This is a genomic window from Streptomyces narbonensis, from assembly GCF_014649015.1.
In the GTDB taxonomy this organism is placed as follows: domain Bacteria; phylum Actinomycetota; class Actinomycetes; order Streptomycetales; family Streptomycetaceae; genus Streptomyces; species Streptomyces narbonensis.
The window spans coordinates 1-56,880 of sequence record NZ_BMSF01000019.1 but is presented as its reverse complement, the minus strand read 5'-3'; the positions used below and the strand labels follow the sequence as shown (position 1 = coordinate 56,880).

At 71.8% G+C, this 56,880-nt stretch carries 51 protein-coding genes, 1 tRNA gene and 1 pseudogene (1 of these 53 only partly in view); 28 read left to right on the top strand and 25 right to left on the bottom strand.

What is annotated here, in order from left to right:
- The 6 genes from IE124_RS29020 to IE124_RS28995 form a co-directional block, all read left to right on the top strand.
- Positions 1 to 105, top strand: the 3' portion of a protein-coding gene (locus tag IE124_RS29020) for a DeoR/GlpR family DNA-binding transcription regulator (protein ID WP_189511972.1). Its footprint begins 681 nt before the window's first position; 105 of the gene's 786 nt are visible here — the last part of the coding sequence; its start codon lies beyond the left edge, outside the window; it ends in the stop codon at positions 103 to 105.
- A 188-nt stretch (positions 106 to 293) separates the two neighbouring features.
- Positions 294 to 686 carry a DUF4406 domain-containing protein gene (locus IE124_RS29015; RefSeq protein ID WP_189512077.1) on the top strand — a complete coding sequence of 131 codons (393 nt, stop codon included), beginning with the start codon at positions 294 to 296 and terminating at the stop codon, positions 684 to 686.
- On the top strand, positions 683 to 1,342 hold the full coding sequence (locus tag IE124_RS29010) for an NUDIX domain-containing protein (protein ID WP_189511970.1): 660 nt from the start codon (positions 683 to 685) through the stop codon (positions 1,340 to 1,342). Before IE124_RS29015 ends, IE124_RS29010 begins: the two co-directional genes overlap by 4 nt.
- A 147-nt stretch (positions 1,343 to 1,489) precedes the next feature.
- Positions 1,490 to 2,164, top strand: a complete 675-nt coding sequence (locus IE124_RS29005; RefSeq protein WP_189511968.1) for a DedA family protein — start codon at positions 1,490 to 1,492, stop codon at positions 2,162 to 2,164.
- A gap of 245 nt (positions 2,165 to 2,409) precedes the next feature.
- Positions 2,410 to 3,561, top strand: coding sequence for a sensor histidine kinase (locus IE124_RS29000; RefSeq protein WP_189511966.1), 1,152 nt, complete (start codon positions 2,410 to 2,412; stop codon positions 3,559 to 3,561).
- On the top strand, positions 3,561 to 4,196 hold the full coding sequence (locus IE124_RS28995; RefSeq protein ID WP_229832973.1) for a response regulator transcription factor: 636 nt from the start codon (positions 3,561 to 3,563) through the stop codon (positions 4,194 to 4,196). Before IE124_RS29000 ends, IE124_RS28995 begins: the two co-directional genes overlap by 1 nt.
- Here IE124_RS28995 and IE124_RS28990 read toward each other — a convergent pair.
- The 3 genes from IE124_RS28990 to IE124_RS28980 form a co-directional block, all read right to left on the bottom strand.
- Positions 4,181 to 4,681: a LuxR C-terminal-related transcriptional regulator gene (locus tag IE124_RS28990; protein ID WP_229832957.1), complete on the bottom strand. Its 501-nt coding sequence runs from the start codon at positions 4,679 to 4,681 to the stop codon at positions 4,181 to 4,183. The two genes, IE124_RS28995 and IE124_RS28990, sit on opposite strands and share 16 nt — an antisense overlap.
- Positions 4,644 to 5,630 (bottom strand): DMT family transporter, encoded by a 987-nt coding sequence (locus IE124_RS28985; RefSeq protein WP_189511962.1) that lies wholly within the window; start codon positions 5,628 to 5,630, stop codon positions 4,644 to 4,646. The genes IE124_RS28990 and IE124_RS28985 overlap by 38 nt, the downstream gene beginning before the upstream one ends.
- A 173-nt stretch (positions 5,631 to 5,803) precedes the next feature.
- Positions 5,804 to 6,739 carry a LysR family transcriptional regulator gene (locus tag IE124_RS28980; protein WP_189511961.1) on the bottom strand — a complete coding sequence of 312 codons (936 nt, stop codon included), beginning with the start codon at positions 6,737 to 6,739 and terminating at the stop codon, positions 5,804 to 5,806.
- A gap of 489 nt (positions 6,740 to 7,228) precedes the next feature.
- Here IE124_RS28980 and IE124_RS28975 point away from each other — a divergent pair, with 489 nt between their 5' ends.
- Positions 7,229 to 8,227, top strand: coding sequence for a TAXI family TRAP transporter solute-binding subunit (locus tag IE124_RS28975; protein ID WP_189511960.1), 999 nt, complete (start codon positions 7,229 to 7,231; stop codon positions 8,225 to 8,227).
- Between the two features lie 205 nt (positions 8,228 to 8,432).
- On the opposite strand, the gene IE124_RS28970 is transcribed toward IE124_RS28975, so the two are convergent.
- On the bottom strand, positions 8,433 to 9,866 hold the full coding sequence (locus IE124_RS28970) for a sensor histidine kinase (RefSeq protein WP_189511959.1): 1,434 nt from the start codon (positions 9,864 to 9,866) through the stop codon (positions 8,433 to 8,435).
- Between the two features lie 18 nt (positions 9,867 to 9,884).
- Positions 9,885 to 10,601, bottom strand: a complete 717-nt coding sequence (locus IE124_RS28965) for a response regulator transcription factor (RefSeq protein WP_189511958.1) — start codon at positions 10,599 to 10,601, stop codon at positions 9,885 to 9,887.
- Here IE124_RS28965 and IE124_RS28960 point away from each other — a divergent pair.
- The 9 genes from IE124_RS28960 (at position 10,600) to IE124_RS28925 (ending at position 17,707) form a co-directional block, all read left to right on the top strand.
- The gene (locus tag IE124_RS28960; RefSeq protein WP_189511957.1) at positions 10,600 to 10,776 is read left to right on the top strand and encodes a hypothetical protein; all 177 of its coding nucleotides are present in this window, start codon (positions 10,600 to 10,602) and stop codon (positions 10,774 to 10,776) included. The two genes, IE124_RS28965 and IE124_RS28960, sit on opposite strands and share 2 nt — an antisense overlap.
- A 206-nt stretch (positions 10,777 to 10,982) precedes the next feature.
- Positions 10,983 to 11,768: an amino acid ABC transporter ATP-binding protein gene (locus tag IE124_RS28955; RefSeq protein WP_189511956.1), complete on the top strand. Its 786-nt coding sequence runs from the start codon at positions 10,983 to 10,985 to the stop codon at positions 11,766 to 11,768.
- A gap of 53 nt (positions 11,769 to 11,821) precedes the next feature.
- Positions 11,822 to 12,643: a glutamate ABC transporter substrate-binding protein gene (locus IE124_RS28950; RefSeq protein WP_189511955.1), complete on the top strand. Its 822-nt coding sequence runs from the start codon at positions 11,822 to 11,824 to the stop codon at positions 12,641 to 12,643.
- A gap of 119 nt (positions 12,644 to 12,762) precedes the next feature.
- Positions 12,763 to 13,437, top strand: a complete 675-nt coding sequence (locus tag IE124_RS28945; RefSeq protein ID WP_189511954.1) for an amino acid ABC transporter permease — start codon at positions 12,763 to 12,765, stop codon at positions 13,435 to 13,437.
- Positions 13,434 to 14,324 (top strand): amino acid ABC transporter permease, encoded by an 891-nt coding sequence (locus IE124_RS28940; protein ID WP_189511953.1) that lies wholly within the window; start codon positions 13,434 to 13,436, stop codon positions 14,322 to 14,324. The genes IE124_RS28945 and IE124_RS28940 overlap by 4 nt, the downstream gene beginning before the upstream one ends.
- A 227-nt stretch (positions 14,325 to 14,551) precedes the next feature.
- Positions 14,552 to 16,489 (top strand): FAD-dependent monooxygenase, encoded by a 1,938-nt coding sequence (locus IE124_RS28935; RefSeq protein WP_229832956.1) that lies wholly within the window; start codon positions 14,552 to 14,554, stop codon positions 16,487 to 16,489.
- 33 nt (positions 16,490 to 16,522) lie between these two features.
- Complete coding sequence (locus tag IE124_RS35655) at positions 16,523 to 16,609, top strand: putative leader peptide (protein ID WP_358477332.1); 87 nt, start codon at positions 16,523 to 16,525, stop codon at positions 16,607 to 16,609.
- Between the two features lie 94 nt (positions 16,610 to 16,703).
- Positions 16,704 to 17,249 carry a cupin domain-containing protein gene (locus tag IE124_RS28930; RefSeq protein ID WP_189511952.1) on the top strand — a complete coding sequence of 182 codons (546 nt, stop codon included), beginning with the start codon at positions 16,704 to 16,706 and terminating at the stop codon, positions 17,247 to 17,249.
- Positions 17,250 to 17,287: 38 nt separating this feature from the next.
- On the top strand, positions 17,288 to 17,707 hold the full coding sequence (locus IE124_RS28925) for a rhodanese-like domain-containing protein (protein WP_189512073.1): 420 nt from the start codon (positions 17,288 to 17,290) through the stop codon (positions 17,705 to 17,707).
- A 126-nt stretch (positions 17,708 to 17,833) separates the two neighbouring features.
- Here the strand turns inward: IE124_RS28925 and recX are convergent, their stop codons facing one another.
- Together recX and recA are read right to left on the bottom strand one after the other, a co-directional pair.
- Positions 17,834 to 18,400, bottom strand: a complete 567-nt coding sequence (gene recX, locus IE124_RS28915; RefSeq protein WP_189511951.1) for a recombination regulator RecX — start codon at positions 18,398 to 18,400, stop codon at positions 17,834 to 17,836.
- 4 nt (positions 18,401 to 18,404) lie between these two features.
- Positions 18,405 to 19,494: pseudogene (gene recA / locus IE124_RS28910) on the bottom strand (recombinase RecA).
- Between the two features lie 441 nt (positions 19,495 to 19,935).
- Here recA and IE124_RS35570 point away from each other — a divergent pair.
- On the top strand, positions 19,936 to 20,109 hold the full coding sequence (locus tag IE124_RS35570) for a hypothetical protein (protein ID WP_306432438.1): 174 nt from the start codon (positions 19,936 to 19,938) through the stop codon (positions 20,107 to 20,109).
- Here the strand turns inward: IE124_RS35570 and IE124_RS35565 are convergent.
- Positions 20,086 to 20,313: a hypothetical protein gene (locus tag IE124_RS35565; protein ID WP_306432437.1), complete on the bottom strand. Its 228-nt coding sequence runs from the start codon at positions 20,311 to 20,313 to the stop codon at positions 20,086 to 20,088. The two genes, IE124_RS35570 and IE124_RS35565, sit on opposite strands and share 24 nt — an antisense overlap.
- A gap of 347 nt (positions 20,314 to 20,660) precedes the next feature.
- On the opposite strand from IE124_RS35565, the gene IE124_RS28900 reads away from it, so the two are divergent.
- Complete coding sequence (locus tag IE124_RS28900; RefSeq protein WP_189512089.1) at positions 20,661 to 20,903, top strand: hypothetical protein; 243 nt, start codon at positions 20,661 to 20,663, stop codon at positions 20,901 to 20,903.
- 446 nt (positions 20,904 to 21,349) lie between these two features.
- Entirely contained in the window at positions 21,350 to 21,805 is a 456-nt protein-coding gene (locus IE124_RS28895) for a GNAT family N-acetyltransferase (protein WP_229832955.1), read from the top strand.
- A 213-nt stretch (positions 21,806 to 22,018) separates the two neighbouring features.
- Here IE124_RS28895 and IE124_RS28890 read toward each other — a convergent pair whose 3' ends face one another.
- Positions 22,019 to 22,843, bottom strand: a complete 825-nt coding sequence (locus IE124_RS28890) for an SGNH/GDSL hydrolase family protein (RefSeq protein ID WP_189511950.1) — start codon at positions 22,841 to 22,843, stop codon at positions 22,019 to 22,021.
- A 149-nt stretch (positions 22,844 to 22,992) separates the two neighbouring features.
- Between IE124_RS28890 and IE124_RS28885 the strand changes: the two genes are divergently transcribed.
- From IE124_RS28885 to IE124_RS28870, 4 genes are all read left to right on the top strand, one after another.
- Positions 22,993 to 24,375: a sensor histidine kinase gene (locus tag IE124_RS28885; protein ID WP_189511949.1), complete on the top strand. Its 1,383-nt coding sequence runs from the start codon at positions 22,993 to 22,995 to the stop codon at positions 24,373 to 24,375.
- Positions 24,372 to 25,049 (top strand): response regulator, encoded by a 678-nt coding sequence (locus tag IE124_RS28880; protein ID WP_150265462.1) that lies wholly within the window; start codon positions 24,372 to 24,374, stop codon positions 25,047 to 25,049. Before IE124_RS28885 ends, IE124_RS28880 begins: the two co-directional genes overlap by 4 nt.
- A gap of 140 nt (positions 25,050 to 25,189) precedes the next feature.
- Positions 25,190 to 26,581 carry a cytochrome ubiquinol oxidase subunit I gene (locus IE124_RS28875; protein WP_189511948.1) on the top strand — a complete coding sequence of 464 codons (1,392 nt, stop codon included), beginning with the start codon at positions 25,190 to 25,192 and terminating at the stop codon, positions 26,579 to 26,581.
- Between the two features lie 28 nt (positions 26,582 to 26,609).
- Positions 26,610 to 27,389 (top strand): cytochrome d ubiquinol oxidase subunit II, encoded by a 780-nt coding sequence (locus IE124_RS28870; protein WP_189511947.1) that lies wholly within the window; start codon positions 26,610 to 26,612, stop codon positions 27,387 to 27,389.
- 57 nt (positions 27,390 to 27,446) lie between these two features.
- Here IE124_RS28870 and IE124_RS28865 read toward each other — a convergent pair whose 3' ends face one another.
- Both IE124_RS28865 and IE124_RS28860 read right to left on the bottom strand, forming a co-directional pair.
- Positions 27,447 to 28,601, bottom strand: coding sequence for an AI-2E family transporter (locus IE124_RS28865; protein ID WP_189512069.1), 1,155 nt, complete (start codon positions 28,599 to 28,601; stop codon positions 27,447 to 27,449).
- A 340-nt stretch (positions 28,602 to 28,941) separates the two neighbouring features.
- Positions 28,942 to 29,136 (bottom strand): DUF3046 domain-containing protein, encoded by a 195-nt coding sequence (locus tag IE124_RS28860; RefSeq protein WP_189511946.1) that lies wholly within the window; start codon positions 29,134 to 29,136, stop codon positions 28,942 to 28,944.
- Between the two features lie 79 nt (positions 29,137 to 29,215).
- Here IE124_RS28860 and IE124_RS28855 point away from each other — a divergent pair, with 79 nt between their 5' ends.
- Positions 29,216 to 30,145 carry a hypothetical protein gene (locus IE124_RS28855; protein WP_189511943.1) on the top strand — a complete coding sequence of 310 codons (930 nt, stop codon included), beginning with the start codon at positions 29,216 to 29,218 and terminating at the stop codon, positions 30,143 to 30,145.
- A 133-nt stretch (positions 30,146 to 30,278) separates the two neighbouring features.
- Here IE124_RS28855 and IE124_RS28850 read toward each other — a convergent pair whose 3' ends face one another.
- Genes IE124_RS28850 through IE124_RS28840 form a run of 3 tightly spaced genes read right to left on the bottom strand, consistent with a single transcriptional unit; the run spans position 30,279 to position 32,258 of the window.
- Complete coding sequence (locus IE124_RS28850; protein ID WP_189511941.1) at positions 30,279 to 30,587, bottom strand: AzlD domain-containing protein; 309 nt, start codon at positions 30,585 to 30,587, stop codon at positions 30,279 to 30,281.
- The gene (locus tag IE124_RS28845) at positions 30,584 to 31,330 is read right to left on the bottom strand and encodes an AzlC family ABC transporter permease (protein ID WP_189511939.1); all 747 of its coding nucleotides are present in this window, start codon (positions 31,328 to 31,330) and stop codon (positions 30,584 to 30,586) included. The genes IE124_RS28850 and IE124_RS28845 overlap by 4 nt, the downstream gene beginning before the upstream one ends.
- Positions 31,331 to 31,340: 10 nt before the next feature.
- Positions 31,341 to 32,258: an AraC family transcriptional regulator gene (locus IE124_RS28840; protein WP_189511937.1), complete on the bottom strand. Its 918-nt coding sequence runs from the start codon at positions 32,256 to 32,258 to the stop codon at positions 31,341 to 31,343.
- A 169-nt stretch (positions 32,259 to 32,427) separates the two neighbouring features.
- Between IE124_RS28840 and IE124_RS28835 the strand changes: the two genes are divergently transcribed.
- The 3 genes from IE124_RS28835 (at position 32,428) to IE124_RS28825 (ending at position 38,873) form a co-directional block, all read left to right on the top strand.
- The gene (locus IE124_RS28835; protein WP_189511935.1) at positions 32,428 to 37,077 is read left to right on the top strand and encodes an Lhr family ATP-dependent helicase; all 4,650 of its coding nucleotides are present in this window, start codon (positions 32,428 to 32,430) and stop codon (positions 37,075 to 37,077) included.
- Between the two features lie 210 nt (positions 37,078 to 37,287).
- Entirely contained in the window at positions 37,288 to 38,076 is a 789-nt protein-coding gene (locus IE124_RS28830) for an Fpg/Nei family DNA glycosylase (RefSeq protein ID WP_189511933.1), read from the top strand.
- 32 nt (positions 38,077 to 38,108) lie between these two features.
- On the top strand, positions 38,109 to 38,873 hold the full coding sequence (locus IE124_RS28825; RefSeq protein ID WP_189511931.1) for an SDR family NAD(P)-dependent oxidoreductase: 765 nt from the start codon (positions 38,109 to 38,111) through the stop codon (positions 38,871 to 38,873).
- Here IE124_RS28825 and IE124_RS35105 read toward each other — a convergent pair.
- The 10 genes from IE124_RS35105 to IE124_RS28780 form a co-directional block, all read right to left on the bottom strand.
- Entirely contained in the window at positions 38,821 to 39,096 is a 276-nt protein-coding gene (locus tag IE124_RS35105; RefSeq protein WP_229832953.1) for a hypothetical protein, read from the bottom strand. The genes IE124_RS28825 and IE124_RS35105 overlap by 53 nt on opposite strands.
- A gap of 174 nt (positions 39,097 to 39,270) precedes the next feature.
- On the bottom strand, positions 39,271 to 39,741 hold the full coding sequence (locus IE124_RS28820; protein ID WP_189511929.1) for a Dps family protein: 471 nt from the start codon (positions 39,739 to 39,741) through the stop codon (positions 39,271 to 39,273).
- 134 nt (positions 39,742 to 39,875) lie between these two features.
- Positions 39,876 to 40,259 carry a helix-turn-helix domain-containing protein gene (locus IE124_RS28815; protein WP_015036585.1) on the bottom strand — a complete coding sequence of 128 codons (384 nt, stop codon included), beginning with the start codon at positions 40,257 to 40,259 and terminating at the stop codon, positions 39,876 to 39,878.
- Positions 40,260 to 40,368: 109 nt separating this feature from the next.
- Positions 40,369 to 40,890, bottom strand: a complete 522-nt coding sequence (locus IE124_RS28810) for a CinA family protein (RefSeq protein ID WP_189511927.1) — start codon at positions 40,888 to 40,890, stop codon at positions 40,369 to 40,371.
- Positions 40,887 to 41,561 carry a CDP-diacylglycerol--glycerol-3-phosphate 3-phosphatidyltransferase gene (gene pgsA / locus IE124_RS28805; protein ID WP_189511925.1) on the bottom strand — a complete coding sequence of 225 codons (675 nt, stop codon included), beginning with the start codon at positions 41,559 to 41,561 and terminating at the stop codon, positions 40,887 to 40,889. The genes IE124_RS28810 and pgsA overlap by 4 nt, the downstream gene beginning before the upstream one ends.
- Positions 41,558 to 43,051, bottom strand: a complete 1,494-nt coding sequence (gene rimO / locus IE124_RS28800; RefSeq protein ID WP_189511923.1) for a 30S ribosomal protein S12 methylthiotransferase RimO — start codon at positions 43,049 to 43,051, stop codon at positions 41,558 to 41,560. Before rimO ends, pgsA begins: the two co-directional genes overlap by 4 nt.
- A gap of 120 nt (positions 43,052 to 43,171) precedes the next feature.
- Entirely contained in the window at positions 43,172 to 43,999 is an 828-nt protein-coding gene (locus IE124_RS28795; RefSeq protein WP_189511921.1) for a helix-turn-helix domain-containing protein, read from the bottom strand.
- A gap of 306 nt (positions 44,000 to 44,305) precedes the next feature.
- Positions 44,306 to 47,131 (bottom strand): DNA translocase FtsK, encoded by a 2,826-nt coding sequence (locus IE124_RS28790; protein WP_189511919.1) that lies wholly within the window; start codon positions 47,129 to 47,131, stop codon positions 44,306 to 44,308.
- A 146-nt stretch (positions 47,132 to 47,277) separates the two neighbouring features.
- A complete protein-coding gene (locus IE124_RS28785) occupies positions 47,278 to 47,952 on the bottom strand; it encodes a response regulator (protein ID WP_024758916.1) in 675 nt (224 codons plus the stop codon).
- A gap of 294 nt (positions 47,953 to 48,246) precedes the next feature.
- On the bottom strand, positions 48,247 to 53,733 hold the full coding sequence (locus IE124_RS28780; protein ID WP_189511916.1) for a HAMP domain-containing protein: 5,487 nt from the start codon (positions 53,731 to 53,733) through the stop codon (positions 48,247 to 48,249).
- 269 nt (positions 53,734 to 54,002) lie between these two features.
- Between IE124_RS28780 and IE124_RS28775 the strand changes: the two genes are divergently transcribed.
- Positions 54,003 to 56,648: a SpoIIE family protein phosphatase gene (locus tag IE124_RS28775; RefSeq protein ID WP_189511914.1), complete on the top strand. Its 2,646-nt coding sequence runs from the start codon at positions 54,003 to 54,005 to the stop codon at positions 56,646 to 56,648.
- Between the two features lie 90 nt (positions 56,649 to 56,738).
- Here IE124_RS28775 and IE124_RS28770 read toward each other — a convergent pair.
- Positions 56,739 to 56,814 (bottom strand) — tRNA-Thr (locus IE124_RS28770).
- Between the last annotated feature and the right edge of the window lie 66 nt (positions 56,815 to 56,880).

The window sequence follows — 56,880 nt, the reverse complement described above, 5'->3', positions numbered from 1 at the left end:
CACTTCGTCACCGACCGGGCCGCCGAGGACCCCGCCACGCACCCGGGCGGGCCCCAGACGCTGGACGCGCTGCGGGACGCGGGTGTCGACGTACAGCTGGCCTGAAACCGCCGTCGCCCTCGTCGGCTCCGCCATCGCCACTCGTCGGCTCCGCCGCCGGCCGCGCCCGTACCGGTATCCGCACGCGTCCCGCGTCCCGCGTCCCTCGCCCTTCGCCCTTCGCCCTTCGCCCTTCGCCCTTCGCCCTTCGTACCGAGGAGTGATCGCTCGTGACCACCGTTCCCCGCCCGCTGATGATCCTCGTCGCCGGCCCGTACCGCTCCGGCACCGGCGACGACCCCCACAAGCTCGAAGCGAACGTCCGGGCCATGAACGAGACCGCCCTCGCCCTCTTCCGCGCCGGGCACCTGCCCGTCACCGGCGAGGCCCTCGCCCTCCCGCTCCTGGAGGCGGCCGGCGGCGCCCGCCCCGGTGACGCGCTCTTCCAGGAGGTCTTCCACCCTGTCGCCGAGCGCCTGCTCTCCCGCTGCGACGCGGTCCTGCGGATCGGCGGGCCCTCGGAGGGAGCGGACATGATGGTCGCCCGGGCCCGCGAGCAGGGCCTCGGCGTCTACGGGTCCCTCGCCGCCGTCCCGGCCCTCGCCCCGCCCCTCTCCCCCACTGTCGACCCGGCCGCCGCGCGATGACTGCCGGCATCGACACCCCCGACCGCCGCGGCCGCACCGGCCTCGACCAGCAGGGCCGCGACCTGACCGGCAACCCGCGCGTACGGATCCGGGACGTCGAGGTGCTCTCCTGCGACTGGTTCGTCCTGCGCAAGACCACCTTCGACTACCGGCACAGCGACGGGCACTGGAGCCGCGAGGAGCGCGAGACCCATGACCGCGGCGACGGCGCGACCGTCCTCCTCCACAACACCGCACGCCGTACGGTGCTGCTGACCCGTCAGTTCCGCCTCCCCGCCTACGTCAACGGGCACCCCGACGGCATGCTCCTCGAAACCGCCGCGGGCCTCCTCGACGACGAGAGCCCCGAGGAGGCGATCCGGCGCGAGGCCGCCGAGGAGACCGGGCACACCATCGGGACCGCCGAGCACGTCTTCGACGTCTACATGAGCCCCGGCTCGGTCACCGAGCGGCTGCACTTCTTCGCCGCCCCGTACGAGTCGGCGGACTTCGCCGGCGGGGGCGGGGGGATCGCCGCCGAGGGCGAGGACATCACGACCGTGGAGCTCCCCTTCTCCGAGGCGCTCGCCATGGTCCGCGACGGCCGGATCGCCGACGCCAAGACCATCATGCTGCTCCAGTGGGCGGCGCTCGACGGACCGTTCCGACCGCTGTAAGGGGAGGGACGGGCAGGGACGGGAACTGCGGTTTTCCGCAGGGAGGTGGGCGGGAAGCCCCATACCGCGGCTGAGCTGGGATTTCTAGCGTGGAGACATACCGGGGAGATCACCCCGGTCCCTTCCTCGCCACTTGGAGACCTCGTCATGGCGCTCACCCGTCAGCTGCTGCTCGCCCAGGCCGCCCAGGAACCCGCCGACGGTGTCGCCGGGTGGGCCGCCGGGCTCGTCGAGACGATGGGCGGGCCCGGCGCGGGGCTCGCCATCGCGCTGGAGAACCTCTTCCCGCCGCTGCCGAGCGAGGTGATCCTGCCCCTGACCGGCTTCGCCGCGGGGCAGGGCGTGATCAGCCTGGCCTCGGCTCTCTTCTGGACGACCCTGGGCTCGGTGGTCGGGGCCGTGGCCCTCTACTGGATCGGCGCGCTGTTCGGGCGGCGGCGCATGCACGCGCTCTGGGCGCGACTGCCCCTGGTGAAGGTCTCCGATCTGGAGCGCACCGAGGCGTGGTTCGCGCGGCACGGCACCAAGGCGGTCCTCCTGGGGCGGATGGTGCCGATCTTCCGCAGTCTGATCTCCGTGCCGGCGGGTGTCGAGCGGATGCGGCTGCCCGTCTTCCTCCTGCTCACGACGGTCGGCAGCCTCGTCTGGAACAGCGTGCTCGTGATGGCCGGTTACTGGCTCGGGGACCGCTGGGACCTGGTCGAGGGGTACGTCGGTGTGCTGTCCAAGGCCGTGCTGGTGCTGGCGCTCGTGGCCGTGGCCGCGTACCTGGCCGTACGCCTCCGGGGACGCGGGCGCGCCCAGCACCGCCGCACCTCGTGACGGGAGAGCCGCGTCCCGTGGCCGGTGCACCGGGACACGTACCCTCCGGACGATCTTGTACGGGTCCGGGGCCGGCACTAGCCTCGGGAAGCGTGCGAGGGGGCGAGGAGTCTGGGAACGACCGGAGCAACCGGAGCGGCGGACGCGAGGCGGGACGCGAGGTCGGGCGACAGGTCAGGCAAAAGGGCAGGCAAAAGGGCAGGCAAGAGGCCGGACCGCAGGGCGAGCGCGGGGACACGGTGCCCGTGACCGGATCGGCGCCGCGCCGTCTGGCCGGGGCTCTCCTCGGTTGCCCCACGGCCCTGCTCGGCGTCCTGTTCTTCCTGGCCTCCGGGGCCGTCCTCGGACCCTTCCTGCTGTGGCCCCGGACCCGGCCGCGGGCCCGTGAGGTCCTGACGGCCGGCGCGCGGCGCCTCGCGGCGCTCGAACGCCGCCGCCGCTCCGCCTTCTTCGGGGACCGCTTCCCCGGCCCGTACACGGTCTCCGACCGGCGGCTGCTGCGCTATCTCGCGGTCCGGAGCTGGACGGGCCTCGTGTACGGGATCGTCCTCGGCCTCCTCGGCTTCGGCGCCTTCCTGGCCGTCCTGCTTGTCGGGGGCGTCGTGCGCGGCACGCTCGGCTCGACGGAGCTCTTCGCCCAGCTGCTCCTCGGCGGCGTCCTGCTCTTCCTCGACCTCCAGGGCCTGCACGCGCTGGCCGCCCTGGACGCCCGGCTCGCCCGCGAGTGCTTCGGGCCGTCCGAGAGCGAGCTGCTGCGGCGCCGGATCGACGAACTCGCCCTCAGCCGGGCCGCCGTCGTCCAGGCCGTGGACGCCGAGCGGCGTCGCATCGAGCGCGATCTCCACGACGGGGTGCAGCAGCGGCTCGTCGCGCTCGCCATGCTGCTCGGACGGGCGCGCCGGAGCCGGGACCGCGACGCGGAGCAGGCGGACGCGCTCCTCCTCCAAGCCCACGGGGAGGCCGGGGACGTACTGGCCGAACTGCGGGACGTGGCCTGGCGGGTGTATCCCTCCGCGCTGGACAGCCTGGGCCTCGAAGAGGCCCTGGGCGGGGTGGCGCAGCGGTGCTCCGTCCCGCTGCGCATCCGGTTCGAGGTCACCGGGCCGCTGCCCCGGCCCGTGGAGACGGCCGCCTACTTCGTGGTCTCCGAGGCCGTCACGAACGCCGCCAAACACGCCTCGGCCTCCGCCGTCTCCGTCCACGTCTCGCTCGGCGGCCCGCCCGGAGCACCGCTGCTCACGCTGCGGATCGAGGACGACGGCCGGGGCGGCGCGGACCCGGCCGGCAGCGGACTGACCGGCCTGCGGAGCCGGGTCGCCGCGCTCGACGGCGTCCTGCATGTCGACAGCCCCCTCGGGGGACCCACCACTCTTGTCGCGGAGCTGCCGTGCGCGTGATCCTTGCCGAGGACTCGACCCTGCTGAGGGAGGGCCTCGTCCGTCTGCTCACCGAGGAGGGCCACGAGGTCGTGGCCGCGCTCGGCGACGCCGTGACCCTGGTCGCTGAGGTCGGAGCCCTGCGTCCGGACGTCGCGGTCGTCGACATCCGGATGCCCCCGACGCACACGGACGAGGGGCTGCGGGCCGCCGTGGAGATCCGCGAGCGGTGGCCGGAGACGGGTGTCCTGGTCCTCTCTCAGCACGTCGAGCGGAGCTACGCGGCCCGGCTGCTGGCCGCGGGAGCGGAGCGGGTCGGCTATCTGCTCAAGGACCGGGTGGCGCAGGTCGAGGAGTTCCTCGACGCGCTGGAGCGGGTCCACGAGGGCGGGGCGGCGATCGACCCGGAGGTCGTAAGGCAGTTGGTCGTCCGCAGCACGCATGGCGATCCGCTGGGCCGGCTGACTCCGCGCGAGCGCGAGGTCCTGGAGGTGCTGGCCCAGGGCTACACGAACGCCGCCATCGCGCGGCAACTGCACCTGTCCCTCAGCGCGGTGGAGAAGTACCTCAACGCCGTCTTCGACAAACTGGAGCTGCGCAGGGCGGACGGATACAGCCGCCGGATCCTGGCTGTGCTGCGCTATCTGGAGTCCTGACGCCCGATGACCGCGGCAAGTTGGGCCCGCCGCCGGATGTCGAGCTTGCGGTAGATGCGGGTGATGTGCAGTTCCACGGCCCGGGTCGACACCGTGAAGGACGCGGCGATCTGCTTGTTGGTGAGGCCGTCCAGCATCATCGCGGCGATCCGCCGCTCATGAGGGGTCAGGGCCGCGGCGGCCGCCGGAACGGGCCGCTCGGGGCGGGCGGGGGCCGCGTGCCCCAGCGCCGCGTTCCACTCCCGGACGCGTGGCTCCCCGACGACCCGGGCTCGTGCGTACGGGTCGGCCTGGAGCACCTGTAAGAGCGTCCGGCGGTCGCGGGCCTCGCAGAGGAGGAATTCCCCGGTGCCGTCCCGCCACGGGCCGCCTCCGAGGAGGATGCCGAGGGCCGCCATCCTCCGCCAGTACGTCCGGTGCGCCTCTCCGAAGACGGCCCGGTCCGACTCACTCCCGCGGAATACGAGCTCGACCACGAACGCCACGCGCGACTCCCCCATCGATCCCGGGCGTTTCCGCTTTCGACGCTACCACCGGCCCCCGGCCCGTTGGATGAACGGCGTGTTGCGGCCCGCGCCGGAGCAGACCGGTCGCCGCGAGCACCGCCAGCGCCCCGAGCCAGACCGTCCAGCCGAGGGGTTCGTCCAGCACCACCGCGCCCAGGACGACGGCGACCGCGGTCATCAGGTAGGTCACTGTGGAGGCCACCGTGGGCCCGTCCTTGATGATCAGCTCGAAGTTGAGCAGTGCGGCGAAGCCGGTGCAGAGCACGCCGAGGACGAGGACCGCGATCACCGAGTCGGTGCGCCAGGTGACGGCCCGGAGGCCCAGGAAGGGGAAGGCGGCGAGCAGCATCACGGTGGCCGCGCTCAGTTGGCCGCCCGCCAGTACGAGCGGCGGAATGCCCTTGCCCACCAGGAACCTGCCCGTGTACGCGAAGCCGGCGCCGAAACTGATCGAGCCGAGGACGAAGCAGAGGATGCTCCAACTACTCCCGGCCGAAGCGGAGTTCCATGGCGACGCGATGAGCGCCGTACCTCCGAGGCCGAGGAGGACACCGCCGGCCGTGTAGCCGGAGATCCTCCTCCCCTGACCGAGCAGCAGGCCCGTCGCGAGGGTCCAGATCGGCGCGCTGCCGTTGACTACGGCGGCGACGCTGCTGGAGCCGGCGACCTCCCCTTCGGCGTACAGGGTCCACGGAACGGCGTTCCCGAGCAGTGCGGACACCGCCAAGTGCCACCGGATCGATGCCCCCTTGGGCAGCCTGAGCCCTTTCGCGTAACCGATGGCGAGGATCACGGCGGCGCCGAGCGCGAGCCGGATGAGGACCGTCTGCACGGGAGAGAACCCGTACCCCGCGATCTTGATCCACAGGAAGACGGAGCCCCAGACGAGACTCAGCGCGGCCAGCCGGGTGGAGGTGGCTCTGGACATGGGCGTTCCCGCTCTGGAGAAGGGCAGTGCAGAGCGCTCCCCGAGGGATGTTCGGGAGTCTCCGCGGTACGGGAACGAGCCTGGCTCCGGCGTCCGGGCCGGGTCCAGCAACGTCTGCTGGACGGTACCGTCCACGGGCCGTTGAGCGTCGCGAAGACCTCCGCAGCCGCCGCTCAGCCTGCGACGACGGCCTCGGCCACCGTGCTGAGCGCGTCCAGGACGGCGGCGATCTCCGGCGAGGTCTGGCTGCCCTCCCGTACGGCCGCGAAGACCGTGCGCGAGGGCGCCCTGTCGCTGAAGGCGCGCACCGTCACCTCGGGCCGGGGCGCCGGTCTGGCCGTCCGGGGGACCAGCGCGACCCCCAGGCCGAGCCGGACCGCCGCGAGCGTGGCGTCCCAGTCGCCGATGGCGTGGGAGGCGCGCGGGGTGAACCCGGCCGCTGTGCACGCGGCGACGCCGATGTCGTGGCACATCCCCGTCGTGGCGAAGATCCATGTCTCCCCGGCCAGGTCGGCCAGGGCGAGGCGGGGGCTGTCGAGGAGCCGGTGCCCGTCGGGCAGGGCGATGTCGAAGGGGTCCTCGCAGAGGGCGACCCGGTGGAAGCGTGCGTCGAACCGGTCGCCCTCGTCCGCCGGGCGACCGGGGTGCGGCGCGGTGTCCGCGGAGACGACGACATCGGTCTCACCGCGGTGCAGGAGGGAGAAGCTCTCCGGCGGGTCGACCTCGGCCACCGAGGCGCGCAGCAGCGGTCGCGTCTCTCGCAGCCGGGCCACGGCGGGCAGGATCAGCGCCGAGAGCGTGGTGGAGAAGCCGGCCACCGCGACCTCGCCGAGGTCGCCGCTGCCGTGCGCGGCGAGCTCCGCCCGCATCCGGTCGACCTGGGTGAAGACGGCGTCGGCGTGCCGGAGCACGATCCGCGCCGCGCCGGTGAGCCGCAGCCTGCGGCCGGACGGCTCGGTGAGCGGGACGCCCAACTCGCGCCCGAGGGCGCTGAGCTGCTGCGAGACGGCCTGCGGGGTGAGGTGGAGCGCCTGGGCGGCGGCGCTGACTGTGCCGCGTTCGCTGAGTTCCCTCAGGACCCGCAGCTTCCGTAGATCCGGATCGGCCACGCCCTCCGCCCCTCCCGCTCGCGCCCCACCCCGCTTCCGTATACGGAGCGCTCTTGGGGGACGCTACCGATCCGCGTCCGCCCTCGCGGCCCGGACCTCCGAGGGGCTTCGGGCTCCCGTAGTTTTCCCCCGGAGGGAGGCGAGTGGTGCGCTCGGGCGGGGACGCCAGGGGCGGGCAGGGGACTGCCCTCAAGATCACCGAACGCATGCCGACGCTAACCGTCCGAGCCCCGGTGCCACGGCAGGACACACGGCGCGGCGCAGAGGGCGGGGGCCGCTCACCGCTTCGGCGGAGCGCACGAGTGCGCCCGGGGAGCGCGACCCCGACCCCGACCCCGACCCCGGCCCCGGCCACGACCACGACCCCGGCCACGACCACGACCACGACCACGACCACGACTACTCCACACCACGGACAGCCACGAGCCGCTCGACCTCACACCCGCCGTCCCTGGCCAGCGGCGGAGGTGAGCTGGCAGGATCGCTCCCATGTTCGCCTCGCTCTCCCGTGCCGCCCGCCGCCGCCTGCTGGCGCTCTCGGCCGCGCTGCTCGCGTTGTGCGGGGTGATCGTGTGGTGGCTGGTTCCTTTCGGTTCCTCGGCCCCGAGCGGCTCCGTCACGTTCAGTACGGGCGTCCCCACCGGCGTGTACCAGCGTTACGGCGAGCTCCTCAAGCGGGCCCTCGCCGAGGACCTTCCCGAGGTATCGGTGAAGCTCACGGACAGCGAGGGCTCCCAGCAGAACCTGGCCCGCGTGGCCTCGGGTGAGGCGGACTTCACCGTCGCGACGGCCGATGCGGTGGCCCAGTACCAGCGCGAGCGCAAGCCGGGCTTCGAGCGGCTGCGCGGCTGCGCTCGGCTGTACGACGACTACGTCCAGCTGGTGGTCCGCAAGCGGTCCTCACTGCAGACCGTGCAGGACCTGCGGGGCCTCCGGGTCGGCGTGGGCCAGGACGGCTCCGGCGTCCGCCTGATCGCCGACCGGGTCCTCGCGGCGGCGGGCCTCGCCACCGCCAAGGACGTCCAGGCGGTCTCGGCGGGCATCGACACGATGCCCGGGCTCCTGGAGAACGGCAAGCTCGACGCCTTCTTCTGGTCGGGCGGACTGCCCACCCAGGCGGTCCAGGCGCTGTCCGAACGGTTCCAGATCCGGCTGATCCCGCTGGAAGCGCCGCTGGTCGACCGGCTGCACGACCTCGGCGAGGAGACCCGCCACTACCGCTCGGCGGCGATCCCCGCCGACGCGTACGCCCGCGCGCAGGACGGCCGGCCGATAGAGACCCTGGCCGTGGCGAACCTCCTGGTCACCACCGTGGAGGCCGACACGGACCTGGTGGAGGGCTTCACCCGTACGGTGATCAGGAGCCGGGACCGGATCGGCTCGAAGGTCCACCCGGCCCAGCTGGTGGACCTACGGACGGCCGTCTACACGGAACCCCTCCCCCTCCACGAGGGCGCCCGCCGCTACTACCGCTCGGTGAAGCCCTGAGCGCCTGGGCCCTCCGTTCCCGGCCCACTCCCAGCAGCCCACTCCCAGCCCACTCCCAGCCCGCTGTCGAGCCGGCTCTCAGGCCCCTGAGCCTCGCACTCCGCTCCCCGGGCCTCGATGAGAGCCCCACGCCCTCGTAGGCGAGCCCTGAGGCCGGCTCGTCCGAGCCCTGGGCCTTGAAGCCCCCTACGCTCCGAGCCCCGCCCTATCGCTCGCCGAGGCCCTGCCCACGCCCGCCTCGCTCCCCCGGAGCGTTCCGGGGCACGGTGACGGTGACCCGCAGGCCGTGCGGCTCGTTGGGGGCGAACGCGAGGCCCCCGCCGCCCGCCGTCAGCAGCACGCGCGTGATGGAGAGCCCGAGGCCGGAGCCCTTGATGTTCTGATGGCGGCCGGAGCGCCAGAAGCGGTCGCCGACGCGGACGAGCTCGTCCTCGGTGAGACCGGGTCCCTGGTCGGCCACGACGACCTCGACGCCTGCCCCGCCCGGGGGCACGGAGACGGTGACCGTCACCTCCTCCCCCGGCGGGGTGAACTTCAGTGCGTTGTCGATCACCGCGTCGAGCGCGCTGGAGAGGGCCACCGGGTCCGCCCATCCCGTGACGGCGCCACACTCCCCGGTCAGCAGGACGCCCTTGTCGTTGGCGACCGGCCGCCAGGACGCGACGCGCTCCGCCGCCACCGCGCCGACGTCGACGAGCCGCAGCTCCGCCGCCGCGTGCTCGGCGAGCGCCAGGTCGAGGAGGTCGTCGAGGACCTGCGAGAGGCGCTTGCCCTCGGTGCGTACGGAGGCGATCTCCTCGTTGCCCTCGGGGAGCTCCATGGCGAGCAGCTCGATCCGCAGGAGCAGCGCGGCCAGCGGGTTGCGCAGCTGGTGCGAGGCGTCGGCGACGAAGGCCCGCTGCTGTTCGAGCGCGTCCTCGACGTTGTCGGCCATCTCGTTGAAGGACAGGGCCAGGCGCCGCAGTTCGGGCGGCCCGCCGGTCGCCGCGACCCGGGAGTTCATCCGTCCGGTGGCGATGTCGTGGGTGACGGAGTCGAGGACGCGGACCGGCTTCAGCACCCAGCCGGTGAGGCGGAAGGCCGCGCCGACGGCGACCAGCATCGCGGCCGCCTCGCCCGCGAAGATCAGCAGCCAGCCGCGCAGGATCCGGGAACGGAGCTGTCCTGTGGGCGAGTCGGTGACGACGACGGCGACGACGTCACCGTCCCGGACGACCGGGGAGGCGATGGTGAGCCGTGCGTGGCCCTGCCAGGGCCAGACCTGCGGCGGGTCGTGGCTGCGGCGCCCTAGCAGCGCCTCCTTGAAGGCGCGGCGGCCCTCACCCTCGTACGGCACGACCCAGTCCTCGGGGGCGGCGGCCATGGCGCGGTCGTCGCGGTAGAAGATGCCGGCGCGGATGCCGTACACGTCGTGGTAGCTGGCGAGTTCGCCGTTGAGCGTGGTGCGCCGCTCGTCGGTGCTGGGGCTGCTCGCGCTGACGAACTGGGCGAGGGCGGCGAAGCGTGCGGCGTCGTCCAGCCGGTCGACGACGACCCGCTGCTGCTCGGAGGCGGCGAGGCTGGCGGCGAGCGGGAAGCCGAGGGCGAGCAGGACCCCCGCCATCAGGACGATGAGCAGGGGCAGGAGTCGGGTGCGCACTTGTGGGCCGGCCGGGGGTTACGCGACGGGGGCGACCAGGCGGTAGCCGACGCCCCGCACGGTCTCGATCAGGGTGGGCATCCGCAGCTTGGAGCGCAGGGAGGCGACGTGCACCTCCAGGGTGCGGCCGGTTCCCTCCCAACTGGTGTGCCAGACCTCGCTGATGATCTGTTCGCGGCGGAAGACGATCCCGGGGCGCTGGGCGAGGAGCGCGAGCAGGTCGAACTCCTTGCGGGTGAGGGGGACCGCCTCTCCGTCGACGCTGACCCGCCGGGTGGGCAGCTCGACGGTGACGGAGCCCAGCCTCAGCAGGGTGCCCTCGGCGGCTCCGGCGGTGCCCGCCGTCGCCTCCTCGGTCCCGGCGTTGCGCCGGCTGACGGCGTGGATGCGGGCGAGGAGTTCGCCGGTGTCGTAGGGCTTGACGACGTAGTCGTCGGCGCCGAGATTGAGGCCGTGGATCCGGGAGCGCACGTCCCCGCGGGCCGTCACCATGATCACCGGGGTGGCGGTGAGCTTCCGGATGCGGCCGCAGACCTGGTAGCCGTCCTGGTCGGGGAGGCCCAGGTCGAGCAGGATCACCCCGTACGAGGGCCGGTCGCCCTGCGCGGTGGGCAGGACGGCCTGGAGCGCCTCCTCGCCGTTGCGGGCGTGGGTGACGGTGAAGCCGTGCCGGGCCAGGATGGCGGAGAGGGCGGCGGCGACGTGGTCGTCGTCCTCCACGAGCAGCAGTCGCATGCGTACCTCCTCCGTGATCTTCCTGGTCTTCGCGACCCTGGCGACCCTCGTGACCTACGCGATCTGCCTGATCCGCGTGATCGTCGTGGTCTTCATCGTCTTCTTCGTGGTCTTCGTGGTCTTCGTGCGCGCCTCGGCGGCGGCTCTCTGTGTACCAGGTGGTACCAGGGCATGAACGCCGATCATCGGCATCACAGTCAAGTCTCCCCCTGTTACGCCGACGTTTCTGTTATCCACCCGGTACGCCCCGGGCGCCGCGTTCACGCAGTGTGTCCGTTTGCGACCGGATCGTTATCCTCAATTTCCGCTCAGATGTGATGACGGTCGTCTCGTCGGGTCTCTAGTGTCCTCCCCAACCGAGCAGGACGGAGCAAGAGGCCCATGAGCGGAGTGTCAGTGTCCAAGGGTCCCGAGGACGCCACGCGCGGCGCGGACGACCTGGTCGTCCTCTCCGAGGTCAACAAGCACTTCGGCGCGCTGCACGTCCTCCAGGACATCGACCTGACGATCACCCGCGGCGAAGTCGTGGTCGTCATCGGACCTTCCGGGTCCGGAAAGTCGACGCTGTGCCGGACGATCAACCGGCTGGAGAGCATCGACTCCGGCACCATCACCATCGACGGCAAGCCGCTGCCCGCGGAGGGCAAGGAGCTCGCCCGACTGCGGTCCGACGTCGGCATGGTCTTCCAGTCCTTCAACCTCTTCGCGCACAAGACGGTGCTCGAGAACGTGATGCTGGGCCAGATCAAGGTCCGCAAGACGGAGAAGAAGGCCGCCGAGGACAAGGCCCGTGCCCTGCTGGACCGGGTCGGGGTGGGCACCCAGGCGGACAAGTACCCGGCGCAGCTCTCCGGTGGCCAGCAGCAGCGCGTGGCGATCGCCCGCGCGCTGGCCATGGGCCCGAAGGTCATGCTCTTCGACGAGCCGACCTCCGCGCTCGACCCCGAGATGATCAACGAGGTCCTCGAGGTCATGCAGCAGCTCGCCCGGGACGGCATGACGATGGTCGTCGTCACCCACGAGATGGGCTTCGCACGGTCCGCCGCCAACCGGGTCGTCTTCATGGCCGACGGAAAGATCGTCGAGCAGGCGTCGCCCGAGGAGTTCTTCAGCAACCCGCGCAGTGACCGGGCCAAGGACTTCCTTTCCAAGATCCTTCACCACTGAGCGAGTTCGGACCTATTCTTCCCAACTCACGCCTACTCAAGGGACGTTCCACCATGAAGCTTCGCACCACCTCCGCCGCCGCCGCGGCCGCCGTCGTCCTCGCGCTGACCGCCACCGCCTGCGGCACCGGGTCCGACTCCGGCAGCAACGGCGACAAGATCAACGTCGGCATCAAGTTCGACCAGCCGGGCCTCGGCCTGAAGACCCCGGACGGCAAGTACGCCGGCTTCGACGTCGACGTCGCCCGCTACGTCGCCAAGGAGCTCGGCTTCGCCGAGGACAAGATCAACTTCAAGCAGGCGCCCAGCGCCGAGCGCGAGAACCTGATCAAGAACGGTGACGTCAAGTTCGTCGTCGCCAGCTACTCGATCAACGACAAGCGCAAGAAGGAGGTCGACTTCGCCGGCCCGTACTTCCTGGCCCACCAGGACCTGCTCGTGCGCGCCGACGACAGCTCGATCACCAAGGTCGAGGACCTCAACGCCAAGAAGCTCTGCTCGGTCACCGGCTCGACCTCCGCGCAGAACGTCAAGGACAAGCTGGCCCCGAAGGCCGACCTGCAGCAGCTCGGCGGCTACTCCGAGTGCCTCACCGGCCTGGAGAACAAGGCCGTCGACGCCCTGACCACCGACGACTCGATCCTCGCGGGCTACGCCTCGCAGAAGGACCACGCGGGCAAGTTCAAGCTCGCCGGTCTCCGGATGAGCGACGAGAAGTACGGCATCGGCGTCAAGAAGGGCGACGACGAGCTGCGCGGCAAGATCAACAAGGCGCTGGAGAAGATGGTCTCCGACGGCACCTGGGAGAAGCTCGTCAAGCAGCACTTCGGCCCCTCGGGCTACAAGTACGAGCCCGCGCCCAAGGTCGAGAACTGACCTGACCCGCTCCGGCCGTGACGGCCGCCCCCGATCCGGGGCGGCCGTCGCACCGGCACCGGCCGCTGCCCACGCACCGGCCGTCCACCGACCGACCACCAGGGGAGAGCGCGGGCATCGTGTTCGACTTTCTTGATTCCGGGCAGTACGACCTGCTCGGCGCCTTCTGGGTGACGGCGAAGCTCGCCCTCTATTCCGCGATCGGCTCGCTGATCTGGGGCACCGCCCTCGTCTCCATGCGGGTCAGCCCGGTCCCGCTGATGCGCTCCTTCGGCACCGCGTACGTCAACCTCGTCCGGAACACCCCGCTGACGGTGGTCCTGGTGGGCTGCCTGCTGGGCCTCAACCAGACCCTGGGCATCACGCTCGGCGGGGGGCGCTCCGAGGACATCGGCTTCCGGCTCGCCGTCCTCGGCCTCGTCGCCTACACGGGCACGTTCGTCTGCGAGGCGCTCCGCTCGGGCATCAACACCGTCCCGGCGGGCCAGGCCGAGGCCGCCCGCGCACTGGGCATGAGCTTCACCCAGGTGCTGACCGTGGTGGTACTCCCGCAGGCCTTCCGCGCGGCGGTGACCCCGCTCGCCAACGTCCTGATCGCCCTCACCAAGAACACCACCGTGGCGGCCGCCATCGGTGCCGTCGACGCGGCGTTCCTGATGAAGACCATGATCGAGAACGAGACCGACGCGCTCTTCGCCGTCTTCGCCGTCTTCGCCTTCGGCTTCATCGTCCTCACCCTCCCCACCGGCCTGATCCTGGGCTGGGCGGCCAAGCGACTGGCGGTGAAGCGATGAGCTCCGTCCTGTACGACACTCCCGGCCCCCGCGCGAAGCGGCGCAACGTCGTCTACACGATCGCGTTCGTGGCGGTCGCCGCCCTGGTGGGCTGGTGGGTGCTCTCCGCCCTGAACGACAAGCACCAGCTGGACGCCAACAAGTGGAGTCCGTTCGTCACCGACTCCAACGTCTGGACGACGTACCTGGTGCCCGGTCTCACCGAGACCCTCAAGGCAGCCGCGCTCGCCATCCTGATCGCGCTCCCCCTCGGCGCCCTCCTCGGCATCGGCCGGCTCTCCGACCACCGCTGGGTACGCGTGCCCGTCGGCGCGGTCGTGGAGTTCTTCCGCGCCATCCCGGTGCTGATGCTCATGATGTTCGCGGCCGCCCTGTACCGGGAGTTCACGACCATCAGCTCCGACTTCCGCCCGCTGTACGCGGTCGTCACCGGCCTGGTGCTCTACAACGCCTCGGTGATCGCCGAGGTCGTCCGCGCCGGTGTGCTCTCGCTGCCCCGGGGCCAGGGCGACGCGGCCGTCGCGCTCGGCATGCGCAAGGGCCAGACCATGCTGTACGTCCTGCTCCCGCAGGCCGTCACCGTGATGCTCCCGGCCCTGGTCAGCCAGCTCGTCGTGATCGTCAAGGACACGGCGCTCGGCGGCGCGCTGCTCGGCTTCGAGGACCTGCTCAGCCAGGCCCGGCAGATCACCGCCAACTACGGCGCCAACACGATCGCCACCCTCGTGGTCATCGCGCTGATCTACATCGTCCTCAACGGCATCATCACCAACCTCGCCGGACGGCTGGAGCAGCGCCTGCGGCGGGGACGGAAGTCCACCGCGGCGGCCATCCCGGCCCAGGCGGCGGCCCCCGAGGCCGAGGTGAAGTCCGTCAGCGGCGCCTGACCCCGAGGTCGGCCCCACCGGCAGTGACCGGTGCGCGCCGACGGGGTCCGCGGGACAACAGGGGTGGGCCGGAGCGGCACTGACTTCATGTCAGCCGCACCGCGCCCACCCCGTCACTTGACGCAAGCACCCTCAGTAGGTTGCATACGGTCTGTGATCAACCACCGGGCTCGTGCCACACTCAGATGTGCTGCCCTCATGACCGTCCGGCCTTCAGGAGCCGCGCCGTGGACCCGGTGATCATCGTGGGCGCCGGGCCGGTCGGCCTCGCGCTCTCCCTCGCGCTCGCCGCGCAGGGCGTGCCCAGCGTCGTCCTCGACGAGGGCTCGGGCAAGGAGGAACCGCGCCCCGCGCGCACCGCCGTCCTGCGCGCCGACATGGCCGCGATGGTCGAGCGCCTCGGCTGCACGACCCTCCGCGACGAGGGCGTGCGCTGGGTCGGCTGGCGCAGCGTGCGCCGCCGCCAGCTCGTCCGCCACACCCCGCTCGACCTGGGGCTCAGCGGTACGGAGGAGTGGGCGGAGGACCCGGACGCCCCGTCCGTTCCGGCTGCCCCCCTGCACATCCCGCAGCACGCCCTGGCGCGCGGGCTGCGCGACGCGATCGGCCGGCAGAAGCTCGTCCGGCTCGTCACCGAGGCCCGGCTCGACACGATCGAGCAGGACCGGGACGGGGTCGTCGCCCACACGCGGGGCCCTGAGGGCACGTGGTGGCGCGGCAGCCACCTCGTCGGCTGCGACGGGGCCCGGTCCACCGTGCGCAAGCTGCTCGGCATCCGTTTCCCCGGCCGCACGGCGGTGGAGCGCCACGCGGTCGCCGCCCTCCGAACCGAACTCCCCTGGCCCGGCGAGGCCCTGCTGCACCGTCAGCCCCCCTGGCGGGGCGCCGGCGAGGAGATCGCCGCCCGCCCGCTGCCCGACGGGGTGTGGCGGATCGACTGGCTGCTCCCGCCCCGCGGCGAGCTGGTCACTCCGGACGCGCTGGTCACCCGCATCCGCGAGACCCTGGCGGGCTGGTGCGACGGGGTGACTCCCCCGTACGAACTCATCGACACCGGCGTCCACACCCTGCACCACCGCCTCGCCCGGCGCTGGCGGGTCGACCGGGTACTGCTCGCCGGGGACGCGGCGCACCTGCTCGGGGCGGTCGGCACCCAGGGCCTCGACGAGGGGCTCCGAGACGTGGACAACCTCGCCTGGAAGCTCGCCCACACCTGGCACCACGGCGCCTCGGAGCGGCTGCTCGACAGCTACCAGAGCGAGCGTCGGACGGCCATCGCCTCCCGGCTGCGCGCGGCGGACCAGTCGCTGCCGGCGCTGCGCGGCGGGGGCGGGCTGCGGGCGTACCTCCTCGGGGCGGCGCGCGTCCACGACGCCCTGCTGACCGACGGCCACGTGGGGCGCGGCCCGCTCGGCGCGCCCCCCGCGTACCCGCACTCCCCCCTCGCACCTCCGAGCGCCGAGGGGCAGACCCCGGTGGGCACGCCGACGGGCGCCCCGGTCGAGGACGTCCGGGTGACCGCCCCGGACGGCACGACCGTGCGGCTGCGGGACCGGCTCGGTAGGGGCAGGCTCCTGGTCCTGCTCGTCGCCCCCGGCACCGGCGTGTGGGACCGCCGGCACTGGCGGACCGCCGGTGTGATGCCCCGGCTCGAAGAGGCCGTACGCGCCCTCCCGGCGAAGGCCGAGGTCCTGGTCACCGAGGCGTACCCGGGTGCCCCGGCCCACGCCGTCCTGCTCGTCCGGCCCGACGGACACCTCGTCGCTTCCTTCGCCGGGGTCCGCCCGGAGGAGCTGTACGCGGCGGCCGACGCGGCCCGTGGCGGATCCGCCACCGCCGAGGCGCCGACCGAGGAGACCTCGGAGAAGGCTGGGCCGAAGGCCGGGACGAAGACCGGTGCGAAGGCTGAGCCGAAGGCCGGCACGAAAGGTGAGGTGAAGGGCGGGACGAAGGGCGAGGTGAAGGCCGGGACGAAGGGCGAGGTGAAGGCCGGGACGAAGGGCGGGACGAAGGGCGTCGAGAAGGCCGAAACGAAAACGGGTGCGAAGGGCGAGGAGAACGGCGGGGGCGAAGCATCCACCGGCGTTCCCCGCGACATCTCCGCCGAGGCCCCCGCCGGGGTCTCCGTGGCCGCCGACACCGACCACAAGGTGGACATGCATTGATTCCGCGCGGGCGCGCATGGTGTACTCCGGAGCGTGACCGACACCGATGTGCGCCTGTGGCGGAGGGTCCATATGGACCTCGTCCGCTATGCGGGCTGCATGTGTCGCCCCTCCTGCTGACTTCGCCCCCTTCTCCGCGCGCGCCCCGCCACTGACGTCCGTCCGTGTGCCCGGTGCCGTCGCGCGCTCCTCGCGAACTTCAGGACGGTCATCCGTGCCCCAGCCGGCCCCCACCCCTTCGCCCGTCGTCTCCACGCTCCCTCCCGCCGCCCCGACGGCGTCCGAACTCCTCGACTTCGTCCGCCGGACGGCCGCCGACCGGGACCTCGTCGACTCCCTGCCGCTCGACCCCGAGGGCCGTACCTGGGTACGACTCGACGGCCCCGGCGGCAGCGAGGCCTGGCTCATCGGCTGGCCGCCCGGCGCGGGCACCGGCTGGCACGACCACGCCGAGTCCCAGGGCGCCTTCGCCACCGCCCGCGGGGCACTGACCGAGAACGCCCTCGCCGTACGGCTGCCTGCGAGCGGCTGGAAGACGCTGGAGCTTGCCGACGGCCTCGACCGCTCCCGGCGGTTGTCGGAGGGCGAAGGCCGGGCCTTCGGCCGTCACCACGTGCACGAGGTGCTCAACGAGTCCACGGACACCCACGCGGTGTCGGTGCACGCGTACTACCCGCCGCTCCCTCTGATCCGGCGGTTCAGCCGGGCGGACGCAGTGCTCCGCCTGGAGCAGGTCGAGCGTCCGGAGGACTGGCAGTGAGCGAGGAGCGGGCGGCCGACGAGGTCACTCCGGAGCGGGTGGCCGTCGAAGCCACTCCGGAGCGGTTGGGCATCGACGAGCTACTCGAACGGGTCAGAGCGGGCATCGCTCGGATCGAGCCCCGAGCCGCCCACGAGGCGTTCGAGGCGGGTGACGCGCTCCTCGTGGACACGCGCTACGCGGCCCTGCGGCAGCGGGACGGGCTGATCCCGGGCGCGCTGGTCGTGGAGCGCAACGAGCTGGAATGGCGGCTCGACCCACTGGGCAGCCATCGCGCGCCGGAGGCGGACAGCCACGACCTGCGGGTGGTCGTCCTCTGCAACGAGGGCTACGCCTCCTCCCTCGCGGTCGATTCCCTCCGTCGCCTGGGCTTGCACCGGGCGACCGACCTCATCGGCGGCTTCCAGGCCTGGAAGGCGGCGGGCCTCCCGGTCCTGCTCCCGACGTCCGGCGCTTGACCGGACCGGACGAGTTGGCCGGACCGGACGAGTTGGCCGGACCGGACGAGTTGGCCGGACCGGACGAGTCCTCACCGTCTCGCCCCGGGACATCCTGGCCGGACGAGTCCTTCTCTCCCCCCCGGGTCAGAAGGACTCGTCCAGCCCGTCCGTGGACTCACCCTCGGCCTCCAGCGCCTGGCGGACGACGCGGAGTGCCATGCCCTCCGGGTACCCCTTGCGGGCGAGCATCCCGGCGAGGCGGCGCAGGCGCTTGTCTCTGTCGAGACCTCGTGTGGCGCGCAGCTTGCGGTCGACGAGCTCGCGCGCCGTGGTCTCCTCCTGCTCGGAGTCGAGCTGGTCCACCGCCTCCTGGATGAGCGTGGGCTCGACTCCCTTCGTCCGCAGCTCGCGGGCGAGGGCCCGGCGGGCGAGGCCCCGGCCGTGGTGGCGGGACTCCACCCAGGCCCCCGCGAAGGCGGCGTCGTCGATGAGCCCGACGTCCTCGAAGCGGGAAAGGATCTCCTCCGCCACGTCGTCGGGAATCTCCCGCTTGCGCAGGGCGTCGGCCAGCTGCTTGCGCGTGCGGGGGGTCCCGGTGAGCAGGCGCAGGCAGATCGCGCGCGCCCGCTCAGCCGGATCCTGGGGTGACGGCTCCTTCTCGGCCCTCGACGAGTCGGGGCCGTCACCCGGCCATTCGGTGCGACCGGTCACCGGTTCAGCTCTTGGCCGCGGTGGCCTTGGTCGCCTTCGCGGTCTTGGTCGCGGGTGCCGGGACGGTCTTGGCGGCATCGTCCGCGCCGGCCGCGTCGGCACCGGCCGCCGCGTCCGCAACGGGCTCCGCCGACGGGTCCTGGGGCTTGACGCCGACGCCGAGCTTCTCCTTGATCTTCTTCTCGATCTCGTCGGCGAGGTCGGGGTTGTCCTTCAGGAAGTTACGGGCGTTCTCCTTGCCCTGGCCGAGCTGGTCGCCCTCGTACGTGTACCAGGCGCCTGCCTTGCGCACGAAGCCGTGCTCCACGCCCATGTCGATCAGGCCGCCCTCGCGGCTGATGCCCTGGCCGTAGAGGATGTCGAACTCGGCCTGCTTGAAGGGGGGCGCGACCTTGTTCTTGACGACCTTGACGCGGGTGCGGTTGCCGACCGCGTCCGTGCCGTCCTTGAGGGTCTCGGCCACCGGTCGTGGTCTCCGGCGAGCCGAACATCACGCCGATCTTCTCGCGGAGCTGGTTGATGAAGATCGCGGTGGTCTTGGACTGGTTGAGCGCGCTGGTGATCTTCCGGAGCGCCTGGCTCATCAGACGGGCCTGCAGACCGACGTGCGAGTCGCCCATCTCGCCCTCGATCTCCGCGCGCGGGACGAGCGCGGCGACGGAGTCGATGACGATCAGGTCGAGGGCGCCGGAGCGGACCAGCATGTCGACGATCTCGAGCGCCTGCTCGCCGTTGTCCGGCTGCGACAGGATGAGGTTGTCGATGTCGACGCCGAGCTTCTTGGCGTACTCGGGGTCGAGGGCGTGCTCGGCGTCCACGAAGGCGACCTGGCCGCCGGCCTTCTGGGCGTTCGCCACGGCGTGCAGCGTCAGGGTCGTCTTACCGGAGGACTCCGGGCCGTAGACCTCCACGACGCGGCCGCGAGGCAGGCCGCCGACACCGAGCGCGATGTCGAGCGCGGTCGATCCGGTGGAGATCACCTCGATCGGCTCCTGGACGCGGTCACCCATGCGCATCACGGCGCCCTTGCCGAATTGGCGTTCAATCTGTGCGAGCGCGGCGTCGAGCGCCTTCTCGCGGTCGGTTCCTGCCATGGGTTCCACCCGGTTTGCTTGAGTCGATCGCTTCATGTGAAAGACGCTAACCCCTGCCACTGACAATGGGCCCCGACGTCCCCTCCGACCTGTGGACAACTCGCCGGCGAGCCCGCCGACGAGCCCTGGTTTTCCGGGGCCGGACCTCCATCAGAATGGATGTTCGATTTTAGTGTCAAGCGCGCCACGCGCACCGGCAGGACCCGCCCCACCATGCCTGTGCCACCGAACGTTGATCATCGCCATCGAACCTTGATGATCATGAGGTTTGTGCCACCGAAGTTTGAGTGTGCTGGTCAGGGGTGGCAGTGGGGGGAGCTTGCGGGTGCGTACGCGGATCCGGATCTGGGGGCGTTTGACCTGGGGTTTGTGGAGGGCGGCGTACAGGTACGGCGGTCTTTGGCCTCCTGCTGGGGCCCCCGCTTGGAGCGGGTGACACCGGTGAGGCCGTTCCGGTGGCCCAAGGGCGGGAAGAGCTTCGCAGGCTGGTACTTCTGCGCCACCACCGGCGAGTACATCGGCTACGAGTCGTGGCTGGAGCGCGACCGGCTGATCCTTCTTGACGCCGATCCGCAGGTGACCGGGATCGCTTCACAGCCGTTCTGGCTGCGCTGACACGACGGCGAACGCCGACGTCGTCACGCTCCTGACTAGTTCGTACGTCTCGTGGACGGGCGGGCTCGGGTGGTCGATGTCAGGGCCGCCGACCGTGTCGACGATGCGGCTGCCGAGGATTTCGCCGCGACGGAACGCTTGCCGGGCGGTCGGCTGGGAGTTCACGCACGCGGGCGTCGCGGACCCGGTGCTGATGGCGAACATGCGGTGGCTCCCGCGCTACCGCCGACACCGATGCCTGCGACGGGACGTCGCTGACCAACTGCTGGAGGTCTTCGGCGAGCCGGGCCGGCTGCGAGAGGGGGCAGTGCGGGTGGGTGATCCGTTGTTGGTACTGCCGGTGCTGTTCCCTCTGCTGTGGTCCGGCGCCCTGGAAACGGACGTGAACTCGCGACTGCTGGGGTCGGATTCGATGGTGCACGCAACGGCGGGAGGGATGCGATGGGGCGGCTGGTCCGGCCGGACAGTCTGGCGGTCGGGGAACGGTTCCGGTTCAACGGGCAGGTCCGGCTGGTTTGGCGGTCTCGGGCCGCTCGGTGACGCTGTCGGACATGGGCGGCGCACCGCAAACTGTTCCGCCCACTCTGCTGTTCGCCGACGACGACTTCGATGTGGTGGACAGCTCGGGCCGCATGCCGCTGCCTCCGGTGTCACTGCTGGAGACACTGCCGCAGGCGACGCTGGAGAAGGCTCTGTGGTGGGAGGGGCACATTCTGGAGGTCCTCAACGGACTGCCGCCGGATGCCGCTCTTGGCGGAATGCGCGGAACTGCCGCAGGACGACGGCGCTTGTGATCCAGGTGTCGTGGTTGTCGACGAGGTCGCGCCATGCCTGGCCGGGCGTCGCGCCTGGTGGTAGAGGGCGGCGATCAAGGAGTGGTGTTCGTCAGAGAGGCGGGTTGTCCGGCCGATGACGATCGGGTTCATGTCGGGGAACGTCGGGCTGAGGATCTTCCTGATGAGCCAGCGCGGCAGTCCCCGCGCGTCGGCGATCTGACGCAGGCTGCCCTTGTTCCTGAGGGCGTCGTGCTTGATCGGGCCGACGATGTTGGAGCTTCGGCGGCGGGACTTCTGGGTGGCGAGTCGGGCCAGCCGGATAGCCGAGATCTACACCACTCAAACTTCGATGACACGCTGTCCCGCGTGGCCACAGAGTTGCCGATCTTGACCTGGCAGATGGTCGTGACGTCAGATGCGATGAGAAGTCGGCAACGAGATGGCACCACCGCAGGGAGTTTGGCGTGATCATTACAGAAGAGGATGTTTTCGACCCTGCCGAGATGCTGAGCCTCTACGACTCAGTCGACTGGGAGGGCTACACCGCCGACGTCGACAAGCTCTGCCGCGGCCTGCGGAACTCTCACCTGGTCATCACCGCGAGAGATGAGTCGGGAACGCTTCTCGGACTGGCCAGAACCGTCTCCGACGATGAGCACATCTGCTACGTCCAGGACGTCGTGGTCAACCCCGCTTACCACCGCCGTGGTGTCGGTCGATCTCTGGTCGAACACCTCATGCGGCGTTACTCCCACTGCCGGTTCTTCCTTCTGTCCACCGACCATGAGTCGTCGCCGGAGGGCAAACGCAACCACGCGTTCTACCGGAGCCTGGGCTTCTTGTCCTACGAAGAGAAGGAGATGGCGGGCTTCGGCCTGCCCAGGAACCGCCCTGACCTACGCGAGATGCCGCCTCGCTGACCGCCCGGCACCCAACCACAACTCACAGATCCACGCAGTGGCCCCGCCTTCTGCGGGGCCACTGTTGCAACCATCTCGCATCGCTCAAACTTCGACGGCACACGCTCACACTTCGGTGGCACAGGACACACCACTCCGCTCCACCGAGCTCGCCGCCCCTGCCCCACCCCCACTCCACCCCGGTTCCGCCCTGCCCCGCCGAGCACCGGCCCGCTACCGGCGGGTGTCCTCCACCGGCAGAGACCCACCGGGGATCGCCGTCACCACCGGCGACAGCTCCGGGCGCTTGGCCCGGCGGCCGTCGCCCGACGAGCGCCCGCGGAGGCGGCGGCCGAGCCAGGGACCGAGGAAGGCTCCGGCCCAGCGCGCTTCGGCTCCCACCGCACGCAGGCCCGTGAGCGGAGGCTGCGGCGGCGGAGGCAGCGGCCGGGACCAGGAGTCGTCGCTGCCGGGAAGGTCGAGGGCGTGGGCGACCGCGGCGGCGATCCGCTCGTGGCCGAGCGCGCTGGCGTGCAGCCGGTCGACGCTCCACATCCGGGGGTCGGTGACGACCGGGTGCTGCGCGGCCTCGGCGACCGTGACACCGTGCCGGTGCGCGGCCTCCCGGATGAGGTCGTTCAGGAGCCGCACCCGCGACGCGAGCGGGCGGGCCGCCGGGATCAGCCTGCCGACGTCGGGGAACGTGAGGGTCGCGACCCGGGCGCCCTGACCGGTCAGAGCCGCGAACATCGCCTCCAGGTGCCCGGCCGTCGCCTCCGCGTCGAAGCCGGGCCGCAGCAGGTCGTTGACCCCCGCGACGACCGTGGCCAGGTCGGGCCGCAGCGCGAGCGCCGGGGCCAGCTGCTCGGCGCGCACCTGACCGGCGAGCCGGCCGCGTACGGCCAGGTTGGCGTACAGCACGTCCGGTTCGTCACGGGCGAGCAGCTCGGCGAGCCGGTCCGCCCAGCCGCGCAGGCCGACGCTGTCGTCGCCGTCGCCGACCCCTTCGGTCTGACTGTCACCCAGGGCGACGTACCGCAGAAACGTGCCGTCCGACATGAGGCCTCCGTCCTTCGTGGACGCCCCGCGGGACGCCTTACTAACTTTTTTGACTATACAACTCAACCCCTGACGTATACCGAGACCTCCAGGGACCGGACACGACCGGCCACGGGCCCCACGACGCGCCCGCGCCTATCCTTCGACCCATGCCCCTCGCCCTGCGCGACCGCCCCGGCGGCCGTCTGCCGCCCCGGACCGTCGACGCGCTCGTGGCATGCGCCGTCCTGGCCGTCGTGGCGATCTGGACCCTCGTCTCCGCGCGGTACGCGAGCGAATCGGCGCTCCGCTCGGTACTCGGCTGGGCGCTCGTCCTGACCGGCTGCGGAGCCCTCTGCTTCCGGCGGCGGCAGCCCGTCGCCGTCGCCGTCGTCACGCTGCTCGCCTGCGTCGTCTACTACCCGCTGTCCGCCCAGGACGGCCCGCTGATGATCGCCTTCGCGCTCGCGCTCTACACCACCGCCGCCGAGGGCCGCTTCGCCGCCGCCGTCGCGCTCGCCGCCGTCACCCTCCTCGCGGTCGGCCTCGGTGAAATCCGGCAGCAGCCCGGGCACCGGCAGATCGACGACACCTCGCTCGCCATGCTGGCCGGCTGGCTGATCAGCCTCGTCGCCGTGGGCCGCGCCCAGCGCACCCGGCTCGCGTATCTGCACGAGGTCGAGCAGCGCGCGCTCGCCGCCGAGCGGGAGCAGGAGGCCCGGGCCCGGCAGAGCGCCACCGAGGAGCGGCTGCGGATCGCGCGGGAGCTACACGACATCCTCGGCCACAGCGTCTCGCTGATCCACGTCCAGTCCGGCGCCGCGCTGCACCGGCTGAGCAAGAACCCGACCCCCGAGGCCGGGCTCGCCACCGCGGCCGAGGCCCTGGAGGCGGTGAAGTCCACCAGCAAGGACGCGCTGCGCGAACTGCGGGCCACGCTCGGCGTGCTGCGCCGGGCCGACGAGGCCACGCCGACCTCCCCGGCCTCCGGCCTCGCCCTCCTCGGCGAGCTCGCGGAGCGGGCCCGGAGCGCGGGACTCGACGTCCGTACGAGTGTCACGGGCACGCCCGTGCCGCTGCCGCCGCCGGTCGACCTCGCCGCGTACCGGATCGTGCAGGAGTCCCTGACGAACGTGACCCGGCACTCGCGAGCCCGTACGGTGCGGATCACTCTCGACTGGGACGACCGCTCCGAACCGGCCGCCACGCGTACACGCGCGGGCGCGCGCGTGCTGAGGCTGCGCATCGCCGACGACGGCGGGGGCGCTCCCGAGGGCGGCCCCTCGGGCAGCGGCATCCGGGGCATGGCGGAACGGGCGCGTGCGCTCGGCGGCGTGCTCACCGCCGGAAACGAGGACGGCGGCTTCGTCGTCGATGCCCGCCTCCCGCTCACCACACCCACCGCGACACACCCCGCGCCAGAGGCACCAGGGGCACTGCAAGCACCAGAGGCACCTCAAGCACCCCCCACAGCACCACCCGCACCCACCTCGACACCTGCTCCCGCTCCCGCTCCCACTCCCGCTCCCGCTCCCGAAGAGGACGCCCGATGATCCGCGTCGTGCTCGCCGACGACCAGACCCTGGTCCGGGCCGGCTTCCGGTCGATCCTGTCCGACGAGGACGACATCGAGGTCGTCGGCGAGGCCGGTGACGGCGAACAGGCCGTCGCCCTCGCCCGCGAACTCCTCCCGGACGTGGTCCTGATGGACATCCGCATGCCCGTGCTCGACGGCCTCGAGGCCACCCGGCGCATCACCGCCGACGAGCGGCTCGAAGGCGTCCGGGTGGTCGTCCTGACCACGTTCGACGCCGACGACCACGTATACGGCGCGCTGCGCGCGGGCGCGTCGGGCTTCCTGGTCAAGGACACCGAGCCGATGGAACTCCTGCACGCCGTACGGGTGGTGGCGCGCGGCGACGCCCTGATCGCCCCCGCCGTGACCCGCCGTCTCATCGCCGAGTTCGCCGAGCGCGCCGGCGGCGCCGGACGGCAGCCCGACCCGAGCCCCCGCCTGAACGCCCTCACCGAGCGGGAACGCGAGGTGCTCGGCCTCGTGGGCGCGGGGCTCTCCAACGACGAGATCGCCGGCCGGCTCGTCCTCTCCCCCGCCACCGCCAAGACCCACGTCAGCCGCATCATGACCAAGCTCGCCGTCCGCGACCGCGCGCAGCTGGTCGTCCTGGCGTACGAGTCGGGGATGATCACCCCCGGCTGGCTGGCCTGACCCGTAGGGGGCGCGGTCCGGAGCCACAACTCCGGGGGTACGCGCGCGTGGACCGGCACAACCCGTGGGGTACGGCAGGGGCCGCAGGTGCCCTCCCCGGGCCGATGCCGAGCCCGTGACCGTACACCGACACTGACGGGGTGAATCAGGACGTACTCGATCTCGCACGGCTGCAGTTCGCGCTCACCGCCGGCGGCCACTTCCTCTTCGTCGCCCTCACCCTGGGTCTGGTCACCGTGGTGGCGGCGCTCCAGACGCGGGCCACGATCAGCGGCAAGCCGCAGGACGCCCGGATGGTGCGCTTCTGGGGCCAGCTGTACGTGATCAACTACGCGGTCGGGATCGTCACCGGGCTGGTGATGGAGTTCCAGTTCGGCATGGCCTGGAGCGGGCTCACCCACGAGGCGGGCAACATCCTCGGCGCCTCCCTCGCCGTGGAGACCATCGTGGCCTTCTTCGTCGAGTCGACCTTCCTCGGTCTGTGGATCTTCGGCTGGCACCGGCTCAACCGCTGGGCCCACCTGGCCGCCATCTGGATCGTCGCCCTCACCGCCTACCTCTCGGCGTACTGGATCCTCGTCTCCAACGGCTTCCTGAACCACCCCGTGGGGTACTCCTCCGAGAACGGCGAACTCGTCCTCGACGACCCGGTCGCCGTCCTGACGAACCCCTCGGCGCTCCTCGCCTTCGGGCACGTCCTCGCGGGGGCGCTGCTCACTGCCGGGTTCTTCATGGCCGGGGTGAGCGCCTACCACCTCTTCCGCCGGAGCCCCGAGTGGGAGTTCTTTGGTCGCAGCCTGCGGATCGGGGTGTTCCTCTCGGCGCCCGCGCTGATGGCCGCCGCGGTCTTCGGCGGGATCCAGTTCGCCACCCTCACCACGTTCCAGCCGATGAAGTCGGCCGTCTTCAGCGGGAAGGCGGCCGAGATCGCCCGGCTTCAGGCGGAGCTGTCGGCCCGCTTCGGGCCCGGCGACTACGTGCCCTCGGAGGCGTGGACGCGGGGCGGAGGTCTGGTGATGCTGATCAGCTTCGCCCTGATGATGTACCTGTGCTTCGCCGGGGTGATCCTGGCCTGCTTCAAGAAGGTCGTCTTCCGGTTCCGGTTCTGGCACGTCGTCCTGATGGCCGCCGTGCCGCTGCCCTACCTCGCGATGATCAGCGGGTGGGTCTTCCGGGAGTCCGGCCGGCAGCCCTGGGTCGTCTACGGGCTGCTGAAGACGGAGGACGCCGTCTCGGACCTCTCCGTCGGCACCATGCGGCTCTCCCTCGCCGTCTTCGCCACGGTCTTCGCCCTGCTCGTCCTCCTCAACGCCTGGCTCCTCGCCCGGCACGCGCGCCGCGGTCCGGTGGAGTCCGGGCTCGGCCACGACGAACGGCCGGAGCACGACGGTCCGGAGCCGGGACCGGAGCACGACGGTCCGGAGCCGAGACCGGAGCACGACGATCCCGGACCGGCCGCCGCCGACGGGCGCGGGAGCGAGGGGCCGCCCTCCTCCGACCCCTCGGACGCACTGCCCGCCCCGCGCTACTGAGCCTCGCCACCCGACCCGAGGAGCCCCCGTGGAGACCCTGGCCATCGCCCTGCTCGCCTTCTTCGCCGCGGGCTGGTTCGTGCTCGCCGGAGCGGACATCGGCGCCGGCATGCTCACCCCGTGGCTCGGCCGCGGGGATCACGAGCGGCGCCTCGTCCTCACCACCTTCGCGCCCTTCTTCCTGGGCAACGAGGTCTGGCTGGTCGCCACCGCGGGCGTACTCGTCGGCTGCTTCCCCGCCCTCGAAGGAGAGCTCCTGAGCGGCCAGGCCCCGGTGCTCGTCGCCCTTCTGACCGGCTGGATCGTCCGGGACGTGGGGCTCTGGGCGCGCGGCCGGGGCCCCGGGCCGCGCTGGCGCGCCGCCTGCGACACCGCCGTGACGTGCGGGAGCTGGACGGTCGCCCTCTCCTGGGGCTGGCTGCTCGCGGCCCTGCTCACCGGACGGCCCTACGCACCGGCGACCGGTGTCACGGCCGTGCTCACCGCCCTGGCCGTGGCCGCCCTGTTCGCCGCGCACGGGCTGGGGTTCGCCGCGCTCCGGCTCACGGGACTCCCGTACGAGCGGGCCCGCCGGCTCGTCGGACGCGCCGGACGGCCGTGGCAGCCCTTCGCCCTCACGGGCGTCCTCATCGGCGGGCTGCCACTGGCGGCCGGCACGGCACTCCCGCTGGCCGAGAAGGCCGCCTCCCCCGCCACGCTGGACCTGCTCGTCCCTGCTCTCCTCGTGGTCACCCCGCTCCTGGTGGCGGTCCAGGCCTGGACCTGGCACGCCTTCCGGCACCGGGTCACCCGCCCGTCGTACCTCTGAGCCACGACGAGGGCGTCCCACCTGAAGTCCGGTCCCAGGGGGACCCCCAAGCCCCCGTCAGGACTCCTTCGAGGAACCCTCAGAGGAGCCCTCAGAGGAGCCCTCCTTCTTGTGGTGGAGGGCTTTCTGCAGCCGGGCCACCACCGCCTCGCCGTACCTCCTGTGGCCGTGGACGCGCGGGTCGTCCGTCACGTCGTACCGCTTCACATAGGCGCCGAGGAAGGCCTGCAACGTGGCCACGACCGGAATCGCGATCAGCGCGCCGACGACACCCAGCAGCGCCGTCCCCGCGATGACCGAGCCGAAGGCCACCGCCGGGTGGATGTCCACCGTCTTCGAGGTGAGCTTCGGCTGGAGCACGTAGTTCTCGAACTGCTGGTAGACCACGACGAAGCCGAGCACCCAGAGCGCGTACCAGGGGTTGACGGTGAAGGCGATGAGCATCGGCAGAGCGCCGGCCAGGTAGGTGCCGATGGTCGGGATGAACTGCGACACGAGACCGACCCAGACCGCGAGCGCCGGCGCGTACGGCACGTCCAGGATCTCGAAGAGGACGAAGTGGGCGACGCCGGAGATGAGCGCCATCAGGCCGCGCGAGTAGAGGTAGCCGCCGGTCTTGTCGACCGCGATCTCCCAGGCCCGCAGCACCTCGGTCTGCCGGGCGGGCGGCAGTACGGAGCAGAGCGCCCGCCGCAGCCGGGGCCCGTCGGCCGCGAAGTAGAACGAGAAGAGGAAGATCGTCAGAAGCCGGAAGAGGCCGCCCAGGACGGTGGCCGAGACGTCGAGCACACCGGACGCGCTGTTCTGCACGTACTTCTGCAGCCACTCGGAGCTCAGGATGTTGTCCTGGACCTCGACCCTGGACAGTTCCGTGTGGAAGCTCTCGTTGATCCAGTTGATCAGCGAGTCGAGGTACTTGGGGAAGTTCTCGACCATGTCGACGATCTGACCGGCGAGCATCGAGCCGAGGAGGACGACGAAGCCGACGCTGAAGACGAGGACGCCGAAGAAGACGAGGAAGGTGGCGAGACCCCGGCGCATCCCGCGCGCCGCCATGCGCCCGACCGCCGGCTCGATGGCGAGGGCGAGGAAGAACGCGAGCAGGATGTTGACGAGCAGGCCGACGAGCTGGTGGAAGGCCCAGCTGCCCAGCAGGAAGCAGGCGTAGAGCGCGAGGGTCAGGACGATCGCGCGTGGCAGCCAGCGCGGCATCCGCGCGGCCTGCCACGGAACCGCCGGTGGGGCGGTCACGCCTCCGGGGCCGGCCGGCTCGCCCGAAGCCGTCGGACCGGCCGGCTCGCCCGAAGCCGTCGGACCGGCGGGCTGGACCGAAGCCGTCGGACCGGTCGGCTCGACGGAAGCCGTCAGACCGGTCGGCCCTGTCGGCTCGCGCTCGGTCCGCCCTGTCGAACCGGTCGCATCGGTCGGACCGCTCGGGGGTGTCTTTTCGCTGTCGTCAGTCGGAGCCACCACGCCAGTCTCGCGCACCGCGCGGACATTCCCCCCGGGACCCCGCACATCCGCACCGGTCACCCCGTCGGCTACCGGCCGCTCACCGTTTGTCGGCCGGTACGTCGACGGCGGCGCAGACTGCCCGCCACACGTCCTTGGCCTCCCAGCCGGCGTCCAGGGCGTCCTGCACCGTCCGCCCGCCAAGCTCCGCCATCACATGGTCACGTGCGAAGGAATCCGCGTAGGACGCACCGAAGTGGTCCGCCATCCGCTCCCAGAAAATCGTCAACCGCATGACGCCAGTATCCCGCTCCCAAGAGTGCAGCCCGCTCCGCAGGCCTTGTCACCGCGACTTTCCGCCCTACCGTCGGAGCATGGCCGAAAAACCCCTCTCTCCGCCGCCCCCTACTCCCCTGGCCCGCGCCGAGCGCTTCGTCTGGCTGACGGCCCGCGTCCTCGAACAGCGGCGGTTCGCGTACCACTTCCTGCGCGGTGGCGCGGACCAGGTCGAGACGGCCCTGACGGCGTACCTGAACGCGGACGGCGGCTACGGGCACGCCCTCGAACCCGATCTGCGCGGACCGGTCAGCCAGCCCCTCCACACCGCGCACGCGCTCCGGGTCCTGGAGTCGATCGGCCGCTGCGGCGGCATGCGCGTGGAGCGGATCTGCCGCTACCTCACCGACATCTCGACGCACGACGGGGCGCTCCCGGCGATCCACCCCTCCCAGCGGGGCTACCCCTCGGCGCCGTTCGTCCCGGTCGTCGACTCCCCGCCGAGCTCGCTGCTCTCGACCGGCCCGGTGGTCGGGCTGCTCCACCGCAACCAGGTGTGGCACGCGTGGCTGTTCCGGGCCACCGAGTACTGCTGGGCAGCCGTGGAGTCGCTGGAGAAGTCCCATCCGTACGAGGTCCAGGCCGCCGTCGCCTTTTTGGACGGGGCCCCGGACCGCCCGCGGGCGGAGGCGGCAGCCGACCGGCTGGGGAGGCTGGTGCGCGAGCAGCGGCTCGTGGTCCTGGACCCGGACCGGTCGGAGGACTACCCGGTCCCGGACGGGTACGCGCTCGGCGAGCACCACTTCCCGCACGACTACGCGCGCGTGCCGCACTCGCTGGCGGCCGGCTGGTTCACGGAGGAGGAGATGACCCGTTCGCTGGACCGGCTCGCGGCCGACCAGGAGGAGGACGGCGGCTGGCCGATCCGCTGGCGGGCCTGGGCTCCCGGGACGGCCCTGGAGTGGCGCCCGATCGTCACCGTCGAGGCGCTGCGCACCCTCCGCGCGCACGGCCGCCCGCTCGACTGACGGGTCTCCCTCGGCCCGACCCGGCCCGACCCGGCCCTGTCCGGCCCGGTCCTGTCCGGTCCGGCCCGGTCCTGTCCTGTCCGGCCCGGTCCTGTCCTGTCCGGCCCGGTCCTGTCCTGTCAGGTCCGGTGCTTCACCAGCCCAGTGCCCTTACTCCCGCCGTGACGACGACAGCCACACCCACGACAGCCAGGAACGGAGCGCGCAGAACGAGAGCGACGGCGGCGGCCGCGAGGCCGGCGGCCCTGGCGTCCAGGACGAGGGAGCCACCCGTGCTGAACGTCTGCTGCGCCGTGAGCGCGGCCAGCAGGGCAACGGGAAGCAGCGCCGCGAGCCGTTGGACGAGAGGTCGTTCCAGCGCGCCCGCGGGGACGAGCAGGCCCAGGAGCTTGACCAAGTAGCACCCGACGGCGGTCAGGCCGATCGCGATCCACACGTTCATCGGGGGTCCTCTTCTCGTGCGTCCGTACTCATGCGGCGGCCCTGGAACCACAGCACCAAGGGCGCTGCGAAGGCCGCCGCGAGGACCGGGACCCCGGCCGGCAGCACGGGCAGCAGCCCGAGGCCGAGCAGGACGGCGATCCCGGCGGTGGCGCGCTCGGTCGCCGACTTCAGCATCGGGGCGAGCAGGGCCAGGAAGACGGCGGGCCCGGCGGCGTCCAGGCCCCAGGCCGTGGTGTCGCCGATCGCCTCGGCGCCGAGGCCTCCGAGGAACGTGGTCAGGTTCCACAGGACGTACAGCGTGAGGCCGGTGAGGGTGAAGCCGAGCCGGGCGGTCCGCCGGGACGGCTGGGCGAGCGCGACCGCTGTCGTCTCGTCGATCACCCAGTGCGCGGCGAGCGGCCTGATCGCCTTCGGGAGGGCGAGGAGCTGGGAGAGCCGCAGCCCGTAGAAGGCGTTGCGCGTGCCCAGGAAAAAGGCTCCGGCGGCGGCCGTGAAGGGGTTGCCGCCCGCGGCCAGCGCGCCCACGAGGGCGAACTGCGAGGCGCCCGTGAAGACGAGGAGGCTGAGCACGCAGGTCTGCGCGAGGCTGAGGCCGGCGCCGGCCGAGGTCACGCCGAAGGCGAAGCCGGAGAGCCCGACGGCGACACCGACACCGAGGGCGTCGCGGACGACGGCCGCGTCGGGCTTCGCCCGCGTCGCTCCGTCGTCGCGTATGACGGGAGGTGCTGTCTGTTCTGCCACGTCGCCGACGTTACGTACGCGGCCGCTGCCCGGTCTTGTACGTTCTTGCACCGTCGGCCGCGCTACCGCCCTCGGCACCGGAGCCAAGGGAGCCGGTAGAGCCGCCTCGTGCCCCCCGCGCCCGCTGGTAGGCCCCCGGGGGCACCCCGACGCTTCGCGTGAAGTGCCGGTTGAGGTGTGGCTGGTCGGTGAAGCCTACGGCGACGGCCGCGTCCGCCGGGGGCGTCCCCGCGTCGAGCAGCCGCCTGGCCCGCCGCACGCGCGCGTCGGTGAGCCAGGTGTGCGGCGGCATCCCGTAAGCCTCGCGGAAGGCCCGCAGGAGGGCGAAGGGGCTGGTGCCGAGGTCGGTGGCGAGCCGTTCCAGGGTCGGCGGGTCGGCCATCCGCTCCTCCAGGACGGCACGCGCGCGTGCCGCGTTCCGCGCGCCGGCGGAACGGGCCGGGAGCGGGGTGACCAGCCCTCCGTGGCTGCGCAGCATCCGTGCCGTGACGAGCCGGAGCAGGCTGTCCGCGGCGAGCGCGTTGCCTTCCTCGGCGGCCCGGTGGACGCCCACGACGAGCTGTGCGGCGTACGGATCGTCGACGACGGGCGAGGTGAAGCCGACCGAGCCGCGCAGCGCGAGGGTGTCGGCGGCGATCGACCGGACGAGCCGGGCGTCCGGATAGATCGTGCGGTAGGTCCAGCCTTCGGGCACGCCCGCGTGCCCGGTGTGCGAGGTGTCGGGGTTGACCAGGGCGATCTGCCCGGGCCCGGCGTGGACGAGCTCGTCGCGGTAGTGGAAGGCCTCGACGCCCTCGGTGATCGCGGCGAAGACGAAGCTCTCGTGGGTGTGCCGGGCGAAGGCCTTCTGGATGTAGTGCGCGTGCAGCAGGTCGACGCCGGGCAGCTCGGAGTACTGCCAGTACCGTGCCCGCTCCCCACTCGCCATGACTCCATTCTGCGCCAGGGGCCCCCTCGGGCGCCCACCCCGGCCCTTCTCCCGCGCCCGTCCCGGCCTGTCACCGACTCGCCCTCCGCCTCTCCCTCACCTCTCGCGGCCACGAGCGGATTTCCCCAGGTCCGGGCGGTTGTCAGTGGGCGGGTGCACGATGGGGGGCATGGTCAGGTCCGCGCTCGACTCGTTCTCCCCCGCGACCCGCAGTTGGTTCACCGGGGCCTTCACCGCGCCCACGGCGGCGCAGGAAGGCGCCTGGAAGGCCATCGGCGAGGGCTCCGACGTGCTCGTCGTCGCGCCGACGGGCTCGGGCAAGACACTGGCCTCCTTCCTTGCCTCCCTGGACCGCCTGGCGTCCACCCCGCCGCCGGCCGAGGCGAAGAAGCGCTGCCGTGTCCTGTACGTGTCACCGCTGAAGGCGCTGGCCGTGGACGTCGAGCGGAATCTGCGCTCCCCGCTGACCGGCATCCGGCAGGAGTCGGTCCGGCTCGGGCTGCCCGAGCCCGACATCCGGGTCGGCATCCGCTCCGGCGACACCCCGGCCGCCGAGCGCCGGAGCCTCGCGACCCGGCCGCCGGACATCCTGATCACCACGCCCGAGTCGCTGTTCCTGATGCTGACCTCCGCCGCCCGGGAGGCCCTCGCCGGGGTGGAGACGATCATCCTGGACGAGGTCCACGCGGTCGCGGGCACCAAGCGGGGCGCGCACCTGGCGCTCTCCCTGGAGCGGCTCGACGAGCTGCTGCCGCGCCCCGCGCGCCGGATCGGCCTGTCGGCCACGGTCCGCCCGGTGGACGAGGTGGCCCGCTATCTGTCCCCCGGCCGCGCGGTGGAGATCGTGCAGCCGCCTTCGGGCAAGGAGTTCGACCTCTCCGTCGTCGTCCCCGTGGAGGACATGGGCGAGCTCGGAGGCTCCCCCGCCTCGGAGGGCAAGGACGGCGGCGACAAGCCGTCGATCTGGCCTCACGTCGAGGAGCGGATCGCGGACCTCGTCCAGTCCCACCGCTCGACGATCGTCTTCGCCAACTCCCGCCGCCTCGCCGAGCGGCTCTGCAACCGGCTGAACGAGATCGCGTACGAGCGGGCGACCGGCGAGCCGCTCCCCGAAGGGGCTCCGCCGGCCGAGGTCATGGCCCAGTCGGGTGCGGCGCAGGGCGCGCCGGCGCTGCTCGCCCGGGCCCACCACGGCTCGGTGTCGAAGGAGCAGCGCGCCCAGGTGGAGGAGGACCTCAAGGCGGGCCGGCTGCCCGCCGTGGTGGCCACCTCCAGCCTGGAGCTGGGCATCGACATGGGCGCGGTCGACCTGGTCGTGCAGGTCGAGTCACCGCCCTCGGTCGCCTCCGGGCTCCAGCGCGTGGGCCGCGCGGGGCACCAGGTCGGCGCGGTGTCGACGGGCGTGGTCTTCCCCAAGTACCGCGGAGACCTGGTGCAGGCGGCCGTGGTCACGGAGCGCATGCGGTCCGGCTCGATCGAGTCGATGCGGATCCCCGCCAACCCCTTGGACGTCCTGGCCCAGCAGCTGGTCGCGATGGTCGCGCTCGACACCTGGCAGGTGGACGAGCTGCTCGCCGTGGTGCGGCGTGCGGCGCCCTTCTCCTCGCTGCCGGAATCGGCCTTCACGGGCGTGCTCGACATGCTCGCCGGACGCTACCCGTCGGACGCCTTCGCCGAGCTGCGCCCGCGCGTGGTCTGGGACCGGGTCGCCGGGACGGTGACGGGCCGGCCGGGCGCGCAGCGGCTCGCCGTGACCTCGGGCGGCACGATCCCCGACCGGGGCCTCTTCGGCGTTTTCCTGGCCGGCTCCGACCCGAAGAAGGGCGGCGGCCGCGTCGGCGAGCTCGACGAGGAGATGGTGTACGAGTCCCGGATCGGCGACGTCTTCACGCTGGGCACCACGTCCTGGCGGATCGAGGACATCACCCGGGACCGGGTGCTGGTCTCACCCGCACCCGGCGTGCCGGGCCGGCTGCCGTTCTGGAAGGGCGACCAGCTGGGCCGACCGCTCGAACTGGGCCGCGCGGTGGGAGCCTTCCTCCGGGAGCTCGGCGCCCTCGGACCGGAGGACGCACGGCTGCGGCTGATCGCCGCGGGCCTGGACGCCTGGGCCGCGGACAACGTCCTCGCGTACGTCTCCGAGCAGCGCGAGGCCTGCGGCCATGTGCCCGACGACCGGACGATCCTGGTCGAGCGGTTCCGGGACGAGCTCGGGGACTGGCGGGTCGTCATCCACTCCCCGTTCGGCGCGCAGGTGCACGCGCCGTGGGCGCTGGCGCTCGGCGCGCGGCTCGCCGAGCGGTACGGCATGGACGCGCAGGTGATGCATGCGGACGACGGCATCGTGCTGCGCCTGCCGGACGCCGACCTGATGGGTCTGGACATGGGTCTCGACCTCCTCGACCACGAGCCGGTGGACCCCGGCCGGCACCTGGACACCACGTACGACGCCGACAAGGCGCCGGTCGGCGCGGCCGACGCCCTCTTCGACAAGGGCGAGATCGGGCAGATCGTCACCGACCAGGTGGGCGGCTCCGCGCTGTTCGCCTCCCGGTTCCGCGAGTGCGCCGCGCGCGCCCTGCTGCTGCCCAAGCGGAACCCGGGCAAGCGCACGCCGCTCTGGCAGCAGCGGCAGCGCGCGGCCCAGCTCCTCCAGGTGGCGAGCGAGTTCGGCTCCTTCCCGATCGTCCTGGAGGCCGTCCGCGAGTGCCTCCAGGACGTCTTCGACGTCCCCGGTCTGACCGAGCTGATGGGCGACATCGAGGCCCGCCGGGTCCGGCTCGTCGAGGTCACCACCCCCGAGCCGTCCCCCTTCGCCCGCTCGCTCCTCTTCGGCTACGTGGCGCAGTTCCTGTACGAGGGCGACTCACCGCTCGCCGAGCGCCGGGCGGCCGCGCTCTCCCTCGACTCCCGGCTCCTCGCGGAGCTCCTCGGCCAGGCCGAGCTGCGCGAGCTCCTCGACCCGGAGGTCCTCACGGAGCTGGAGCAGGAGCTCCAGTGGCTGACGGAGGACCGGCGGATCAAGGACGTGGAGGGCGTGGCCGATCTTCTGCGGGTCCTCGGCCCGCTCACCGACGCCGAGCTCGGCGAGCGCGGCGCGGAGGAGGGCTGGGCGCCCGACCTGGCCCGGGCCCGGCGCGCGATCCGGGTCAGGATCGGGGGCACCGACCACTGGGCGGCTGTCGAGGACGCCGGACGGCTCCGTGACGCCCTGGGCACGGCCCTGCCGGTCGGTGTGCCCGAGGCCTTCACCGAGCCCGTGAAGGACCCGCTGGGTGACCTCCTCGCCCGTTTCGCGCGGACGCACGGCCCGTTCACCTCCTCGCAGGCCGCCGCCCGCTTCGGGCTCGGCGCCGCCGTCACGGACGGTGCGCTCCAGCGACTCGCAGCCGCCGGCCGGGTCGTCCAGGGCGAGTTCCATCCCTCCGGCATCGGCCAGGAATGGTGCGACGCCGCCGTGCTGCGCCGGCTGCGCCGCCGGTCCCTCGCGGCCCTGCGCCACGAGCTGGAGCCGGTGCCCCCGGCGGCGCTCGCCACCTTCCTGCCCCAGTGGCAGCACCTCGGCGGCAGCAGCCTGCGGGGCATCGACGGCCTCGCCCGCGCGATCGAGCAGCTCCAGGGCGCGCCGGTGCCCGCCTCCGCACTGGAGAAGCTGATCCTGCCGTCCCGCGTGCGGGACTACTCCCCCGCGCTGCTCGACGAGCTGACCACCACGGGCGAAGTGGTCTGGGCCGGTGCCGGTTCGCTGCCCGGCAAGGACGGCTGGGTCTCGCTCTACCTCGCGGACGCGGCCCCGCTGCTCCTCCCGCCGCCGCACCCGCTGGAGCTGTCCGCGCTGCACGAGTCGGTGCTCTCCATCCTCTCCGGCGGGTACGGGCTGTTCTTCCGGCAGATCGCCGACCAGGTGCGGGCCACGACCCACCCGGACGCGACCGATCCGCAGCTTGCGGACGCGCTCTGGGACCTGGCCTGGTCGGGCCGGCTCACCAACGACACCCTCGCTCCGCTGCGCTCGCTCCTCGGTTCCGGCCGGACGGCCGGGGCGACCGCCCACCGCGCGCGCCGGACGGTGCCGCGCGGCCGGTACGGCACGCTGGGCGCCGCCGCCCGCCCGGCCTCGCGTACGGGCCCGCCGACGGTCTCCGGCCGCTGGGCGCTGCTGCCACCGCCCGAGCCGGAGCCGACCCACAGGGCGCACGCCCTCGCCCGTACCCTCCTGGACCGGCACGGCGTGGTCACCCGGGGCGCGGTGGCCGCCGAGGGCGTGGAGGGCGGTTTCTCGGCGACGTACCGCATCCTGTCCGCCTTCGAGGACAGCGGACAGGCCAGACGGGGTTATGTGGTCGAGGGCCTGGGCGCGGCCCAGTTCGCGATGGACGGGGCCGTGGACCGGCTGCGGGCGGCGGCGACGGCCCGCGACCGGGGCGCGGAGGCGGCGGCCGGCCCACGCGCGCTGGTCCTGGCCGCGGCCGACCCGGCGAACGCGTACGGGGCGGCCCTGTCCTGGCCCGAGCCGCCGACCGACGCCGGTCACAAGCCCGGTCGCAAGGCCGGCTCGATGGTGGTGCTCGTCGACGGCGAGCTCACGCTCTACATGGAGCGGGGCGGCAAATCGCTGCTTTCCTGGCCGACCGAGCCGGACGATCCCGCCCTGACGGCGGCGGCCGAGGCCCTGGCCGCCTCGGCGCGGGCGGGCTCGCTGGGCACGGTCACGGTGGAGCGGATCAACGGCGCCACGGCCCTGACCTCCCCCCTGGCCCGCCCCCTGGAGGCAGCGGGATTCGTGGCCACCCCGAGAGGCCTCCGCCTCCGCGCCTGAGCCGCAAAGCCCCGCCGACCCGGGACACCGCCCACCCCCGGGCACCACCGGACACCACCCACCCACCGACCCACCGAGGTCCCAGCCCAGGCCGGCCCAGCCCCTGCCCTCCCGTCGCGCCAGCCCAGCCCAGGCCGGCCCAGCCCCTGCCCTCCCGTCGCGCCCGCCCAGCCCCGCCCACCGGCCCCAGCCACCCGGCATCATGGAACCGTGCCCGAAGGAGACACGATCTGGCAGGCCGCCCACCGCCTGCACTCCGCGCTGGCCGGGCGGGTCCTGACCCGCTCCGACCTGCGCGTGCCCCGGTTCGCGACCGCCGACCTCACCGGCCGCACGCTCCTCGACGTCACCCCACGAGGAAAGCACCTCCTCGCCCGCATCGAGGGCGGGCTCACGGTCCACTCGCATCTGCGGATGGACGGCGCCTGGCGGGTGTACGCCACCGGGCAGCGCCCGCGCGGAGGCCCCGACCACCAGATCCGGGCGATCCTCGGAAACACCGAGTCCACCGCGTACGGCTACCGGCTCCCGGTCCTGGAACTGATCCGCACCGCGGACGAGGCGGGCGCGGTCGGCCATCTCGGACCGGACCTGCTCGGCCCCGACTGGGACCCCGAGGAGGCCGTGCGCCGACTGCGGGCCGCACCGGACCGCCCGCTCGGCGAGGCCCTGCTCGACCAGCGCAACCTGGCCGGCATCGGCAACGTGTACAAGTCGGAGCTGGCCTTCCTGGCCGCCGTGACCCCCTGGCTCCCGGTCGGCGAGCTCGCCCCCGACGTCCCGGACCGTCTGGTGGCCACCGCCCACCGCCTCCTGGAGGCGAACAAGGACCGACCGGACCGGCGCACCACCACGACGCGCCGCCCCGGCACCCCGCTCCATGTCTACGGCCGCGGGGGACAGCCCTGTCTGCGCTGCGGCACCCGGATCCGGAAGGCGGAGCTCGGCGAGCGGATCACGTACTGGTGCCCGGGCTGCCAACAGGGTCCCGCCAATTGACGATCCGTCAGATTCAGTCGTACGGTCCGGACATGACCCTCAAGGCGTACGACCTCACCGGCCGGACCACGTTCGTCACCGGCGCCGCGAGCGGCATCGGCCGCGCCACCGCGCTGCTCCTCGCCCGGGCGGGCGCCGTCGTGCACTGCGCCGACCGCGACGAGCACGGCCTCAAGGAGACTTCGGCGCTCGTCACCAGTGAGGGAGGCGCCGCGCACAGCCATCCCCTGGACGTCACCGACCGGGCCGCGCTGGCCGCCGCCGTCCGCTCCGCCGGCCCGCTCCACGTCATGGCGGCCGTCGCCGGGATCATGCACACGAGCACCGTCCTGGAGACCCGCGACGAGGACCTCGACCGCGTCCTCGCGGTGAACTTCAAGGGAGTCCTGTACGCCTGCCAGGAAGCGGCCCGCTCGATGATCGCCTCCGGCACCGCCGGCTCGATCGTCACGATGGCCTCGGGCGCGATGGACACCGCGAGCCCGGGACTGCTCTGCTACAGCGTCACCAAGGCCGCCGTCGTCCAGCTCACGAAGACCCTGGCGGTGGAGGCCGGCCCGCACGGGATCCGGGTCAACGCGGTCGCACCGGGCTGGATCCGTACCCCCATGACGGACCGCCACGAACCGGCCGCCCAGCAGCAGGCGGAGGCCGCGATGGTCCGTCACTCACCGCTCGGCCGGGTCGGCGAGCCGGAGGACATCGCACACGCGGTCCTCCATCTCGCCTCCGACGCCTCCTCGTTCACGACGGGCCAGATCCTGCGCCCCAACGGCGGCGTCGCGATGCCCTGGTGACGGGAGAACCCGGCCTACCGCCACCCGGCCGTCGCGCAGAGGCAGCCACGTGCACGGGCAGCAGGCTCAGTCCCCAGCCGCCCGCGGCCACCGCCCCCTCGACGATCCCGGCCTCTCCCGGCACGAGGAGCAGGCGCAGCACCGACCACCACCAGAGCCCCCCGGCCACCAGCCCGACCGCGACCAGCGCGAGCGTCGCCGGCGGAACACGTCGCCGTACCATGGCCGCCTCCCGCGGTCGACGCTAGACCGACAGGATCACCCAGCGGGAGGGCGCACGGGAGGCAGACCCGGCGCACACCGCCGAGCCCACCGCCCACACAGCAGTCACCGCACGCTCAGCGGTCACCGCCCACTCAGCAGTCACCGCACACGCCACACGTACGGCCATCCCGCCCTACGCGCTCTCCGCTTGGAACATCCAGTGGTGCTTCTCCAGATCGCCCGTCAGCCCGATCAGGATGTCCTGGCTGATCGGGTCGGGGTCACCGGTCGCGTCGATCCGCTCCCGCATCCGGGTGATGACGGCCCCCAGCGCGGCGACCAGGATCCGGACCGCGTCCCCGTCCTTGATCCACCCCTCCGGGACCGGCCCGATCGCGCTGGAGGAGGCCACGGTGGCCGACCGTCCGTCCGGGTTGACGCCGAGCGCGGAGGCGCGTTCCGCCACCGTGTCGGAGTGCAGCCGCGCGACGTCGACGACCTCGTCGAGCTGCAGGTGGACGGAGCGGAACCGCGGCCCGACGACGTTCCAGTGCACCTGCTTGGCGACGAGGGCGAGGTCGACCAGATCGACCAGCGCCCCCTGGAGCGCCTTGCCGACCGTCTTGAGGTCGGTCTCGGACAACGGGCTCTTCACGACAGACATGCGGGATCTCCAACCAGTCGTACGTCCCCCCACGATGGCAGCCCCGCCGGAACCCGGCATGTCGAGCGGGAACGAGAAAAGCCCCGGTCGGCGCCCCCGCAGGGGCATCGACCGGGGCTTCGCCCCACTTCGGTTCAGGCAGCGACGACGTCGACCGCTTCCGCGGGCGCCTTGATGGTCACCCGCCCTGTGGGCACACCGCCCACCGACGTCACCGACACCGAGTTGAGCATCGGGCGCACCGGCGTCGGTACCGGTTCGCTCGCCGCTGCCGACTCGGCCAGTTCGGCCAGTGACAGCTCGTCGCTCACTTCACGCATGAGCTCGGACATCCGTACGTCCAGCGCGTCGCAGATCGCGGAGAGCAGTTCGGAGGACGCCTCCTTCTGCCCCCGCTCCACCTCGGAAAGATAGCCGAGCGAGACTCGGGCGGACGAGGAGACTTCGCGCAGAGTACGGCCTTGGCGCTGGCGCTGCCGACGCAGCACGTCACCCAACAGGCGACGGAGCAGAATCATCGGTGGCTCCCTCCTCGGACCGCGTAGCCGCATCCTTCACGCCCCACCGTACCGCCTTGCGCTGCGGCCGTGCGGGGAGCGATGTCGTGTTCACTCAGGGCTGCAAACATCAATTCCCCCCGTTGTGTTCCGTATCCTGTGCCCGCGCATTTCCCGAGAGTTCCTCATGGAGCAGTGCCAACACGCTCCGTACACTCTCTCTACGGATGTCCGCGCGGTCGCCGTTCAATCTCAACGAGACCACTTTCCCGGCTCCGGCGCACACTCCGGCCGGCCCCGCGACCGCCACGTAGACGGTTCCGACGGCCTGACCGTCCTGCGGTTCGGGCCCCGCGACCCCGGTCGTGGAGATCCCCCAGTCGGCGCCGAGCCGGGCCCGCACACCGGCCGCCATCTGCAGCGCGACCTCCGGATCGACAGCGCCGCGCTCCGCGAGGAGGGCCTTGTCGACGTCCAGCAGCTCGTGCTTGAGGGCCGTGGCGTAGGCCGTGACCGACCCCCGGAAGGACTTCGAGGCTCCCGGTACGCCGGTGAGCTCGGCGGCCACCAGACCACCCGTGAGCGACTCCGCGGCGGCCAGCGTGTGACCACGCTCCGCGAGCAGCGCCAGCACCCGGGCGGCCTCGGTCATCGCGTCGCCGCCTCCGACCGCGCGGCCGCCCGCTCCTGAGCGAGGCCCTCGCGGCGCAGGACGATGGCCTGCCGCACGTAGTCCAGACCGGTGACGACCGTCAGCACGACGGCCAGCGCCATCACCCACCAGCGCAAGGTGGCCAGCGCGCCGGTGAGCATGAGCACGTACATGCCGACCGCCGTGCCCTGCGCGAGCGTCTTGATCTTGCCGCCGCGGCTCGCCGGGATGACCCCGTGCCGGATCACCCAGAAGCGCATCAGGGTGATCCCGAGCTCGCGGGCGAGGATGACCCCGGTGACCCACCAGGGCAGGTCGCCGAGCAGGGAGAGGCTGATGAGTCCGGCGGCCATGATCGCCTTGTCGGCGATCGGGTCGGCGATCTTCCCGAAGTCGGTGACCAGGTTGTACGTGCGGGCCAGGTGCCCGTCGAACACGTCCGTGATCATGGCCACCGCGAAGGCCGCCCACGCCCAGGCCCGCCAGGCCGGGTCGTGCCCGCCGTCCTGGAACAGCAGGATCACGAAGCCCGGCACGAGCACGAGCCGGATCATGGTGAGGATGTTGGCGATGTTCCACAGGCTGGCCTGGTTGACGGCCGCCGCGCCCAGCTTGCCGCGGGGCGCCGGCCTACCGGTCCCGCCCGTCGCGGATGCCGGGACTCCGGTCATCTGCCTGCCTCCTCGATAAGACACTCGGCCACCAGGTCGACGCCTTCCGTGCCGACGACCTTCGCCCTGACCATACGGCCCGGGGCCAGGTCGGGGCTCGTACCGTCGGCCGTGGTGAGGACCACCTGGCCGTCGGTCTCGGGTGCCTGGTGGGCGGCGCGGCCGATCCAGCCGTCCTCCTCGTCCAGGGACTCGACGAGTACTTCCAGGGTCTCTCCGATCCGCTCCTCCGCGCGCTGCGCGGTGAGCTCCTCGGCGAGCCGGGAAAGGTGGGCGAGACGCTCGTCGACGACGTCCTGGTCGAGCTTGTGCTCGTACGTGGCGGCCTCGGTGCCGTCCTCGTCGGAGTAGCCGAAGACGCCGATGGCGTCGAGCCGGGCGTGGGTGATGAAGCGTTCCAGCTCGGCGAAGTCCGCCTCGGTCTCGCCGGGGAAGCCGACGATGAAGTTGGAGCGGGCACCGGCCGTCGGGGCCTTGGACCGGATGGTCTCCAGGAGCTCCAGGAAGCGGTCGGTGTCGCCGAAGCGGCGCATGGCCCGCAGGACGTCCGGGGCGCTGTGCTGGAAGGACAGGTCGAAGTACGGCACGACCTTGTCGGTCGACGTCAGGACGTCGATGAGGCCGGGGCGCATCTCGGCGGGCTGGAGGTAACTGACGCGGACGCGCTCGATGCCGTCGACGGCGGCCAGATCGGGCAGCAGGCTCTCCAGGAGCCGGATGTCGCCGAGGTCCTTGCCGTACGAGGTGTTGTTCTCGGAGACCAGCATGACCTCCTTGACGCCCTGCTCGGCGAGCCAGCGCGTCTCGTTCAGCACGTCCGAGGGACGGCGCGAGACGAAGGAGCCGCGGAAGGAGGGGATGGCGCAGAAGGAGCAGCGGCGGTCGCAGCCGGAGGCGAGCTTCACCGAGGCGACGGGGCTGGTGTCGAGCCGGCGGCGGAGCGGCGCGCGGGGCCCGGAGGCGGGCGCGAGCCCCTCGGGGAGGTCGGCAGGCGCGTCGACGGGGGCCTCGGCGGCGTCGCCGTGTCCCGGCAGGGCCACGGCCGCGGCGGCCTCCTGCCGCTCCACGGGCGACAGCGGGAGCAGCTTGCGCCGGTCACGCGGGGTGTGGGCCTCGACACTGCCACCGTTGAGGATGGTCTGGAGGCGGTTGGAGATGTCGGCGTAGTCGTCGAAGCCGAGGACGCCGTCGGCCTCCGGGAGGGCTTCGGCGAGCTCCTTGCCGTACCGCTCGGCCATGCAGCCGACGGCCACGACGGCCTGGGTCTTGCCGTGATCCTTCAGATCATTGGCTTCGAGGAGGGCGTCGACGGAGTCCTTCTTGGCGGCTTCGACGAATCCGCAGGTGTTGACGACGGCTACGTCCGCTTCCTCGGCGTTCTCGACGAGCTCCCAGCCGTCCGCTGCCAAGCGGCCTGCGAGCTCCTCCGAGTCCACCTCGTTACGGGCGCAGCCAAGAGTGACAAGGGCGACGGTACGGCGTTCGGGCATGAGCTCAAGACTACTTCGTCCCGGCCGTTCCCCCGTCGCGCAGGGTTCACCTGCGCGACAGAGGTCACATCGCCGTGGTCACGGCACCGGATCCGCCGGGTTCGGACGGATCCGGAGGGATCATCCGGCCTCGGGGTCGCCCTTGGTGTAGGTGAGCCGCTCGACCTGACCGGATTCGAACTTCTCTTCGACCTTCTTGCCGTTCACGTAGAGCTCGATGGCACCGGCGTTGCCGAGGACCAGGTCGACGCGCTCGTCGTCCTGGAAGGTCTTGGACTCGCCCTCCAAAAGGAGGCCGTCGAAGAGCAGCTTGCCGTCCTCGGCCTTGGCCGAGATCCAGCTCTTGCCGTCGACGGCCGTGAGCTTGACCGTGACCTTGTCCTGCGGGACCGCGGCGATCGCGCTCTCGCTGGGCTTGGGGGCCACCGGCTTGACCGGCTTCGGCTTGGCGGCGGAGCTCGCCTTCTCCGGCGCCGGGGCCGGACCGCCGTCGGCGGTCGCGGTGCCCTTGGGCGCCTCGTTCCCGTCGAACATCGTGAAACCGACGAAGCCGACGACGGCGACGATCGCCGCGACCATCGCGGCGGTCCAGTTGGGCCGCCGCGGCTCGGGGCGGATACGTTCCGCCTCGAAGAGCGGGGCGGCGGGGGTGGGAGCGGGGCGACCGCCGTGGGCGGCGTCGTACTGCTCGATCAGATCGGCCGGATCGAGACCGACGGCGCGCGCGAGGGTACGGATGTGCCCGCGGGCGTAGACGTCGCCGCCGCAGCGCGAGAAGTCGTCCTCCTCGATCGCGTGCACGATCGGGACCCGGACACGGGTGGAGGCACTGACCTCTTCGACGGTGAGACCGGCGGCGATTCGGGCCTGCTGGAGAGCGCGACCGATCGAGTCCCGGTCGTCTGCCGGGAACGTCCGGTCGTCTTCGGGGGAGTTGCCGATGGACACGAGAGCGCCTTTCGAGCGTGTAGCCACCTGCTGGACGTTCAGTCTATGGGTGGTACGAAAGGGTGGGGCAACCGGGCGGGTGCTGTTTGTACGCCATGAGGCTGGGACATCCATCTGTCCCACCGTCCAACTTGACGTACGGCCAGGGGAAACGGTTGCCCCCGTTCCCTTACGAGTGAGTCTCGGCCCGGTCTCGATCGGGTACGCCAGGGCACGAAGGTGCCGATCGAGGACACGGGTGCCGTCGGGGTACGCGGCCGGCGACCGAACTCTCCGATGCCGACCGCCTACCCGGTCATCCCTCCGCTACGCACCCGACTCGCCCCGGATCACGGCGAGCACCCCGTCCAACTCGTCGGGCTTCACCAGCACGTCACGCGCCTTCGAACCCTCGCTCGGTCCGACGATGTTCCGCGACTCCATCAGGTCCATCAGCCGGCCGGCCTTCGCGAAGCCGACGCGCAGCTTGCGCTGGAGCATCGACGTGGAACCGAACTGCGTCGAGACGACGAGTTCGGCGGCCTGGCACAGCAGGTCGAGGTCGTCGCCGATGTCCTCGTCGATCTCCTTCTTCTGCTTGGTGCCGACGGTGACGTCCTCCCGGAAGACGGGCGTCATCTGGTCCTTGCAGTGCTGCACGACGGCCGCGACCTCGTGCTCGGTGACGAAGGCACCCTGCATCCGGACGGGCTTGTTGGCGCCCATCGGCAGGAACAGTCCGTCACCCTTTCCGATGAGCTTCTCGGCGCCGGGCTGGTCCAGGATGACCCGGCTGTCGGCGAGCGACGAGGTGGCGAAGGCGAGCCTCGAAGGCACGTTCGCCTTGATGAGGCCGGTGACGACGTCCACGGACGGCCGCTGGGTGGCGAGGACGAGATGGATGCCGGCGGCGCGGGCCAACTGGGTGATGCGGACGATCGAGTCCTCGACGTCCCTCGGCGCGACCATCATCAGGTCGGCGAGCTCGTCGACGATCACCAGGAGGTACGGGTAGGGGTTGAGCTCGCGCTGGCTGCCCTCGGGCAGCTTGATCTTCCCGTCCCGGATGGCCTGGTTGAAGTCGTCGATGTGCCGGAAGCCGAAGGCGGCCAGGTCGTCGTAGCGGAGGTCCATCTCCTTCACCACCCACTGCAGGGCCTCGGCGGCCCGCTTGGGGTTGGTGATGATCGGGGTGATCAGGTGCGGGATGCCCTCGTAGGCGGTGAGTTCGACACGCTTGGGGTCGACGAGCACCATCCGGACGTCCTCGGGCGTCGCTCTTATCATCACCGAGGTGATGAGGCAGTTGATGCAGGAGGACTTGCCTGAGCCCGTGGCGCCGGCGACCAGGATGTGCGGCATCTTCGCCAGGTTGGCCATCACGTAGCCGCCCTCGACGTCCTTGCCGAGCGCTACCAGCATCGGGTGGTCGTCGCCCGCCGCGTCCGCGAGCCGTAGGACGTCCCCGAGGTTGACCATCTCTCGGTCGCTGTTCGGGATCTCGATGCCGACGGCGGACTTGCCGGGGATCGGCGAGATGATCCGGACGTCGGGCGAGGCCACGGCGTACGCGATGTTCTTGGTCAGGGCGGTGATCTTCTCGACCTTCACGGCGGGGCCGAGCTCGACCTCGTACCGCGTGACCGTCGGGCCGCGGGTGAAGCCGGTGACGGCCGCGTCGACCTTGAACTCGGTGAAGACGTTGGAGAGCGATTCCACGACGAGGTCGTTGGCCGCGCTCCGGGTCTTGCCGGGCCCGCCGCGCTCCAGCAGGTCCATCGACGGCAGTGCGTACGTGATGTCGCCGGCGAGCTGGAGCTGCTCGGCCCGCGGCGGCAGATCGGTCGGCTCGGGCGCGGGCTTCGTCAGGTCGGGCACGCCCCCGCCGGACCGCTTGTCGCCCCCGCGCGCCCCCGGCACGGGCGCCGCCGGGGCGACGGCCCCGGCGGTCTCCGCGTCGGCGGCCAGGGCGGCCTTCCGCTCGGCGGTGACGTCCTTGGTCAGATCGGCGACGATCGGGGAGGGCGGCATGCCGTTGAGCACGGCCCCGTCGAGGGCGGCCGCCGCGGCCGCGGCGATGTCCACCGGGTCCATGCCGTGGTCGAAGGGCTCGGACGCGGCGCTGCGCGGGGCCCGGCCGGCCCGCCGCTCCAGGAGCTCGGCCTCGGCCCGGTCCACGTCGTACGGCTCCGCCGGGCCGTTCGCCCGGCGCCGGACGGGTCGGGCGGTCCGCGGCGGGGCCTCGCGCCACTCCTCGTCGTACGCGTCGGATCCCTCGTACCGCTCGTACCCCTCGGCCTCCGCCGGGTCGTCGGCGGGCTCGACGATGCCGAGCCGGGCACCGAGGGCGCGCAGACGCTGCGGGATGGCGTTGACCGGGGTGGCGGTGACGACGAGCAGGCCGAAGATGGTGAGCAGCACCAGCATGGGTACGGCGAGGACCTCGCCCATCATGAAGACGAGCGGCTGGGACGCGGCCCAGCCGATGAGGCCGCCCGCGTCCTGCATGGCCTCGGTGCCGTCACCCCGGCCAGGTGAGCCGCAGGCGATGTGGACCTGGCCGAGGACGCCGATGACGAGGGCGGAGAGCCCGATCACGATCCGGCCGTTGGCCTCGGGCTTCTCGGGGTAGAGGATCACCCGGACACCGATCGCGCCGAGGAGCAGCGGCACCAGCAGGTCGAGCCGGCCGAAGGCCCCGGTGACGAGCATCTCGACGAGGTCGCCGACCGGTCCGCGCAGGTTGGACCAGGTGCCGGCGGCGACGATCAGCGCGAGGCCGAGCAGCAGCAGCGCAAGCCCGTCCTTGCGGTGGGCGGGGTCGAGGCCCTTGGCACCGCGCCCTATCCCCCGGAACACCGCCCCGACCGCGTGGGCGAGGCCCAGCCAGATGCCGCGGACGAGCCGGTACACGCCTCCGGTGGGCGACGGCGCCGGGCGGGGCGGGGCCTTCTTCGCGGCGGTCTTCCGCGCGGGCGCGCGCTTGGCGGGCGCGGCCCTCTTGGCCGCCGCCTTCTTCGCGGGTTTGGCGGGTGGCTTGGCCGGCGCCTTCGCGGGCGCCGCCTTCTTCGCGGCGGCCGTCGTCCGGCCGGCGCGCGGCTTTGCGGCGCCCGCCGTGCCCTGAGAACCCTTGCCGGACGTACGTGAAGCCATGATGTCGAGGTTACCGGTGAGGGGACGGGCTGTCCGCTCTCACCCGCCGTTGAGCGGACGGGTGTCCGTATCACCCGATCGTGTCATCCCTGCCGGGGGCCGGAGCTGACGCGGGGTCACGAGGCGCAACTCCTCGTGACGGTACGTCAGGTCTGGGCGGGCAGCGTCGGTGCGGCGCCCGTACCCGGCTCCAAGGCGTCCAGGGCGCGCCGCAGCCCGGTGAGCTTGCGCTCCAGGTGGGCGGCGGTGGCGACCGCGGCCGCGTCGGCGGAGTCGTCATCGAGCTGCTTCGACAGCGCTTCCGCCTGCTCCTCCACGGCAGCAAGGCGGGCGGAGAGCTCGGCGAGCAGCCCGGCGGACTCCTTGCCGTGGCCGCCCTCGCCGCCGCCCTCCAACTGCAGCCGCAGCAGGGCGGCCTGCTCACGCAGCTTGCAGTTCTTCATGTAGAGCTCGACGAAGACGGAGACCTTGGCACGCAGCACCCACGGGTCGAACGGCTTCGAGATGTAGTCGACCGCCCCGGCCGCGTACCCCCGGAAGGTGTGGTGGGGGCCGTGGTTGATGGCGGTGAGGAAGATGATCGGGATGTCCCGCGTCCGCTCGCGCCGCTTGATGTGCGCAGCCGTCTCGAAACCGTCCATACCCGGCATCTGGACGTCCAGCAGGATGACCGCGAAGTCGTCCGTCAGCAGCGCCTTGAGCGCTTCCTCCCCGGACGATGCCCGCACCAGCGTCTGATCGAGCGCGGAGAGAATGGCCTCCAGCGCCAGCAGATTCTCCGGCCGGTCATCGACCAGGAGGATCTTGGCCTTCTGCACCATGCCCCGTCCTCCTCGTCCCGGCAACGGCTCTCCCCGGCCCCCCTGACCGGGGGAAGCACCGGGCGCCGCCCCAGAAGACGACTCCGTAACGCCGTCCGTCCTTGTGCCGGTCATCGTAGCCGCACCCCGCCCGTCGCCACACCCTGTCACCGCGATGTCACTGTGCACGTAGCAGAAACGCGGTGGGAGACCAGAAGGTTCCCCGTATCCCGCCCGCTCACACCCCCCTGGCGACAGTCCGTCAGCGAAGCCCGGGGGCCCGCGCGACATGCCGCGCGGGCCCCCCGACCGGAGTCACTCCCCCCGCATCCACTGCTCCATGACGGACAGCAGATGGTCGGGGTCGACCGGCTTCGTCACATAGTCCGAGGCACCCGACTCGATCGCCTTCTCCCGGTCGCCCTTCATGGCCTTCGCCGTCAGGGCGATGATCGGCAGCCCCGCGAACTGCGGCATCCGCCGGATCGCCGTCGTCGTCGCGTACCCGTCCATCTCCGGCATCATGATGTCCATCAGCACGACCGTCACGTCGTCGTGCTGCTCCAGGACCTCGATGCCCTCGCGCCCGTTCTCCGCGTACAGCACCGCGAGCCCGTGCTGCTCCAGGACGCTCGTGAGCGCGAAGACGTTACGGATGTCGTCGTCCACGATGAGCACCCGTTCGCCCGAGAAGTTGAAGGTACGCCGGGGCTCGACCTCCGCCTCCGGCTCCGCCCGGTCCACGGCACCCTGCTGACCGGACTGCCCCGGCACGGCCGTCCGCGCCCCGGTCGCCTCCGCCGCGGCCTTCCGCCGGTGCCGGAACAGCGCCCCGGCCCCGGACCGCGCCTCGGTCCTCACGGGCGCCGCCGGGAAGTGCGGGAACGCGTGCACGGCCCCGGCCGCCTCCTCGTCGGCACCCTGCTGCGGCTCCTCGGCGCCCGACACCCCCTGCCCGTACCCGTGCGACGGCAGCTCCGTCGGGCTCAGCGGCAGATAGAGCGTGAACGTCGAACCCCGGCCCGACTCGCTCGCGGCGAAGATCTCGCCGCCGAGCAGCCGCGCGATCTCCCGGCTGATCGAGAGACCCAGCCCCGTACCGCCGTACTTCCGGCTGGTCGTGCCGTCGGCCTGCTTGAACGCCTCGAAGATGACCCGCATCTTGCTCGCGGCGATCCCGATCCCGGTGTCCGTGACGGAGAACGCGATCAGATCGGCCTCCGGGTCACGCAGCGAACCCGCCTCCAGGAGCTGCTCGCGGATCGACTGCGGCACATCCGCGTTGGCCGGCCGGATCACCAGCTCCACCGCGCCGGAGTCGGTGAACTTCACCGCGTTGGACAGGAGGTTGCGCAGCACCTGCAGCAGCCGCTGCTCGTCCGTGTGGAGCGTGGCCGGCAGTTCGGGCGAGACCCGCACCGAGAAGTCGAGCCCCTTCTCCGCCGTCAGCGGCCGGAAGGTGGCCTCCACGTAGTCGACGAGCTGGACGAGCGCGATCCGGGTCGGCGAGACGTCCATCTTGCCCGCCTCGACCTTCGACAGGTCGAGGATGTCGTTGATCAGCTGGAGCAGGTCGGAACCGGCACCATGGATCGTCTCCGCGAACTCGACCTGCTTCGGCGTCAGATTGGTCTCGGCATTGTCCGCGAGCAACTTGGCGAGGATCAGCAGCGAGTTGAGCGGCGTGCGCAGCTCGTGCGACATGTTCGCCAGGAACTCCGACTTGTACCGCATGGAGACGGCGAGCTGTTCGGCGCGCTCCTCCAGGACCTGCCGGGCCTCCTCGATCTCGGTGTTCTTCACCTCGATGTCGCGGTTCTGCCGGGCGAGCAGCTCCGCCTTCTCCTCCAGCTCCAGGTTGGAGCCCTGAAGCTCCTTCTGCCGGTGCTCCAGCTCGGCCGACCGCTCCTTGAGCTGCTCCGTGAGCTCCTGCGACTGCTGGAGCAGCACCTCGGTCTTGGTGTTGACGCTGATGGTGTTGACGGTCGTCGCGATCAACTCGGCGATCTGGTTGAGGAAGTCCCGCTGGATCTGCGCGAACGGCTGGAACGAGGCCAGCTCGATCACCCCGAGGACCTTGCCCTCGAAGAGCACCGGAAGCACGATCACATGCGCCGGCGAGGCCTCCCCGAGCCCCGAGGAGATCTTCAGATAGCCCGGCGGCACATTGACCTGGATGGTCCGCTTCTCCTCGGCGGCCGTCCCGATGAGCGTCTCGCCGGGGCGGAACGAGGTTGGCATGGACCCCGTGGAGTATCCGTAACTCCCGCGCATCCGCAGCTCGTACGAGCCGTCGCCCTCACCGACGAGTTCGGCGTCACTGTGGGCGTGGCCGGTCGGCATGGCGACGAAGAAGGCACCGTGCTGCGCCGAGACCACCGGCGTCAGCTCGCTCATGATGAGCGAGGCCACGTCGTCGAGGTCCCGGCGGCCCTGCATGAGGCCGGAGATACGGGCCAGGTTGCTCTTGAGCCAGTCCTGCTCGTCGTTGGCGAGGGTGGTGTCGCGCAGGTTGGCGATCATCGTGTTGATGTTGTCCTGGAGCGCCTGGATCTCACCGGCCGCGTCCACACCGTCGATCTTGACGTTGAGGTCGCCGCGGGTCACCGCGGTGGCAACGGCCGCGATGGCCCGCACCTGCCGCGTCAGGTTCCCGGCCATCTCGTTCACGGACTCGGTGAGGTCACTCCAGGTGCCCTCCACGTCCCGCACCCGGGCCTGGCCGCCCAGCTGCCCGTCGGTACCCACCTCGCGGGCCACACGCGTGACCTCCTCGGCGAAGTTCGACAGCTGGTCGACCATCGTGTTGATGGTGTTCTTCAGCTCCTGGATCTCACCACGAGCGTCGATGTCGATCTTCTTGGTCAGGTCGCCCTTGGCGATGGCGGTGGTGACGGCGGCGATCTGCCGCACCTGGCCGGTGAGGTTGTCGGCCATCGAGTTCACCGACTCGGTCAGGTCCTTCCAGGTGCCGGAGACACCCGGCACCCGCGCCTGACCGCCCAGCTCGCCCTCCGTGCCCACCTCACGGGCCACACGCGTGACCTCGTCAGCGAAGGACGACAGGGTCGTCACCATCGTGTTGACGGTCTCGGCCAGCTCGGCGACCTCGCCGCGCGCCTCGACCGTCACCTTCTTCGTCAGGTCGCCGTTGGCGACGGCCGCCGAGACCCGGGAGATGTTCCGAACCTGACTCGTCAGGTTGTTGGCCATCAGGTTGACGTTGTCGCTGAGGTCCTTCCACGTACCCGTGACACCGCGTACGCGTGCCTGGCCGCCGAGGATGCCCTCCGTACCCACCTCGCGGGCCACGCGCGTGACCTCGTCCGCGAAGTTCGACAGCTGGTCGACCATCGTGTTGACGGTCGTGACCAGCTCCAGGATCTCGCCCCGGGCGTCGACCGTGATCTTCTTCGAGAGGTCGCCCATCGCGACCGCCGTCGTGACCTCGGCGATGTTCCGCACCTGGATGGTGAGGTTGTTCGCCATGAAGTTCACCGACTGGGTGAGGTCCTTCCAGGTGCCGGAAACCCCCTGCACCTCGGCCTGACCACCCAGGATGCCCTCGGTGCCCACCTCACGGGCCACCCGCGTCACCTGCTCGGCGAAGTTCGAGAGCTGGTCCACCATCGTGTTGAGGGTGTTCTTCAGCTCCAGGATCTCGCCCCGGGCGTCCACGTCGATCTTCTGCGACAGGTCACCACGGGCGACCGCCGTCGCGACCTGCGCGATGTTACGGACCTGGGTCGTGAGGTTCCCGGCCATGCCGTTCACCGAGTCCGTCAGATCACGCCACACACCGGCCACACCCGGCACCTGCGCCTGACCACCGAGCCGTCCGTCCGTACCCACCTCGCGGGCGACCCGGGTCACCTGGTCCGCGAAGGCGGAGAGCTGGTCGACCATCGTGTTGATGGTGTTCTTCAGCTCCAGGATCTCGCCCCGAGCGTCCACGTCGATCTTCTGCGACAGGTCACCACGGGCGACCGCCGTCGTCACCTGCGCGATCTGCCGCACCTGTGACGTCAGGTTCCCGGCCATGAAGTTCACGGAGTCGGTGAGCTCACGCCAGCGGCCGGAGACGCCGTCCACCCGCGCCTGACCACCGAGCCGGCCCTCGGTGCCCACGTCCCGCGCCATCCGCGTCACCTGGTCCGCGAAGGACGAGAGCTGCGACACCATCGTGTTGACGGTGTTCTTCAGCTCCAGCATCTCGCCGGCCACGTCGACCGTGACCTTCTGCGACAGGTCACCGTTGGCCACCGCCGTCGTCACCTGCGCGATGTCCCGCACCTGACCCGTCAGGTTCCGGAAGGCCGTGTTCACCGAGTCGGTGAGGTCCTTCCACGTACCCGCCGCACCCGGCACCTCCGCCTGGCCACCGAGCAGACCCTCGACACCGACCTCCCGGGCCACCCGGGTCACCTCGGAACCGAAGGCCGACAGCTGGTCGACCATCGTGTTGACGGTGTTCTTCAGCTCCAGCATCTCGCCGGCCACGTCGACCGTGACCTTCTGCGACAGGTCACCGTTGGCCACCGCCGTCGTCACCTGCGCGATGTCCCGCACCTGCGTGGTGATGTTCCGGAAGACGGTGTTGACCGAGTCGGTCAGGTCCTTCCACGTCCCCGCCGCGCCCGGCACCTGCGCCTGACCACCGAGGAGACCCTGCGCACCGACCTCGCCCGAGACCCGGGTCACCTCGTCGGCGAACGTCCGCAGCGTCTCGGTCATCTGGTTGATCGTGTCCGCGAGCTGCGCGATCTCTCCGCGCGCGGAGACCCGCACCTTCTGCGACAGGTCGCCGTTGGCGACCGCCGTTGTCACCTCGGCGATCCCTCTCACCTGATTGGTGAGATTCCCCGCCATCGTGTTGACGGAATCGGTGAGGTCCTTCCAGACGCCCGCGACCCCGGCCACCTCGGCCTGACCGCCGAGCTCGCCCTCGGTACCCACCTCCCGGGCCACACGCGTGACCTCGGAGGAGAACGACGACAGCTGGTCCACCATCCGGTTGACGGTGTTCTTCAGCTCCAGCATCTCGCCGGCGACGTTCGCCGTGACCTTCTGCGACAGATCACCGTCCGCCACCGCCGTCGTCACGAGCGCGATGTCCCGCACCTGGGCCGTCAGCCGGTTCGCCATGGTGTTGACCGAGTCCGTGAGGTCCTTCCACGAACCGGACACCCCACGCACCTGCGCCTGCCCGCCCAGCTTGCCGTCCGTACCCACCTCGACGGCGACCCTCGTCACCTCGGACGCGAAGACCGACAGCTGGTCGACGAGGTTGTTGGCGGTACGCGCGACCTTCAGGAACTCCCCGCGCAGCGGCCGTACGCCCCCGTCGGCACCCTCCGAACGCAGGTCCATCCGCTGGTCGAGGTCACCCTCGGCCACCGCCGACAGCACCCGCCCCACCTCGGACACGGGCCTGGCCAGATCGTCGACGAGCGCGTTCGCGGCCTCGATCGCCGCGGCCCACGCCCCCTCGGTCGCCCCGGCCTCCAGGCGCTCGGACAGCTTGCCCTCGCGCCCGACGACCCGCCGGACCCGCGACAGCTCCCCCGTCACGTGCATCTGCCGGTCCGCGACCTCGTTGAACACGGCGGAGATCTCCGCCATGACCCCGTCACCGGACACCGTGAGCCGCTTGCGGAAGTTCCCGTCCCGCATCGACACCAGCGCGGCCAGCAACCGCTCCAGCGACGCCTCGTCCACTTGGACCGTCCCCCCACGAGGACGCCCGCCCCTCGCGCGCGTGCCGCTCCCGCCGCCACGCCGCGCTGCCGTGCCAGACTCCACCGTGTCCCTCCCGAAAGGGGTCGACCGTACGCTTCCGGCTCTCGCCGATAGCCTGCCCAGTGTTTCACCGCGACCGAACCAGGCGATAACAGTTCGGCAGCTTCGCACAGCGTCCCCACCTCCGGAGGACGGAAACTGCGACGACCGGCATCCGCGCGGACAGCGAAGGTAAGTAACCTGGCATCCGGCTGTCCAACCACCCCGGTCCGCCCGGCGGGGTCGGTGTGGTGCGCGCACGACCACCGGGCAGTGGGAGGGACAGACCGAGCATGGCAGAGCCGGGCGTCGAGACGCGTACGAGGAGTGCTGTGATCACCGCGCGGGCGACTGCCAGCTTCGAGCCCGTCGGGCGGTCCGTCGCGGCCGCACGCGCGTTCGTCAGGGACACCCTCCAGGGCTGGGGACACTCCGAGCTGGTCGACGACGCCGTCGTCCTGACCAGCGAGCTCGTCACCAACGCCGTCATCCACGCCGGCACCTCCGCCGAGGTCCTCTGCCTCCGCTCCGAGGACAGCATCCGCGTCGAGGTCGCCGACCGCTACCCCGAGCGCGAGATCCCCGTCCAGAGCGGCCGCACCCTCGGCAACCCCGACCGCGAGAACGGCCGGGGCCTGCTGCTCTGCGCCGCCCTGGCCCACCGGTGGGGCGTCGACTACTCCCCCACCCGCAAGCACGTCTGGTTCCACCTCGACCTCCCCCAGCGCCCCGTGGGCACCCGCTCCGCCGGCCCCGTCCTCCCCGACGCCCTCCTCCCGGCCGCCGAGAGCCGCGTCCGCGTCGCCGTCGCCCAGATCGACCGCGGCGGAGCCGTCACCTCGTGGAACGAGGACGCCACCGAGCTCTTCGGCTACGAGGCCGACCAGGTCACCGGCAAGCCCCTCGGCGACCTCGCCGCCTGGCCGCACACCCCCGGCATCGGCACCGGCCTCGCCGAGGCCCTGCGCCTCTCCCGCTGGGAGGGCAGCTACGGCATCCGCTGCGCCGACGGCCGCGTCATCCCCGTCTACGCCTCGCACCTCCGGGTCCGCGACACCCACGGCGAACCCTCCACCGTCTGCCTCCTCGTACGGGAACACGAACGGGCCGTCCTCCAGACCCCGCAGCGCCCCGCCGCCGAACCGGGCTCCGAGAGCCGCACGGCGGACCCCTTCGAGGTCTTCATCGGCTCCCCCGCCCCCGACGACCTCGACGGCCTCCTCCAGCGCACGGTCGAGCGCGCCCGCGACATGCTCGACGGCGACGCCGCCTTCCTCCTCCTCGCCACGGACGACGAGACCGAGCTCGAAGTCCGGGCGACCACCGGCCTCCCGGCCGCCCGACAGCGCTTCGCCCGCGTCCCCGTGGAGACCGGCGCCAGCCGCTACGGCTCCGCCCGCATGCCCGCGGTCCACGAGGACCTGGCCGCCGTCCCCGGCGCCGTCCCCCTCCTCGAAGCCACCGGCATGCGCTCCGTGGTCACCGTCCCGCTCAAGGTCGAGGGCCGCCTCACGGGCTCCCTCGGCGTCGCCGCCGAGTCCGCGAACCGCTATTCCAACGAGGAGGCCCTGCGCCTCCAGTTCGCCGCCGACCGCATCGCGCTCGCGGTCGAGTCGGCCCGCCTCGGCGAGCTCGAACGCCTCCGCCGCGGCTCCCTCAGCTTCCTCGTCGAAGCGTCCGACCTCCTCGCCGGCACCTTGGACCGCGACCAGACCCTGGCCCTGATGGCCCAGATGACGGTCCCGACCCTCGCCACCTGGTGCGCGGTCTACACGATCGCCGACCAGGCCTCGGACCCGTACCTCTCGTACGTGCTCCACGAGGACGAGGACCGCATCGACGGCCTCAAGGAGCTCCTCTCGTCGATCGCCCCTCCCGACCCGGTGCCGACGCCCGGCGCCAGGGTCTGGACGGCCCCCGGCGACGCGGCCCACCGCGCGGCGCTCTCCGCCTCGGTCCGCGCCCTCGACCACCCCACGAGCCCGCTCTCCTCGGGCATCGACACGACCCTGGCCACCGCGAGCGCGGTAGCCGGCGAGACGGTCGTCCTCCCCCTCGTCGCCCGCAACAGGGTCATCGGCATGCTGACCCTGGGCCGCCCCTCCGAGGACCACTTCCGCCAGGAGATCCTGGAGCTCGCCGAGGACCTCTCGCGCCGAGCCGCCCTGGCCCTGGACAACGCCCGCCTGTACTCGGAGCGCGTGGCGATCAGCCAGTCCCTCCAGCGCAGCCTCCTCCCGCCCGGCCTCCCGGAGATCCCCGGCGTCGAGGTCGACGTCATCTACCGAGCGGCCGGCGAGGGCAACGAGGTCGGCGGTGACTTCTACGACCTCTTCCCGATCCGCGACGGGGCGTACGGATTCGCCATCGGCGACGTCTGCGGCACGGGCCCGGAAGCCGCGGCCGTCACAGGCCTGGCCCGCCACGCCCTGCGCCTCCTCGCCCGCGAGGGCTTCGGCGGCCCGGCGGTCCTGGAGCGGCTCAACGCCGCGATCCTCGACGAGGGCGCCCGCAGCCGCTTCCTGACCCTCCTCTACGGCGAGATGCGCCCGCAGGAGGACGGCTCCGCGATCCTGAAGGTCGTCTGCGCCGGCCACCCCTTGCCCCTGCGCCTCCGCCAGGACGGCACCGTCCAGCCAGCAGCCGAGCCCCAGCCGCTCCTCGGCGTCATGGAGGATCTCGAGCTCTACGAGGAGACGATCACGCTCGACCCGGGCGACGTCCTCCTCTGCGTCACGGACGGAGTGACGGAACGCCGCGAAGGCACCCGCATGCTGGGCGACGACGGCCTCGCCGAAGTCCTCAAGACGTGTACGGGCCTGACGGCCGGCGCGGTCGCCTCCCGCGTACTCCGCGCGGTCGAACGCTTCGCCCAGGCCCCCGCCTCCGATGACATGGCCATCCTGGCGATGCGCCTCCGAGAGCCGGACGACCGCTGATCCCCCAGGACGGCCCCGAAAGGGGCCGTCTTCCCCATTCCCTCCACGACAACGCAAAAAAGGCCCCGCCAATGGCGGGGCCTTTTTCTTTGGAGCCCTTTAACGGAATCGAACCGTTGACCTTCTCCTTACCATGGAGACGCTCTACCGACTGAGCTAAAAGGGCGGGTTGTTCGGCGGCGTCCTACTCTCCCACAGGGTCCCCCCTGCAGTACCATCGGCGCTGAAAGGC

Coding starts and splice junctions, on each gene's coding strand:
- IE124_RS28865 (WP_189512069.1), bottom strand. CDS start 28,601: ATGCCGCGCTGGCTGCCACGCGCGATCGTCCTGACCCTCGCGCTCTAC.
- IE124_RS28960 (WP_189511957.1), top strand. CDS start 10,600: ATGCGTACCTCCTCCGTGATCTTCCTGGTCTTCGCGACCCTGGCGACC.
- pgsA (WP_189511925.1), bottom strand. CDS start 41,561: ATGACCGGAGTCCCGGCATCCGCGACGGGCGGGACCGGTAGGCCGGCG.
- IE124_RS29010 (WP_189511970.1), top strand. CDS start 683: ATGACTGCCGGCATCGACACCCCCGACCGCCGCGGCCGCACCGGCCTC.
- IE124_RS28840 (WP_189511937.1), bottom strand. CDS start 32,258: ATGGCGAGTGGGGAGCGGGCACGGTACTGGCAGTACTCCGAGCTGCCC.
- IE124_RS28820 (WP_189511929.1), bottom strand. CDS start 39,741: ATGTCTGTCGTGAAGAGCCCGTTGTCCGAGACCGACCTCAAGACGGTC.
- IE124_RS28860 (WP_189511946.1), bottom strand. CDS start 29,136: ATGCGGTTGACGATTTTCTGGGAGCGGATGGCGGACCACTTCGGTGCG.
- IE124_RS35105 (WP_229832953.1), bottom strand. CDS start 39,096: ATGGTACGGCGACGTGTTCCGCCGGCGACGCTCGCGCTGGTCGCGGTC.
- IE124_RS28785 (WP_024758916.1), bottom strand. CDS start 47,952: ATGGTGCAGAAGGCCAAGATCCTCCTGGTCGATGACCGGCCGGAGAAT.
- IE124_RS28900 (WP_189512089.1), top strand. CDS start 20,661: ATGGGCGGCGCACCGCAAACTGTTCCGCCCACTCTGCTGTTCGCCGAC.
- IE124_RS28890 (WP_189511950.1), bottom strand. CDS start 22,843: ATGTCGGACGGCACGTTTCTGCGGTACGTCGCCCTGGGTGACAGTCAG.
- IE124_RS28775 (WP_189511914.1), top strand. CDS start 54,003: ATGGCAGAGCCGGGCGTCGAGACGCGTACGAGGAGTGCTGTGATCACC.
- IE124_RS28965 (WP_189511958.1), bottom strand. CDS start 10,601: ATGCGACTGCTGCTCGTGGAGGACGACGACCACGTCGCCGCCGCCCTC.
- IE124_RS28975 (WP_189511960.1), top strand. CDS start 7,229: ATGTTCGCCTCGCTCTCCCGTGCCGCCCGCCGCCGCCTGCTGGCGCTC.
- IE124_RS28825 (WP_189511931.1), top strand. CDS start 38,109: ATGACCCTCAAGGCGTACGACCTCACCGGCCGGACCACGTTCGTCACC.
- IE124_RS28885 (WP_189511949.1), top strand. CDS start 22,993: ATGCCCCTCGCCCTGCGCGACCGCCCCGGCGGCCGTCTGCCGCCCCGG.
- IE124_RS28880 (WP_150265462.1), top strand. CDS start 24,372: ATGATCCGCGTCGTGCTCGCCGACGACCAGACCCTGGTCCGGGCCGGC.
- IE124_RS28835 (WP_189511935.1), top strand. CDS start 32,428: ATGGTCAGGTCCGCGCTCGACTCGTTCTCCCCCGCGACCCGCAGTTGG.
- IE124_RS28855 (WP_189511943.1), top strand. CDS start 29,216: ATGGCCGAAAAACCCCTCTCTCCGCCGCCCCCTACTCCCCTGGCCCGC.
- IE124_RS29015 (WP_189512077.1), top strand. CDS start 294: ATGATCCTCGTCGCCGGCCCGTACCGCTCCGGCACCGGCGACGACCCC.
- IE124_RS28985 (WP_189511962.1), bottom strand. CDS start 5,630: ATGTCCAGAGCCACCTCCACCCGGCTGGCCGCGCTGAGTCTCGTCTGG.
- rimO (WP_189511923.1), bottom strand. CDS start 43,051: ATGCCCGAACGCCGTACCGTCGCCCTTGTCACTCTTGGCTGCGCCCGT.
- IE124_RS28810 (WP_189511927.1), bottom strand. CDS start 40,890: ATGACCGAGGCCGCCCGGGTGCTGGCGCTGCTCGCGGAGCGTGGTCAC.
- IE124_RS28950 (WP_189511955.1), top strand. CDS start 11,822: ATGAAGCTTCGCACCACCTCCGCCGCCGCCGCGGCCGCCGTCGTCCTC.
- IE124_RS28790 (WP_189511919.1), bottom strand. CDS start 47,131: ATGGCTTCACGTACGTCCGGCAAGGGTTCTCAGGGCACGGCGGGCGCC.
- IE124_RS28940 (WP_189511953.1), top strand. CDS start 13,434: ATGAGCTCCGTCCTGTACGACACTCCCGGCCCCCGCGCGAAGCGGCGC.
- IE124_RS35565 (WP_306432437.1), bottom strand. CDS start 20,313: ATGTTCGCCATCAGCACCGGGTCCGCGACGCCCGCGTGCGTGAACTCC.
- IE124_RS28815 (WP_015036585.1), bottom strand. CDS start 40,259: ATGATTCTGCTCCGTCGCCTGTTGGGTGACGTGCTGCGTCGGCAGCGC.
- IE124_RS28955 (WP_189511956.1), top strand. CDS start 10,983: ATGAGCGGAGTGTCAGTGTCCAAGGGTCCCGAGGACGCCACGCGCGGC.
- IE124_RS29005 (WP_189511968.1), top strand. CDS start 1,490: ATGGCGCTCACCCGTCAGCTGCTGCTCGCCCAGGCCGCCCAGGAACCC.
- IE124_RS28850 (WP_189511941.1), bottom strand. CDS start 30,587: ATGAACGTGTGGATCGCGATCGGCCTGACCGCCGTCGGGTGCTACTTG.